General features: G+C 72.6%; 43 protein-coding genes, 1 rRNA gene and 1 pseudogene. 32 read left to right on the top strand and 13 right to left on the bottom strand.

Going from position 1 to position 50,591, the window contains the following annotated elements; genetic code table 11:
• The first annotated feature begins 161 nt into the window (after positions 1–161).
• The 3 genes and pseudogenes from rrf (at position 162) to IF655_RS19170 (ending at position 2,518) form a co-directional block, all read left to right on the top strand.
• Positions 162–278, top strand: a 5S ribosomal RNA gene (gene rrf, locus IF655_RS19180).
• 275 nt (positions 279–553) lie between these two features.
• Positions 554–1,255, top strand: a pseudogene (locus tag IF655_RS31510) (hypothetical protein); the annotation flags it as partial.
• Positions 1,256–1,690: 435 nt separating this feature from the next.
• A complete protein-coding gene (locus IF655_RS19170) occupies positions 1,691–2,518 on the top strand; it encodes a tetratricopeptide repeat protein (protein ID WP_199586130.1) in 828 nt (275 codons plus the stop codon).
• Between the two features lie 96 nt (positions 2,519–2,614).
• On the opposite strand, the gene IF655_RS19165 is transcribed toward IF655_RS19170, so the two are convergent.
• Positions 2,615–3,898, bottom strand: a complete 1,284-nt coding sequence (locus IF655_RS19165; RefSeq protein WP_199586114.1) for a DUF1015 family protein — start codon at positions 3,896–3,898, stop codon at positions 2,615–2,617.
• A gap of 73 nt (positions 3,899–3,971) precedes the next feature.
• Between IF655_RS19165 and IF655_RS19160 the strand changes: the two genes are divergently transcribed.
• The 4 genes from IF655_RS19160 (at position 3,972) to IF655_RS19145 (ending at position 8,048) form a co-directional block, all read left to right on the top strand.
• Positions 3,972–5,000 (top strand): HAD hydrolase-like protein, encoded by a 1,029-nt coding sequence (locus IF655_RS19160; RefSeq protein WP_199586113.1) that lies wholly within the window; start codon positions 3,972–3,974, stop codon positions 4,998–5,000.
• A gap of 95 nt (positions 5,001–5,095) precedes the next feature.
• A complete protein-coding gene (locus IF655_RS19155) occupies positions 5,096–6,139 on the top strand; it encodes an iron ABC transporter permease (protein WP_199586112.1) in 1,044 nt (347 codons plus the stop codon).
• Positions 6,136–7,182, top strand: coding sequence for an iron chelate uptake ABC transporter family permease subunit (locus tag IF655_RS19150; RefSeq protein ID WP_199586111.1), 1,047 nt, complete (start codon positions 6,136–6,138; stop codon positions 7,180–7,182). Before IF655_RS19155 ends, IF655_RS19150 begins: the two co-directional genes overlap by 4 nt.
• On the top strand, positions 7,179–8,048 hold the full coding sequence (locus IF655_RS19145) for an ABC transporter ATP-binding protein (RefSeq protein WP_199586110.1): 870 nt from the start codon (positions 7,179–7,181) through the stop codon (positions 8,046–8,048). The genes IF655_RS19150 and IF655_RS19145 overlap by 4 nt, the downstream gene beginning before the upstream one ends.
• Before the next feature lie 15 nt (positions 8,049–8,063).
• Here the strand turns inward: IF655_RS19145 and IF655_RS19140 are convergent, their stop codons facing one another.
• Entirely contained in the window at positions 8,064–8,411 is a 348-nt protein-coding gene (locus IF655_RS19140; RefSeq protein ID WP_199586109.1) for a sterol-binding protein, read from the bottom strand.
• 42 nt (positions 8,412–8,453) lie between these two features.
• Between IF655_RS19140 and IF655_RS19135 the strand changes: the two genes are divergently transcribed.
• From IF655_RS19135 to IF655_RS19110, 6 genes are all read left to right on the top strand, one after another.
• Entirely contained in the window at positions 8,454–8,687 is a 234-nt protein-coding gene (locus tag IF655_RS19135; protein WP_199586108.1) for a hypothetical protein, read from the top strand.
• A gap of 38 nt (positions 8,688–8,725) precedes the next feature.
• Positions 8,726–9,541, top strand: coding sequence for a TlyA family RNA methyltransferase (locus IF655_RS19130; protein ID WP_199586107.1), 816 nt, complete (start codon positions 8,726–8,728; stop codon positions 9,539–9,541).
• Complete coding sequence (locus IF655_RS19125; RefSeq protein ID WP_199586106.1) at positions 9,538–10,458, top strand: NAD kinase; 921 nt, start codon at positions 9,538–9,540, stop codon at positions 10,456–10,458. Before IF655_RS19130 ends, IF655_RS19125 begins: the two co-directional genes overlap by 4 nt.
• A 39-nt stretch (positions 10,459–10,497) precedes the next feature.
• Positions 10,498–12,240, top strand: a complete 1,743-nt coding sequence (recN, locus tag IF655_RS19120; protein ID WP_199586105.1) for a DNA repair protein RecN — start codon at positions 10,498–10,500, stop codon at positions 12,238–12,240.
• Between the two features lie 76 nt (positions 12,241–12,316).
• Positions 12,317–13,105: a hypothetical protein gene (locus IF655_RS19115; RefSeq protein WP_199586104.1), complete on the top strand. Its 789-nt coding sequence runs from the start codon at positions 12,317–12,319 to the stop codon at positions 13,103–13,105.
• Positions 13,106–13,298: 193 nt separating this feature from the next.
• Positions 13,299–14,435 carry a glycosyltransferase family 4 protein gene (locus tag IF655_RS19110; RefSeq protein WP_199586103.1) on the top strand — a complete coding sequence of 379 codons (1,137 nt, stop codon included), beginning with the start codon at positions 13,299–13,301 and terminating at the stop codon, positions 14,433–14,435.
• Between the two features lie 10 nt (positions 14,436–14,445).
• Here IF655_RS19110 and IF655_RS19105 read toward each other — a convergent pair whose 3' ends face one another.
• The 3 genes from IF655_RS19105 to IF655_RS19095 form a co-directional block, all read right to left on the bottom strand.
• Positions 14,446–16,089: a PucR family transcriptional regulator gene (locus IF655_RS19105; RefSeq protein WP_199586102.1), complete on the bottom strand. Its 1,644-nt coding sequence runs from the start codon at positions 16,087–16,089 to the stop codon at positions 14,446–14,448.
• A gap of 89 nt (positions 16,090–16,178) precedes the next feature.
• Positions 16,179–17,561, bottom strand: a complete 1,383-nt coding sequence (locus IF655_RS19100) for an FAD-binding oxidoreductase (protein WP_199586101.1) — start codon at positions 17,559–17,561, stop codon at positions 16,179–16,181.
• 92 nt (positions 17,562–17,653) lie between these two features.
• Positions 17,654–19,456 carry a glycoside hydrolase family 15 protein gene (locus tag IF655_RS19095; protein ID WP_199586129.1) on the bottom strand — a complete coding sequence of 601 codons (1,803 nt, stop codon included), beginning with the start codon at positions 19,454–19,456 and terminating at the stop codon, positions 17,654–17,656.
• Between the two features lie 545 nt (positions 19,457–20,001).
• Between IF655_RS19095 and IF655_RS19090 the strand changes: the two genes are divergently transcribed.
• The 11 genes from IF655_RS19090 (at position 20,002) to IF655_RS19040 (ending at position 33,194) form a co-directional block, all read left to right on the top strand.
• Positions 20,002–21,669, top strand: a complete 1,668-nt coding sequence (locus IF655_RS19090) for a CTP synthase (RefSeq protein ID WP_199586100.1) — start codon at positions 20,002–20,004, stop codon at positions 21,667–21,669.
• An 84-nt stretch (positions 21,670–21,753) separates the two neighbouring features.
• Positions 21,754–22,380, top strand: a complete 627-nt coding sequence (locus tag IF655_RS19085) for an NUDIX hydrolase (RefSeq protein WP_199586099.1) — start codon at positions 21,754–21,756, stop codon at positions 22,378–22,380.
• A gap of 163 nt (positions 22,381–22,543) precedes the next feature.
• The gene (locus IF655_RS19080) at positions 22,544–24,634 is read left to right on the top strand and encodes a tetratricopeptide repeat protein (RefSeq protein WP_199586098.1); all 2,091 of its coding nucleotides are present in this window, start codon (positions 22,544–22,546) and stop codon (positions 24,632–24,634) included.
• A 137-nt stretch (positions 24,635–24,771) separates the two neighbouring features.
• Positions 24,772–25,896 (top strand): alanine dehydrogenase, encoded by a 1,125-nt coding sequence (gene ald / locus IF655_RS19075; RefSeq protein ID WP_307814968.1) that lies wholly within the window; start codon positions 24,772–24,774, stop codon positions 25,894–25,896.
• 413 nt (positions 25,897–26,309) lie between these two features.
• Positions 26,310–27,446 carry a ParA family protein gene (locus IF655_RS19070; protein WP_078496114.1) on the top strand — a complete coding sequence of 379 codons (1,137 nt, stop codon included), beginning with the start codon at positions 26,310–26,312 and terminating at the stop codon, positions 27,444–27,446.
• Positions 27,431–27,982, top strand: a complete 552-nt coding sequence (locus IF655_RS19065) for a hypothetical protein (RefSeq protein ID WP_199586097.1) — start codon at positions 27,431–27,433, stop codon at positions 27,980–27,982. Before IF655_RS19070 ends, IF655_RS19065 begins: the two co-directional genes overlap by 16 nt.
• 418 nt (positions 27,983–28,400) lie before the next feature.
• A complete protein-coding gene (locus IF655_RS19060; RefSeq protein ID WP_374100306.1) occupies positions 28,401–29,570 on the top strand; it encodes a ScpA family protein in 1,170 nt (389 codons plus the stop codon).
• Positions 29,567–30,193 (top strand): SMC-Scp complex subunit ScpB, encoded by a 627-nt coding sequence (gene scpB / locus IF655_RS19055; protein WP_199586095.1) that lies wholly within the window; start codon positions 29,567–29,569, stop codon positions 30,191–30,193. Before IF655_RS19060 ends, scpB begins: the two co-directional genes overlap by 4 nt.
• A 13-nt stretch (positions 30,194–30,206) precedes the next feature.
• The gene (locus IF655_RS19050) at positions 30,207–31,277 is read left to right on the top strand and encodes a pseudouridine synthase (RefSeq protein ID WP_199586094.1); all 1,071 of its coding nucleotides are present in this window, start codon (positions 30,207–30,209) and stop codon (positions 31,275–31,277) included.
• A gap of 143 nt (positions 31,278–31,420) precedes the next feature.
• Entirely contained in the window at positions 31,421–32,443 is a 1,023-nt protein-coding gene (locus IF655_RS19045) for an ADP-ribosylglycohydrolase family protein (protein ID WP_199586093.1), read from the top strand.
• Between the two features lie 4 nt (positions 32,444–32,447).
• Positions 32,448–33,194: a nucleotidyltransferase domain-containing protein gene (locus IF655_RS19040; RefSeq protein ID WP_199586092.1), complete on the top strand. Its 747-nt coding sequence runs from the start codon at positions 32,448–32,450 to the stop codon at positions 33,192–33,194.
• Here the strand turns inward: IF655_RS19040 and IF655_RS19035 are convergent.
• Positions 33,123–33,878, bottom strand: coding sequence for a DNA polymerase beta superfamily protein (locus IF655_RS19035; protein WP_199586091.1), 756 nt, complete (start codon positions 33,876–33,878; stop codon positions 33,123–33,125). The genes IF655_RS19040 and IF655_RS19035 overlap by 72 nt on opposite strands.
• 22 nt (positions 33,879–33,900) lie before the next feature.
• Positions 33,901–34,335, bottom strand: a complete 435-nt coding sequence (locus IF655_RS19030) for a Rieske (2Fe-2S) protein (RefSeq protein WP_199586090.1) — start codon at positions 34,333–34,335, stop codon at positions 33,901–33,903.
• A 353-nt stretch (positions 34,336–34,688) separates the two neighbouring features.
• Between IF655_RS19030 and IF655_RS19025 the strand changes: the two genes are divergently transcribed.
• The 4 genes from IF655_RS19025 (at position 34,689) to der (ending at position 38,820) form a co-directional block, all read left to right on the top strand.
• The gene (locus IF655_RS19025; protein ID WP_199586089.1) at positions 34,689–35,774 is read left to right on the top strand and encodes a prephenate dehydrogenase; all 1,086 of its coding nucleotides are present in this window, start codon (positions 34,689–34,691) and stop codon (positions 35,772–35,774) included.
• 140 nt (positions 35,775–35,914) lie between these two features.
• Positions 35,915–36,607, top strand: coding sequence for a (d)CMP kinase (gene cmk, locus IF655_RS19020; RefSeq protein ID WP_199586088.1), 693 nt, complete (start codon positions 35,915–35,917; stop codon positions 36,605–36,607).
• Between the two features lie 62 nt (positions 36,608–36,669).
• Positions 36,670–37,272, top strand: a complete 603-nt coding sequence (locus IF655_RS19015; protein WP_242488816.1) for a lysophospholipid acyltransferase family protein — start codon at positions 36,670–36,672, stop codon at positions 37,270–37,272.
• Positions 37,273–37,335: 63 nt separating this feature from the next.
• Positions 37,336–38,820, top strand: coding sequence for a ribosome biogenesis GTPase Der (der, locus tag IF655_RS19010; protein WP_199586086.1), 1,485 nt, complete (start codon positions 37,336–37,338; stop codon positions 38,818–38,820).
• A 64-nt stretch (positions 38,821–38,884) separates the two neighbouring features.
• On the opposite strand, the gene IF655_RS19005 is transcribed toward der, so the two are convergent.
• A complete protein-coding gene (locus IF655_RS19005) occupies positions 38,885–39,292 on the bottom strand; it encodes a hypothetical protein (protein WP_199586085.1) in 408 nt (135 codons plus the stop codon).
• Between the two features lie 643 nt (positions 39,293–39,935).
• Positions 39,936–40,733 (bottom strand): hypothetical protein, encoded by a 798-nt coding sequence (locus IF655_RS19000; RefSeq protein ID WP_199586084.1) that lies wholly within the window; start codon positions 40,731–40,733, stop codon positions 39,936–39,938.
• 538 nt (positions 40,734–41,271) lie between these two features.
• Here IF655_RS19000 and IF655_RS18995 point away from each other — a divergent pair.
• Both IF655_RS18995 and IF655_RS18990 read left to right on the top strand, forming a co-directional pair.
• Positions 41,272–41,943, top strand: coding sequence for a transglycosylase family protein (locus IF655_RS18995; protein ID WP_199586083.1), 672 nt, complete (start codon positions 41,272–41,274; stop codon positions 41,941–41,943).
• Between the two features lie 394 nt (positions 41,944–42,337).
• Positions 42,338–42,553, top strand: coding sequence for an I78 family peptidase inhibitor (locus IF655_RS18990; protein WP_199586082.1), 216 nt, complete (start codon positions 42,338–42,340; stop codon positions 42,551–42,553).
• Positions 42,554–42,631: 78 nt separating this feature from the next.
• On the opposite strand, the gene IF655_RS18985 is transcribed toward IF655_RS18990, so the two are convergent.
• Both IF655_RS18985 and IF655_RS18980 read right to left on the bottom strand, forming a co-directional pair.
• On the bottom strand, positions 42,632–43,648 hold the full coding sequence (locus tag IF655_RS18985) for a phosphatase PAP2 family protein (protein ID WP_199586081.1): 1,017 nt from the start codon (positions 43,646–43,648) through the stop codon (positions 42,632–42,634).
• A gap of 276 nt (positions 43,649–43,924) precedes the next feature.
• The gene (locus IF655_RS18980; RefSeq protein ID WP_199586080.1) at positions 43,925–45,187 is read right to left on the bottom strand and encodes a glycosyltransferase family 39 protein; all 1,263 of its coding nucleotides are present in this window, start codon (positions 45,185–45,187) and stop codon (positions 43,925–43,927) included.
• 308 nt (positions 45,188–45,495) lie between these two features.
• Between IF655_RS18980 and IF655_RS18975 the strand changes: the two genes are divergently transcribed.
• Together IF655_RS18975 and IF655_RS18970 are read left to right on the top strand one after the other, a co-directional pair.
• Positions 45,496–47,226, top strand: a complete 1,731-nt coding sequence (locus tag IF655_RS18975) for an MFS transporter (RefSeq protein WP_199586079.1) — start codon at positions 45,496–45,498, stop codon at positions 47,224–47,226.
• A 110-nt stretch (positions 47,227–47,336) separates the two neighbouring features.
• Entirely contained in the window at positions 47,337–48,527 is a 1,191-nt protein-coding gene (locus IF655_RS18970; RefSeq protein WP_199586078.1) for an acyl-CoA dehydrogenase family protein, read from the top strand.
• A gap of 38 nt (positions 48,528–48,565) precedes the next feature.
• Here IF655_RS18970 and IF655_RS18965 read toward each other — a convergent pair whose 3' ends face one another.
• The gene (locus tag IF655_RS18965) at positions 48,566–49,003 is read right to left on the bottom strand and encodes a cell division protein SepF (protein ID WP_199586077.1); all 438 of its coding nucleotides are present in this window, start codon (positions 49,001–49,003) and stop codon (positions 48,566–48,568) included.
• 310 nt (positions 49,004–49,313) lie between these two features.
• The gene (locus tag IF655_RS18960; RefSeq protein ID WP_199586076.1) at positions 49,314–50,345 is read right to left on the bottom strand and encodes an ABC transporter substrate-binding protein; all 1,032 of its coding nucleotides are present in this window, start codon (positions 50,343–50,345) and stop codon (positions 49,314–49,316) included.
• Positions 50,346–50,591 lie beyond the last annotated feature (246 nt).

Raw genomic sequence — 50,591 nt, 5'->3', positions numbered from 1 at the left:
GGAAGCCTGGTAACGGGTGGAGTTGACTGGTACTAATAGGCCGAGGGCTTGTCCTCAGTTGCTCGCGTCCACTGTGTAAGTTCTGAGGCAACGAACAGTTGCCGGTTCAGAGCTGAACTCACAAATAAAAAGTGTGCTTGTTCGCTCGAAACCATTAGGGTTTCGGTGGTCATAGCGTGAGGGAAACGCCCGGTTACATTCCGAACCCGGAAGCTAAGCCTCTCAGCGCCGATGGTACTGCAAGGGGGACCTTGTGGGAGAGTAGGACGCCGCCGAACAATCTTTGGAGGACCCCTGGTCCCAGCGTTCAGCTGGGACCAGGGGTCCTTTTGTTTTTACAATGCTTGTTGTACCTGAAGACAGGAGTCATCCGATGGCCACCAACTCTCCCGACGACCGTCCGGAGCGCGACCAGCGGCGACGGGACAGTGGTGACCGCGGTGAACGCGGCGGCTACCGCGGTGCCCCGCGCCGTAGCGGCGGCAACGACCGTGGCGGCGACCGCCCTTCGTACCCCCGCCGTGACGACGACCGTGGCGGCTACGGCCGACGCGACGACCGTGACCGTGGTGACCGAGGCGGCTTCCGCCGCGACGACCGGGGTGACCGGGGCGGCGACCGTCCCTCCTACCCGCGTCGTGACGACAACCGTGGTGACCGTGGCGGCTTCCGTCGCGACGACCGTGGTGGCGACCGTCCGTCGTACCCCCGTCGTGATGACGACCGTGGTGGTTTCCGCCGCGACGACCGTCGTGACGACAATCGTGGTGGTTTCCGCCGGGACGACCGCAGCGGTGGCGACCGTCCGTCCTACCCGCGTCGCGACGACCGTGGCGGCGACCGCCCCTCGTACCCGCGCCGCGATGACGACCGTGGTGGCTACCGTCGCGACGACCGTCGGGACGGTGACCGCAGTGGTTTCCGTGGTCGTGACGACCGTGGCGGTGACCGCTCGTCGTACCCGCGTCGTGACGACAACCGTGGTGACCGCGGTGGCTTCCGCCGGGACGACCGCAGCGGTGGCGGCGACCGTCCGTCCTACCCCCGTCGTGACGACCGTGGTGGGGACCGTCCGTCGTACCCGCGCCGTGATGACGACCGCGGTGGCTTCCGCCGGGACGACAACCGTGGTGGCGACCGTCCGTCCTACCCGCGTCGCGATGACCGTGGTGGGGACCGTCCGTCGTATCCCCGTCGTGATGACGACCGTGGTGGTTTCCGTCGCGACGACCGTCGTGACGACAACCGTGGTGGCGGCGACCGTCCGTCCTACCCGCGCCGTGACGACCGTGGTGGGGACCGCCCGTCGTACCCCCGTCGTGACGACAACCGTGGTGACCGTGGTGGCTTCCGCCGGGACGACCGCAGCGGCGGCGACCGTCCGTCCTACCCCCGTCGTGACGACCGTGGCGGCGACCGCCCGTCGTACCCCCGTCGTGACGACGACCGCGGTGGTTTCCGTCGCGACGACCGTCGCGATGACCGCGGTGGCGACCGTGGTGGTTTCCGGGGTCGTGACGACCGGGGTGGCGACCGTCCGTCGTACCCCCGTCGGGACGACCGTGGCGGGCGACCCGCCGGTGGTGGGTTCCGTGGGCGGGACGACCGGCGTGGTGGGGACGACCGGCGTGGTGGTTACCGGGGCCGGGACGACCGGGACCGTGACCGTGACCGGGAGCCGATCAAGCGGCTGCCGATCCCCGAGGACGTCACCGGTGACGAGATCGACAAGGACGTGCGGCAGGAGCTCCAGAGCCTGCCGAAGACGCTCGCCGAGGACGTCGCGCGCAACCTGGTGATGGTCGCCCGGCTCATCGACGAGGACCCCGAGGGTGCCTACGGCTACTCCCGGGTGGCCCTGCGTCTGGCGTCCCGTGTCGCCGCCGTCCGCGAGGCAGCCGGTTTCGCGGCGTACGCGAACCAGAAGTACTCCGAGGCGCTGGCAGAGTTCCGGGCCGCGCGGCGGATGACCGGCAACACGGACCTGTGGCCCGTGATGGCGGACTGCGAGCGGGGTCTGGGTCGTCCGGAGAAGACGCTGGACATGGCGGGTGCCCCCGAGGTGCAGAAGCTGGACAAGGCGGGTCAGGTCGAGATGCGGCTCGTCGCCGCCGGTGCCCGGCGTGACATGGACCAGCTCGACGCGGCGATCGTGACGCTGCAGAGCCCCGAGCTGGCGTCCAACTCGGTGCAGCCGTGGACCGCCCGTCTGCGGTACGCCTATGCCGACGCGCTGTTGGCCGCCGGTCGGGAGACCGAGGCGCGCGAGTGGTTCGCCAAGGCGGTCGAGGCGGACCGCGACGGCAGCACCGACGCCTCCGACCGGCTCGCCGAGCTGGACGGCGTGGAGTTCGTCGACGCCCTCGGTGAGGACGAGACGGACGCCGAGGGCGAGTCCGGCGTCACCGTCACGGAGACCGTGACCGAGACCCCGGCCGCCGAGGACGAGGACGCGGACGACGCGGACGACGACGAGCCCGTCGCGCGCGACACCGACCGCGACACCGACAAGGACTGACGCGTCACGCGCTGACCACAGCACATGAGTGAGGGGCGGAACCCGGCCGGGTTCCGCCCCTCACTCATGTCCGGACTCATGTCCGGGTCCGGGATCTCAGATGTCCAGCACCCGCAGCACCAGACCCGACGCCGGCTTCGGACCGAACGAGGTCGACTTGCGGGGCATCGTCACGCCCTGGCGGGCCAGTTCGCGGACGACGTCCTCGCGGACCGGGTGCAGCAGGACCGCCGTGCTGCCGTCGTGCTCCGCCTTGGCGACCGTGGCGGTGGCGTCGTGGATGTAGGCGATGTGGGCGGGGGAGTCCTCGGGGATGTGCCACACGTGGTCGAGGAGCGTGGCGTGCAGGACGGTCGCGTCCAGGGAGCGCCAGGCGGCGGGCTGGTCGGCCGGGACCGTGCGGGCCAGCAGGTCGGGGTCCGGCTTGTCCAGGAGGTGGAAGGCGCCGTCCCCGGCCAGCAGGAAGGCGTTGCCCTCGGCGGCAGCCTCCGCGAGTTCCGCGAGCGCCTCGGCCAGCGGCAGCTCAAGACGCCGTACCCGGAACAGGTCCCGTACCGCCGCCACCGCGTCCGCCACCCGCAGACCGTGCAGCAGCCGGTGGATGGCGCGCACGCGCAGCGGATAGCGGACGGTGTCGACCAGCAGGACCAGACCGTGGTCCCAGGGGCTGGGCGAGGGGTGTTCCGCGCGGAGCAGCCGGTAGGTGGCCCAGCGGTGGTGGCCGTCGGCGATGAGCGCCTGGTGTCCGGCGAGGTCGGCGCGGACCAGGGTGAGGTCGTCGGGCTCGGTGACCGCCCAGAGGCGGTGGCGTACGCCGTCCTCGGTGGTGGTGGCGAGCAGCGGAGCGTGCGCGACCGTGCGCTCCACGACCTCGGCCGTGGCGCCGTTGCCGCGGTAGGTCAGGAGCAGGGGTTCCAGGTTGGCGCGGGTGGCGCGCATCAGGGCGGCGCGGTCCGCGACCACCGGGGGCATGACGTCCTCGTGCGGGAGGACCACGCCCTCCTCCGGTTCCGAGACGCGCAGGGCGCCGATGACACCGCGCTGGACCCCGCCCTCGCCGTCGCGCTGTTCGTAGACGTACAGCGCGGGCTCGGGGTCGGCTCGCAGGACGCCCTCGGTGAGCCAGCGGCGCAGGGTGCCGGCCGCCTGGTCGTTGCGGACGGTGGGGGTTTCGGCCTGGGGGAGGATCAGCCGGACGATGTTGTGCGGGTCGGCGTCCTGGAGGTGGTGCAGGCCGTCGGGGCGCACGACCACGTCGTACGGCGGGGAGGTGACGGAGGCGAGGCTGCCGACCCGTTCGGGGTCGTAACGAAGGCCCCGGAACGGTGTGAGTTCCAGCCCTCGGGGCGCCTTTGCTTCCGAGTGACCTGCGATGTTCATCCCGGCATCGTACGTGTGCGGGGGCTGTGGGGGATGATCGGGGGAAAGAGCGTCGAACGAGGAGCGATACCGCATGAGCCAGAGCGTCAGGACGAGGCCCGAGGGCAGTGGGCGCCCCCTGAGCGAGGCGTACGACACGGCGCTGCTCGATCTGGACGGGGTGGTGTACGCGGGCGGGGAGGCCATCGCGCACGCCGTGGACTCGCTCGCGGTCGCGCGTGAGGAGGGCATGCACCTCGCGTACGTCACCAACAACGCGCTGCGCACCCCGGACACGGTCGCCGGACACCTCACCGAGCTGGGCATACCGACCGGAGCCGACGATGTGATCACCTCCGCGCAGGCGGTGGCGCGGCTGATCAGCGAGCAGGTGCCCGCGGGGGCGAAGGTGCTGGTCATCGGCGGCGAGGGGCTGCGGGTGGCGCTGCGCGAGCGCGGTCTGACGCCGGTGGAGTCGGCGGACGACGACCCGGTGGCCGTCGTGCAGGGCTACGGCGGTCCCGACCTGGCGTGGGGGCGGTTCGCGGAGGCGTCGTACGCGGTGGCGCGCGGGGTGCCGTGGTTCGCGTCCAACACCGATCTGACGATTCCGAGCGGGCGGGGTATCGCGCCGGGCAACGGCGCTGCCGTGGAGGTCGTGCGGATCGCGACCGGTGCCGAGCCGCAGGTGGCGGGAAAGCCGCTGCCCCCGATGCACAAGGAGACGATCCTGCGCACCGGCGCGAAGCGGCCGCTGGTGGTCGGGGACCGGCTGGACACCGACATCGAGGGCGCGTTCAACGGCGAGGTCGACTCGCTGCTCGTGCTGACCGGTGTCACCGACGGCGCCCTGCTGCTCGCCGCGCCCCCGCGGCACCGGCCGACCTATGTGGACGCCGATCTGCGCGGGCTGCTCACCGGGCAGCCGGAGGTCACGGAGGCGGGCGAGGGGTTCCGCTGCGGTGGCTGGACGGCGACGGCGGGCGCCGAGCGGCTGGAGCTGACGGGTGACGGCGAACCGCTGGACGGGCTGCGGGCGCTGTGCGCGGCGGCGTGGACGGCGGCGGGCGAGGGCACGTGCACGCTGGACGGGGGCAAGGCGCTGGCCCGGCTGGGGCTCTGACCACGGCGTATGCCCCGGACCGGGCTCGTCCCGGGCTCGTGCGTGGGCCCGTACCGGTCACTTGATCACATGGGAGGATAGGCTAACCTAACCTCGTGTTGGTCGAGAGTCCTCCGGAACCGCGCGCGGACGTCAGCTCCGCGCCCCCGAAGCGACGCGCGGTACGGGCCCTCGGGCTCCTCCTCGCCGTCGTGCTCCTGGCGTTCGTCGCCATGGCGAGCATCGCCATCGGCGCGAAGGCGCTGTCGCCGGACCAGGTCCTGCACGGCCTGTTCCACGACACCGGGACGTACGGCGACACGGTCGTGGGCGCCCGGATCTCGCGGACCCTCCTCGGTCTGCTGGCGGGGGCTGCGCTCGGTCTCTCCGGGGCGGTTCTGCAGGCGGTCACCCGCAATCCGCTGGCCGACCCCGGTCTGCTCGGCATCAACGCGGGTGCCTCCGCCGCCGTCGTCACGGCCATCACCTTCCTCGGCGTGACCTCGCTGACCGGCTATGTGTGGTTCGCGTTCGCCGGTGCGGCCGTGGTGGGCGCGCTGGTGTGGTTCCTCGGCGGCAGCCGGGGCGCCACCCCGGTGCGGCTCGCCCTTGCCGGTACGGCGATCAGCGCCGCGCTGTACGGCTACCTCCAGGCCGTGATGATCTCCGACGACGCGGCGCTCGGCCGGATGCGGTTCTGGACGGTCGGCTCGCTGGACTCCGCGACGAACGGGACCATCGTCCAGGTGCTGCCGTTCCTCGCGGTCGGCATGATCCTCGCGCTCGCGCTCGCCCGGCCGCTGAACGCCATGGAGATGGGCGACGACACCGCCCGCGCGCTCGGCGCCAACCTCCACCGCACCCGCGGTCTCGCCATGCTGGCCGCGACCGTGCTGTGCGGCGCCGCGACCGCCGCCTGCGGTCCGATCGTGTTCGTCGGTCTGATGGTCCCGCACGTGGTGCGCTCCTTCACCGGACCCGACCTGCGCTGGATCCTGCCGTACGCCGCCGTCCTCTCGCCGGTGCTGCTGCTCGGCGCGGACATCGTCGGGCGGCTCGTCGTCCGCCCGGCGGAACTGCAGGTGGGCATCGTCACCGCGATCATCGGCGGCCCGCTGTTCATCATGCTCGTACGACGCCGGAGGACGGCCCAACTGTGAAGACGCACTCCCGGAGCCGTGCGGTACGCGCCCCCGGCGGGCTCTCCCTGCGCGTGGACCCGCGCGGTCTGCTCGTCGTCCTGCTGCTGATCGTGGCCGTGCTCGTCGCGGGCGTGGCGCTGATCGGCACCGGCGACGCGAAGATCCCGGCGGCCGACGTGCTGCGGACGCTGGCCGGGAACGGCACCGCGTACCAGGACTTCATCGTCAACGAGCTGCGGCTGCCGCGGCTGCTCGTCGCCCTGCTGGTGGGCGGCTCGCTGGGGCTGGGCGGCGCCCTGTTCCAGTCGATCTCGCGCAACCCGCTGGGCAGCCCCGACGTGCTCGGTCTCTCCCAGGGCTCGACCGCGGGCGCCCTGGTCATGATCGTGCTGTTCTCCGGCAGCGCCACCGCCGTGACGCTCGGCGCGCTGGTCGGCGGTCTGGTCACGGGCGTCGCCATCTATCTGCTCGCCTGGAAGCAGGGCGTGCACGGCTACCGGCTCGTCCTGGTCGGCATCGGCGTCTCCGCGATCCTCACCGCCGTCAACGGCTATCTGATCACCAGGGCCGACATCGTGGACGCCGCCCGCGCGGTCGTGTGGATGACCGGCTCGCTCGACGGCCGGGACTGGTCCCAGGTCTGGCCGCTGCTCGCCATGTGCGCGGTCCTCGTCCCGCTGGTCCTCGCCAACGGGCGGGGGCTGAGGATGATGGAGATGGGTGACGACGTGTCGTACGCGCTCGGGGTGCGCGTGCAGCGGGTGCGCCTCGTGCTGATGGTCTCCGCCGTCCTGCTCACCGCCGGTGCCACCGCCGCCGCCGGACCCGTCGGCTTCGTGGCGCTCACGGCGCCGCAGCTCGCCCGGCGGCTGACCCGCTCGCCGGGACCCAACCTGGTGCCCTCCCTCTTCATGGGCGCCGCCCTCCTCGTCACCGCCGACTGGCTCTCGCAGCGCGTCTTCGGCGCCGACCAACTGCCCGTCGGCGTGGTCACCGGCGTCCTCGGCGGCGCCTATCTGCTGTGGCTGCTGGTCACCGAGCGCCGGGCGGGCCGGATATGAGCGGCGCCCCGCACCCGGACGGCACGACGACGAACATCCCTAGGAGCACTGTGAACCGCCTGTCCGCCGAGAACGTCACCCTCGCCTACGAGCAGCGGGTCATCGCGGAGAAGCTGTCGGTGGAGATACCGGACAACTCCTTCACCGTGATCGTCGGTCCCAACGCGTGCGGCAAGTCCACGCTGCTGCGGGCGCTCTCGCGGATGCTGAAGCCCAGCGAGGGCCGGGTGCTGCTCGACGGCCAGGTCATCCAGTCGATGCCCGCCAAGAAGGTCGCCCGCACCCTCGGTCTGCTGCCCCAGTCCTCCATCGCGCCTGACGGCATCACCGTCGCGGACCTCGTGGCCCGGGGGCGCTACCCGCACCAGGGCATCCTGCGCCAGTGGTCCGCCGAGGACGAGCAGGTCGTCGCGGACTCCATGGCGCGCACCGGTGTCGCCGAGCTGGCGGAGCGGTACGTCGACGAGCTGTCCGGCGGTCAGCGCCAGCGCGTCTGGATCGCCATGGCGCTCGCGCAGCAGACCCCGCTGCTGCTCCTGGACGAGCCGACCACCTACCTCGACATCCAGCACCAGATCGACGTCCTCGACCTGTGCGCCGAGCTGCACGAGACCCAGGGGCGCACCCTCGTCGCCGTCCTGCACGACCTCAACCACGCCGCCCGCTACGCCACCCACCTCATCGCCCTGCGCGGCGGCGAGGTGATCGCGGAGGGCGCGCCCGGCGACATCGTCACCGCCGAGCTGGTCGAGAAGGTCTTCGGGCTGCGCTGCCAGGTCATCGACGACCCCGAGACCGGCACCCCGCTGGTGGTCCCGGCCGCGCGCAAGGCGCGTCCGGTGGCGAAGGCGGCTACGGCGTCCTGAGCCGCGAGGCGGTGGTCACAGCAGCTTTCTCAGCCGGAACAGGTCCAGCAGGCTCGCCTCCAGGCGCACCCGGCCCGAGCCCCAGGCGGTCGCGAAGTTCAGCTCGCCGTCCACCAGGGACACCAGGTCGTCGCCCGCCAGGGCGAGCCGGATCTGCGCCCGCTCGCCCGGCGGACCCGGCAGGGTCCGGTCCACCTCGATCCGGCCGCCCGTCATGCGGCCGGTGAAGGTGACGTCCAGGTCGGTGATGTGACAGCTCACCGAGCGGTCCAGGGCTGCGGCGGCGCGCACGTCGCCCTCGGCGCCCCGCATGTTGTCCGAAAGCTTCTCCAGTGCGGCGCGGCACTGCTCGATCGTGGCCATCGCGCACGACGGTACCCCAGTCGTTCGCGGTAGCGTCTGGGCATGAGCGAGTCCGCCGCCGAGCCGCAGGGCGCCACCGAGCACGACACCGGGTACGCACCCGAGGTCCCGGCCCCGCTGAACGTGCCCCGCACCCCCACCGGCGACCCGGGCGTGGACGCCCGCCTGACCCGGCTTGCCGACGCCGACCGCCTCACGACCGACGGACACCTCGCGGTGTACGAGGATGTACACGCGGGGCTGCGCGACGCGCTGAGCGCGCTCGACGCCCGCTAGATCCGCATCACCGTGAGAAGTCAGGAGCTGAACCGAACGTGGCTGGAGTCGTACGCCGCCGTCTGGACGCCGAGCTGGTCCGCCGGAAGCTGGCGCGCTCGCGCGAGCACGCGAGCCAGTTGATCGCCGCCGGGCGGGTCAGCGTCGGCAAGACCGTGGCGACCAAGCCGGCCACCCAGGTCGAGACCGCCGCCGCCATCGTGGTCCAGTCCGACGACTCCGACCCCGAGTACGTCTCCCGGGGCGGTCACAAGCTCGCCGGGGCGCTCGCCGCGTTCGTGCCCGAGGGGCTCGTCGTCGAGGGGCGCCGCGCGCTGGACGCGGGCGCCTCCACCGGCGGCTTCACCGACGTGCTGCTGCGCGCGGGCGCCGCGCACGTCGTCGCCGTGGACGTCGGCTACGGCCAGCTCGCCTGGTCTCTGCAGAGCGATGAACGCGTCACCGTCAAGGACCGTACGAACGTACGGGAGTTGACGCTTGAGGCGATCGACGGGAAGCCTGTGGACCTGGTGGTGGGCGATCTGTCCTTCATCCCGCTGGGGCTGGTGCTGCCCGCCCTCAAGCGGTGCGTGACGCCGGATGCCGATCTGGTGATGATGGTCAAGCCGCAGTTCGAAGTGGGCAAGGAACGGCTGGGCAGCGGGGGAGTCGTACGGAGTCCGCAACTGCGGGCGGAGGCCGTGCGCGGGGTGGCCGAGAAGGCCGGGGAGCTGGGGCTCGGGGTGCGAGGAGTGACCGCGAGTCCGCTGCCGGGTCCCTCGGGCAATGTCGAGTACTTTCTCTGGCTGAAGTCCGGTGCACCCGAACTGGACCCGGCCGACGTCGATCGTGCAGTGGCGGAGGGGCCGCGTTGACACAGAACCGAGCGCGTACTGTTTTCCTGCTCGCCCACACCGGGCGCCCGGCTGCGATCCGCAGCGCGGAACTCGTGGTCAAGGGGCTGCTCTCGCACGGCATAGGCGTGCGGGTGCTGGAGGAGGAGGCGCGCGACCTGCCGCTGCCGGGCGAGGTCGAACTCGTCGCGGAGGCGACACCGCAGTCCCTGGACGGCTGCGAGCTGCTGATCGTCCTCGGCGGCGACGGCACCCTGCTGCGCGGCGCCGAGTTCGCCCGCGCCTCCGGGGTGCCGATGCTCGGCGTCAACCTCGGCAGCGTCGGCTTCCTCGCCGAGGCGGAGCGGGACGACCTGGACCGGGTCGTGGACCGGGTGGTGGCCCGCTCCTACGAGGTCGAGGAGCGCATGACCATCGATGTGGTCGTGCACCGCAACGGTGACATCGTGCACACCGACTGGGCGCTGAACGAGGCAGCCGTCCAGAAGGTCTCCGCCGAGAAGATGCTCGAAGTGGTCCTGGAGATCGACGGCCGTCCGGTCACCGCCTTCGGCTGCGACGGCATCGTCCTTTCCACGCCCACCGGCTCCACCGCCTACGCCTTCTCCGCCGGGGGACCGGTGGTCTGGCCCGAGGTGGAGGCGCTGCTCATGGTGCCGATCAGCGCCCACGCGCTGTTCGCCAAGCCGCTGGTCACCTCCCCGGACTCGGTGCTCGCCGTCGAGGTGCTCCCGCACGTCCCGCCGGGCGTGCTGTGGTGCGACGGGCGCCGCACCATCGAGCTGCCCCCCGGCGCCCGCGTGGAGGTCCGGCGCGGAGCCGTGCCGGTCCGCCTCGCCCGGCTGCACCACGCCTCCTTCACCGACCGCCTCGTGGCGAAGTTCGCCCTGCCCACCACGGGCTGGCGCGGGGCGCGGCAGGACCACACCACCGAGTGACATGGGCGGCCTGTGTGCGCATCCCGCCCCGGACCTCGTATGGTCTGTTCCGTGTTGGAGGAGATGCGCATACGGTCGCTCGGGGTCATCGACGACGCCGTGGTCGAGCTGTCGCCCGGGTTCACCGCTGTCACCGGTGAGACGGGCGCGGGCAAGACCATGGTCGTCACCAGCCTGGGGCTGCTGCTCGGCGGGCGCGCCGACCCGGCGTTGGTCCGGCTCGGCGCGGGCAAGGCGGTGGTGGAGGGGCGGATCGCCGTACCCCCCGGTGCCCCCGCCGTCGTACGTGCCGAGGAGGCAGGCGCCGAGCTGGACGACGGCGCCCTGCTGATCAGCCGCACCGTCTCCGCCGAGGGACGCTCCCGGGCGCACCTCGGCGGTCGCAGTGTCCCCGTCGGACTGCTCGCCGAGCTGGCCGACGACCTGGTGGCCGTGCACGGCCAGACCGACCAGCAGGGACTGCTCAAGGCGAACCGGCAGCGCGGCGCCCTCGACCGGTACGCGGGCGACGCCGTCGCGGTGCCGCTCGGCGCCTACACGGACGCCTACAAGCGGCTGCGCGCCGTGAGCGCCGAGCTGGACGAGATCGTCACCCGCGCCCGCGAGCGCGCCCAGGAAGCCGACCTGCTGCGCTTCGGGCTGGACGAGATCGCGGCCGTGGAGCCGCGCGCCGGGGAGGACGTGGAGCTGGCCGAGGAGGCGGAGCGGCTCGGGCACGCCGAGTCCCTGTCCTCCGCCGCGACCGCCGCCCACGCCGCCCTCGCCGGGAACCCCGAGGACCCCGAGGGCATCGACGCCGCCACGCTGATCGCCGGTGCCCACCGGGCCCTTGAGGCGGTCCGCTCGCACGATCCGGCGCTGGCCGCGCTCGCGGACCGCATCGGGGAGATCGGCATCCTCGCCGGGGACGTGGCGGGCGAGCTGGCCGGATACGCCGACGACCTGGACGCCGACCCGCTGCGCCTTGCCGCCGTGGAGGAGCGCCGGGCCGCGCTGAACGCGCTGACCCGCAAGTACGGCGAGGACATCGCCGCCGTGCTGTCCTGGGCCGAGCAGGGCGCCGCCCGGCTGACCGAGCTGGACGGCGACGACGAGCGGATCACCGAGCTGACCGCCGAACGCGACGCGCTCGGCGCCGAACTGGGCGCGCTGGCCGAGCAGTTGACCACGGCGCGCACCGAAGCCGCCGAGCGGTTCGCCGCCGCCGTGACCGCCGAGCTCGCCTCCCTCGCCATGCCGCACGCCCGGGTGTCCTTCGACATCCGGCAGACCGAGGACCCCGAGGGCGTCGAGGCGGGCGGTCGCACGGTCGCCTACGGTCCCTCCGGCGTGGACGAGGTCGAGCTGCTCCTCGCCCCGCACCCCGGCGCCCCGCCCCGCCCCATCGCCAAGGGCGCCTCCGGCGGTGAGCTGTCCCGGGTGATGCTCGCCGTGGAGGTCGTCTTCGCGGGCACCGACCCGGTGCCGACCTACCTCTTCGACGAGGTGGACGCCGGTGTCGGCGGCAAGGCGGCCGTGGAGATCGGGCGCCGTCTGGCCAAGCTCGCCCGCACCGCCCAGGTCGTCGTGGTCACCCACCTGCCCCAGGTCGCCGCCTTCGCGGACCGGCAGTTGCTGGTGGAGAAGACCAACGAGGGCTCGGTCACCCGCTCCGGCGTCAAGGTCCTGGAGGGCGAGGACCGCGTCCGCGAACTCTCCCGGATGCTGGCGGGCCAGGAGGACTCCGAGGCGGCGCGGGCACACGCGGAGGAACTGCTGGCGACGGCGCGCGGGGAGGCGTAGCCCCTCGCCGGGGAGGTGCGCGCCCTCGCGGGGACCGTCCTGCGAGGCTGCCCCAACTCCCTTCTACAGTGGCCGGATGACCACCCGCACGACCACCTTCGCGACCGCCGCCCTCCTCACCCGGGGCGCCACCGCCGCCCTGCGCGCCCTCGCCCCCGGCGGCGCCGACCGCTGGCGGCGGAAGAACCACGCGGGCCGGACCGTGGAGCTGTACTGCGGCCCGGCGTGCGCCGCCGCGACCGCCCTCGCCGCCGCGCGCGTCCACCCCGCCGCGGGGCTCGCGGTGTTCGCCGCCGGTGCCTGCGGGGCGTACGACGACATCGCGGGCGCCGACGATCCGCGCCGGGGCTTTTGCGCCCACCTCGGCGCACTGCGCCAGGGCGAAGTCACCTCCGGCGCGGTGAAGTTGTTCGGCATCACCGCCGCCGCACTCGTGGCCGGGACGTTCCTCAAGCAGCGCCCGCTGGACCGGCTCCTTGCGGGCGTCGTGATCGCGGGCGCCGCGCACACCGTGAACCTCCTCGACGTGCGCCCCGCCCGCGCCGCCTCGGCGGTGCTCGCGCTCGGGGCGCCGGGGCTCCTTCGCTCCGCACCCGGGGGCGCGCTGGCGGCGGCAGCCGTGGGCGGGGCGGCGGCGGTGCTGCCCGAGGACCTGGGGGAGCGGGCGATGATCGGGGACACCGGCGCGCACGCCCTGGGCGCCGCGCTCGGAACCGCCGTGGTGGCGGCCAACGGCCGCGCGGGACTGCTCGCGCACGCCGTCGCCGTCGTCGCCGCCACGGTGTACGGGGACCGGGTGAGCGACTGGGCGCGGGCGCTCGGGACCGCCGACGGCACGGTCCGGTCGGCTCACCCGCACGGGTGATATGCGCCTGTGTGTTGCCTCTCCCCGCCGGGACCCGCGCCGACCGGCGATTCCCGGAACGGCCTTGGCTCCTGGCATCCTTGAGGGAGAAAGCGGCCGGGGCGAAGGGGGCGCGGCAGCTCCTCGCGGCGCCGCCGACCGCTACCGTCTGTACGTCCCTTCGTGAATGCCCGCCGAATCAGGAGCCGGCCCCGTGAGCCCCGTGAGCAGCACCGCACCGCCCGGCCAGTCGCCGCTGCGCACCGTCCAGGTGCTCGGCGGAGGCAACGCGGGCAGCAGCGCGCATGTGCGCTCCCTGGCGGCGGGTCTGGTCGCGCGCGGGGTCCGGGTCACCGTGTGCGCGCCCGCCGAGGCGGACCACGCCTACGACTTCAGCGGGACCGGCGCCGAGCACCTGCCCGTGCCGCGCAGCAGCGACCCGGCGGCAGTCGCCGCGCTGCGCGCCGCCTGCGCGGACGCCGACCTGGTCCACGCGCACGGTCTGCACGCCTCCTTCCGTACCGTCCTCGCGCTCGGCGGGCGGACCACCCCGCTGGTCGTCACCTGGCACAACCGCGCCCGTGCCGAGGGCGCGCGGGCGCATCTGCTGCGGTTGCTGGAGCGGCGCGTGATGCGCACCGCGACAGTCGTGCTCGGCACCAGCTCCGACCTCGTGGACCGGGCGCGCAGGACCGGGGCGCGCGACGCCCGGCTCGCCGCCGTCGGTCTGCCGGGCGGCAGGTACGGCGGACGAGGACCCGACCCCGAGCGCCCCGCCGACAAGGTGCGGGCCGAACTCGGCGCCACCGGGCGCCCGTTGCTCGTCTCGGTCGCCTCCCTGGACCGGCACCGCGGACACGAGACGCTGCTCGACGCGGCCCGCGCCTGGCGCGACCTCGATCCGCAGCCGCTGGTCGTCGTCGCGGGGGAGGGACCGCTGCGACCGGAGTTGCAGCGCCGGATCGAGACCGAGCATCTGCCGGTCCGCCTCCTCGGCTTCCGCGACGACGTGCCCGACCTGCTCGCCGCCGCCGATCTGGCACTGCTGACCGGCCGTTGGGAGTCGCGCTCGGTGCTCGCGCAGGAGGCGCTGTACGCCCGGGTGCCACTGGTCGCGACCGCCGTCGGCGGGGTCCCGGACCTCGTCGGCGACGCGGCTCACCTCGTCCCCTACGGCGACGGACCCGCCCTCGCCGCCGCCGTCACCGATCTGCTCGCCGACGCCGAGCGGCGCGAGGGCTTGCGCGAACGGGGTGTCCAGCAGGCGGCCACCTGGCCGACCGAGGACGAGACGGTCGCCCAAGTTCTCAGCGTCTACGACGAGTTGACCCTGCCGGTGCCGCTCGCCTGAGGTCCCCTCCCTACGCCACGTGCTCCCGGGCGCGCAGCGCGAGGCTCAACGCCAGTACCGTCTGCGGGTCGTCGAGGTCCGTGCCCAGCAACTCGCCTATCCGGGCAAGCCGGTTGTAGAGGGTCTGCCGGTTCAGATGCAGTTCGCGGGCGGTCTCCGCCTTGCAGCCCGCGTGCGCGAGATAGGTCTCCAGGGTCGGCAGCAGCGGCGGACGCGAGCGCGCGTCGTGCTCGAGCAGCGAGCCGAGCGCGCGGTCCACGAACGCCGCCAGGTCCGGGTGGTCGCGCAGCCGCCACAGCAGCAGGTCGATGTCGAGGCGCCGCGCGTCGTACCAGGGCCGGTCGGCCGGACCGCGCAGCGCCGTCGCCGCCTCCGCCGCGTGCCGCAGCGCCGCCGGTACGGCCGTCCAGTCGCCCGCCGCCCCGACCACCACCAGCGGCGCCGCACCGCCCGGGTGCAACAGCCCGGCGCGCTCCACCCCCGTCCGCAGCGCCGCCGCGACCCGGTCCGCGACCGCCGACCGCTCCGACTCCGTGCGCAGCCCCGCGAGCACCGGCACCCGTCCCTCCACCGGCCGCACCCCAAGCAGCACCGGCACCCCCACCGAGGCCAGCTCCTTCGCCACCGCCTGCGCCAGCACCGCCCACCCCGCGCCCGGGGCGACACAGTCACCGACCCGCATCACGACCGGCAGCAGCGGACCCTCGCCAGAACGGAAGCCCAGCACCCGGGCCTGCGCCGGGGCGTCCTCGGCGGCGATCCGCCCCTCGGCGAGATCACTCAGGAAGTCACCCCTCCCGCGTGCCGCCAACACCTCCTCCTGCCGCGCCTGCATCAGCACCACGGCGACGATCCCGGCTGCCCGCTCGGCCGCCATCCGGTGCACCGGCGCCAGCGGACCGCACACCGGCAGCAGCACCAGACGCGCCCGCACCGAGCCCGGACCGGGACCGCCGCCGGGCACGTCCACCAGGACCGAACCCGCCGGGGGCGGCACGTCCCGCTGCTTCGCCCGCAGCCCCTCCCACACCTGCAGCGCGTCCGCGCCCTCGGGTCCAGTCCCGGCGGCGTAGAGCAGCCGTCCGTCCGGGGTCTCCAGGAACACCGGGTTCGCCGCGAAGTCCGCCAGGATGCGCAGCATCTGCGGCACCCCGCCCCCGCCGAGCAGCGCCTCGGTGCAGCGGCGGTGCACCTCCTCCGCCCGCTGGAGCAGGGCGTAGTGCCCGTTGACGATCTCGGTGTGGATCTCCTCGGTGACCGTCACGAACGCCACCTCGCGATGCAACTGCACCAGCGGCAGCCCGGTCGCCCGCGCCGTGTCCACCAGGGCGGCGGGCAGCCGGGTGAAGCGCGGGCCCAGCTCCACCACCAGCGCGGCGATGCCCCGCTCGGCCAGCGTCCGCACGAACGCCCGCTGCTCGGCGGGGCGCGTGCCGAGACCGTAGCCGGTGGTGAGCAGCAGCTCGCCGCCCTTGAGCAGCGAGGCGATGTTCGGCACCTCGCCCGCATGCACCCAGCGCACCGTGCGACCGAGCCGGTCGCCGCCCGCCAGGATCTCCGGCAGCCCGCCGCGCAGCCCCGGCAGCTCCAGGGCGCGCCGGACGGTGATCCCCGCGCCGCGCGGGGCAGCCCCGCTCTCCGTACCGCTGTCCATGCGCCGGACGCTACCCGCGCGGTCGCCGCTCCGACAGCCCCGGCCGTGGCGCCCCGGAACCGGCGCTCCGGACCCGCGCGCCAACTCCGCTACAGCGGACGGATGTTGTGGTTGAAGCGGAACACGTTGTCCGGGTCGTACGCCCGCTTCACCTTCTCCAGGCGCAGCAGGTTCTCCGCGCCGAGCCCCGCGCGGACCCGCTCCGCGCCCTCGTCGCCGATGAAGTTCAGGTACACGTCGCCGGTGCTCCACGGCTTCACCGCCGCGCGGACCTCGCGCACCCAGTCGACGGCGCGGGTGTCGTCGGCGGGGTCCTCCCACACGGCGAAGGGGTGCGCGACCCAGGCAGCGTCCCGGTACGGCACCGGGTACGCGTGCGGTCCCGCGGCGATCGCGCCGCCCTGCGGGAACAGGATGTGCTGGGTGGCGGTCGGCACGGGCTCGCCCGCGGACAGCGCGCAGTACACCTCCACCAGGTCGTCCGGCATCCCGGTCAGATACTCGGCGGACCAGTAGTTCCGCAGCCCCGGCGGGTCGTCGATCATGCACTGCACGTCCGCGTACGGCATCTCGCCGACCAGCCCGCCCTCGTACGGCAGCGCGAGCAGCGGCGCCGCCAGTTCGTGCAGGAGGTCGAGGGAGCCCGCGTGCGTGACCAGCACCGCACAGACGAGTTGCCCCACCATCTGCTCGGGGACGAACTCGAGGGGCGGTCCGGTGAGGTAGATCGTGGCGCCGCTCAGCCCGTCGGGTCCCGCCGCGATCACATCCCGGAACGTGCGGACCGCCTCGGGACCGTCCTCCGGCGCGAACAGCAGCAGCGCGATCGAGAACTCGGGCAGCTCGTGCAGACCCAGCGTGAGCGCGGTCGCCACGCCGAAGTTGCCGCCACCGCCGTGCAGCGCCCAGAACAGCTCGGGGTTCTCCCGGGCGCTCGCGCGCACCTGCTCGGCGTCGGCGGTCACCAGCTCCACCTCGCGGAGGTTGTCGACGGCGAGCCCGAAGATCCGGTCCAGCCAGCCGGTGCCGCCGCCGAGCACGAACCCGCCGACCCCGGTGGTGGAAGCACGCCCGCCCGTGGTGGCCAGACCGTACGGCTGGGTGGCCCGGTCCAGGTGACTCATGGTCGCCCCGCCCCCGACCCGGACCTCACGGGCTTCCAGGTCGACGTCCACCTGACGCATCCGGCGCAGATCCACCACCACCGCGCCGTCCCCCAGCGCCGTACCCGCCACACTGTGCCCGCCCCCGCGCACCGCGACCGGCAGATCCAGCTCCCGCGCGAACCGCACCGCCCGGATCACATCGCCGACATCCACGCACTGGGCGATCACCGCCGGGCGCCGGTCGATCATCCCGTTGTAGACAGCCCTGGCCTCGTCGTAGCCCGCGTCCCCCGGCGCGAACACCTCTCCGGCCAACTCCTCGCGCAGCACGGCGAGCGCCGCACCCGCCTTCGAGAGGGAAGCCATGGCCGCCCCCTTCCGAGATCGGGGGCAGAATGCGCTTTCAGCCTAGGCGCGCGGGGCACGGCGGTCATCCGCACCCCACGCCACCCCGGCGGTCAGCCGCCGTACGCCCCGGACGCCGTCAGCCGCAGCGCCGTGTCGATCAGCGGCACATGGCTGAACGCCTGCGGGAAGTTGCCCACCTGGCGCTTGAGGCGGGAGTCCCATTCCTCGGCGAGGAGACCGAGGTCGTTGCGCAGTGCGAGGAGCTTCTCGAAGAGCTTGCGCGCCTCGTCGACGCGGCCGATCATCGCGAGGTCGTCGGCCATCCAGAAGGAGCAGGCGAGGAAGGCGCCCTCGTCGCCGGGGAGACCGTCGACGCCCGCGTCCTCGCCGTCGGTGGGGTAGCGCAGGATGAAGCCGTCCGGGGTGGACAGCTCGCGCTGGATCGCCTCGATGGTGCCGATGACCCGCTTGTCGTCCGGGGGCAGGAAGCCCATCTGGGGGATGAGCAGCAGGGAGGCGTCCAGCTCCTTGGAGCCGTAGTACTGCGTGAAGGTGTTGCGCTCCGGGTCGTACCCCTTCTCGCAGACCTCGCGGTGGATCTCGTCGCGCAGTTCCTTCCAGCGCTCCAGCGGTCCTTCCGCGTCGCCCGACTCGATCAGCTTGATCGTGCGGTCCACGGCGACCCAGGCCATCACCTTGGAGTGCACGAACTGGCGGCGCGGTCCGCGCACCTCCCAGATGCCCTCGTCCGGCTCCCGCCAGTGGTCCTCCAGATAGCGGATCAGTTTCATCTGGAGCACCGAGGCGTAGTCGTTGCGGGCGAGCCCCGTCATGTGGCCCAGGTGCAGCGCCTCGATGACCTCGCCGTACACGTCGAGCTGGAGCTGGTGCGCCGCGCCGTTGCCCACCCGGACCGGCGTCGAGTGCTCGTACCCGGGCAGCCAGTCCAGCTCCGCCTCGCCCAGCTCGCGCTCACCGGCGATGCCGTACATGATCTGCAGGTTCTCCGGGTCGCCCGCGACCGCCCGCAGCAGCCACTCGCGCCAGGCGCGCGCCTCGTCGCGGTAGCCGGTGCGCAGCAGCGAGGACAGCGTGATCGCCGCGTCCCGCAGCCAGGTGTAGCGGTAGTCCCAGTTCCGCACGCCCCCGATGTCCTCGGGCAGCGAGGTCGTGGGCGCGGCGACGATGCCGCCGGTCGGGGCGTACGTCAGCGCCTTCAGGGTGATCAGCGAGCGGATCACCGCCTCGCGGTAGGGACCGTGGTACGTGCACTGCTCGACCCAGTCGCGCCAGAACTCCTCCGTCGCCTCCAGCGACTGCTCCGGCTCGGGCAGCGGGGGCGGCGTCTTGTGCGAGGGCTGCCAGGAGATCGTGAACGCGACCCGCTCACCGGCGGAGACGGTGAAGTCGGAGTACGTCGTCAGGTCCTTGCCGTAGGTCTCGGCGTCCGTGTCGAACCACACCGAGTCCGGACCCGCGACCGCCACCGTGCGGTTCTCGTGCTTGTGCACCCACGGCACCACCCGGCCGTAGGAGAACCGCATCCGCAGCTCCGAGCGCATCGGCACCCGGCCGCTGACGCCCTCCACGATCCGGATGAGCTGCGGGGCGCCGTCGCGCGGCGGCATGAAGTCGGTCACACGGACCGTGCCGCTCGGGGTGTCCCACTCCGACTCCAGGATCAGCGAGTCGCCCCGGTAGCCCCGCCGGGCGGCCTTGGGCGGCGGCGCGTCGGCCGCGTGCGCCGGACCGAGCCGCCAGAAGCCGTGCTCCTCGGTGCCCAGCAGGCCGGCGAAGATGGCATGGGAGTCGAATCGGGGCAGGCACAGCCAGTCCACCGTGCCGTCCCGGCAGACCAGTGCGGCGGTCTGCATGTCTCCGATGAGTGCGTAGTCTTCGATGCGCCCGGCCACGTGCAACTCCAGTCGAACGGCCACGTCACCCCCGCGCGAGGGGGCTGTCGCTTGGTGCGGTCAAGGGGTCGTTGTTGATGCGTCGTTGAGCGGTGAAGCAAAGCAGCCGTCCGAGCCCTGAGGCAAACGGCAGTCCCGCTCGACGAACTGCCGCGCTGTAGTTGTCTCCGGCGGGTGGTGCGGGCGGGGGTGTGCCGTCGTTCCGGCCGGGCTCGGCAGCGAGTGTCCGAGCAGGATACGACGCACGTAGATGATCTGCGCGCCGCTCCGGACAACCCGTGTGAGCCGAACGAGTGAGCACCGGGTGAGAACCCCGTGACCGCCCCGGAAGACCTCCCCGCACTGGTCACAGCCGCGTGCCGGGACCGTCGCGGAGCGTGCCCGGGCGCCATCCCCTCCGGGCGCTGATACCCTGGTAGCCCGTGGACCGGTGGGCGAAAAACCCCCGAACCGCAGCGACGGCGCCACCGCGAGGAAGACATGATCCTCCGGGCCGACGGCCGTTCCGCATCACAGACAGCGACCACGGGAGCCCCCTCTTGGCCATGCCGCCGAAATCTACGACGACCAAGCACATCTTCGTCACCGGGGGTGTCGCCTCCTCGCTCGGCAAGGGCCTCACCGCCTCCAGCCTGGGCATGCTGCTCAAGGCCCGTGGCCTGCGTGTCGTCATGCAGAAGCTCGACCCGTACCTGAACGTGGACCCGGGCACGATGAACCCCTTCCAGCACGGTGAGGTGTTCGTCACCAACGACGGCGCCGAGACCGACCTGGACATCGGCCACTACGAGCGCTTCCTCGACCGCGACCTCGACGGCTCCGCGAACGTCACCACCGGCCAGGTCTACTCCACGGTCATCGCCAAGGAGCGGCGCGGCGAGTACCTGGGCGACACCGTGCAGGTCATCCCGCACATCACCAACGAGATCAAGCACCGCATCCGGCGCATGGCGACCGACGAGGTCGACGTCGTCATCACCGAGGTCGGCGGCACGGTCGGCGACATCGAGTCGCTGCCGTTCCTGGAGACCGTCCGCCAGGTCCGCCACGAGGTCGGCCGGGACAACGTCTTCGTCGTGCACATCTCGCTGCTGCCGTACATCGGTCCCTCCGGCGAGCTGAAGACCAAGCCGACCCAGCACTCCGTCGCCGCGCTGCGCAACATCGGTATCCAGCCGGACGCCATCGTGCTGCGCTGCGACCGCGAGGTCCCCACCGCCATCAAGCGCAAGATCTCGCTGATGTGCGACGTGGACGAGGCTGCCGTCGTGGCCTGCCCCGACGCCCGTTCGATCTACGACATCCCGAAGGTCATCCACGGCGAGGGCCTGGACGCCTACGTCGTGCGCAAGCTCGACCTGCCCTTCCGCGACGTGGACTGGACGACCTGGGACGACCTGCTGGACCGCGTCCACAAGCCGGACCACGAGATCACCCTCGCCCTGGTCGGCAAGTACATCGACCTGCCCGACGCCTACCTCTCGGTCACCGAGGCGCTGCGCGCGGGCGGCTTCGCCAACAAGGCGCGCGTCAAGATCAAGTGGGTCACCTCGGACGACTGCAAGACCCCGGCCGGTGCCGCCGCCGCCCTCGGCGACGTGGACGGCATCTGCATCCCCGGCGGCTTCGGCGACCGCGGTGTGCTCGGCAAGGTCGGCGCGATCCGCTACGCCCGCGAGAACAAGATCCCGCTGCTGGGTCTGTGTCTCGGCCTGCAGTGCGTGGTGATCGAGGCCGCGCGCAACCTCGCGGACATCGCCGACGCCAACTCCACCGAGTTCGACCCGGCCACCGCCCACCCGGTCATCTCCACGATGGCCGAGCAGATGGACATCGTCGCCGGTGAGGGCGACATGGGCGGCACCATGCGGCTCGGCATGTACCCCGCCAAGCTGGCCGAGGGCTCCATCGTCCGCGAGGTCTACGACGGCAAGGAGTACGTCGAGGAGCGGCACCGCCACCGCTACGAGGTCAACAACTCCTACCGCGCCGAGCTGGAGAAGAAGGCGGGTGTCCTTTTCTCGGGCACCTCGCCCGACGGCAAGCTCGTCGAGTACGTCGAGTACCCGCGTGACGTCCACCCCTACCTGGTCGCCACGCAGGCGCACCCCGAGCTGCGCTCCCGGCCGACCCGGCCGCACCCGCTGTTCGCGGGTCTGGTGAAGGCTTCCGTCGAGCGCAAGACGGCGGGCAAGCCGAAGAACTCCAAGTAACACACCGATTGTTACGGTGACCGGGGTGCGAACCTTCAACAGGGACGCACCCCGGTTTTCTTTGCGCGACGGGAAGGACAGGGCATGACGATCAAGGACACCCCCGAGGAGTGGGAGGTCCGCGGCACCGCGACCCCCTTCACGGGCAACAAGACTGCCGTCCGCACGGACGACGTGGTCATGCCCGACGGCTCGGTGGTCCGCCGCGACTACCAGGTCCACCCCGGCTCGGTCGCCGTCCTCGCCCTGGACGAGCGGGACCGGGTCCTGCTGATCAACCAGTACCGCCACCCGGTGCGCCACAAGCTCTGGGAGATCCCCGCCGGTCTGCTCGACGTGCCCGGCGAGAACCCGCTGCACGCCGCCCAGCGCGAGCTGTACGAGGAGGCGCACGTCAAGGCCGAGGACTGGCGCGTGCTCACCGACGTCTACACCACCCCGGGCGGCTGCGACGAGGCGGTGCGGATCTTCCTCGCCCGCGATCTCTCCGAGGCGGAGGGCGAGCGGTTCGAGACCGAGCACGAGGAGACGGACATGCAGTACGCGCGCGTGCCCGTCGACGAGCTGGTCCGGCTGATCCTCGCCGGGGACGTGCACAACAACTGCCTGGTCGTGGGCGTCCTCTCGCTGGTCGCCGCGCGCGGCGGCGAGGGTCTCGACGCGCTGCGCCCGGCGGACGCGCCGTGGCCCGCGCGCCCCTTCAGCGCCTGACGAGGCAGGTGACGGTATTGGTGTGACCATCGCTTGATCCGATCGGGGGATGTCTCCGCCCCGCTCCCACGGGAAGGTCGCAGAGCGTGAACTAGGCTCTGGAATCGCCCGTACCGGAAGAACCGGCGGGCTGTGCGCGTGCGGTGGGACGGGAGCGTGACCCGTGACGGATCAGGCGGTGGACCAGGACGACGTGCGGACGGCGGAGCCTCCAGCCGCACCGGACTCATTCCTGGGACGCACACGGGAGTTGAAAGAGCTGCGCGCCGACATCGAGCGCGCGGGACTGGACACCCTCGCCGGTCGCAAGGCCCCCCGCGCACGAGTGCTCCTCATCGCCGGACGCCCCGGCTCCGGGCGCACCGCACTCGCCGGTGAACTCGTCCGGCAGCTCGCTCCGCGTTACCCCGACGGTGTGCTGCGCGCCCGGCTCGCCGACCCCGACGGCACTCCCGTACCGGTCGAGCGCACCGCCCGCGACCTGCTCACCGCCCTCGGCGTGCGCGCCCCCGCCGGAGCCCCCGAGGACGTGCTCACCGAGGCGCTGCGCACCGCCCTCACCGGCCGCCGCGTCCTGCTCCTGCTGGACGACGCGAGCGGCGCCGAACAGGTCGACGCCCTGCTCCCGGACGCCCCCGACTGCCTGGTCGTCGCCGTCTCCGCGGGCCCGCTCACCGGCATCCCCGGCGTCCGCCCCTGCACCCTGGGCGGTCTCGACACCAAGTCCGCCGTCGAACTCCTCACCCGCTGGGCCGGATCGGTGCGCGTCACCGTCGACCCGCGCTCCGCCGAGAACCTGGCCGAGATCTGCCAGGGACAGCCCGCCGCGCTCACCCTCGCCGGGGGCTGGCTCGCCTCCCGCCCCCAGGCCGGGATCTCCGACCTCGCCAAGCGGATGCACGCCGACTCCGACGACGGCAGCGACAGCCCCCCGCTCACCCGCGTCCTCCGGCTCGTGCACGACCGCTTGCCCGTCGCCTCCGCCCGGCTGCTGCGCCTGCTCTCGCAAGCCCCGGCCGGGACCGTCGACCCGCACACCGCCTCCGCCCTGGCCGGCTGCTCGCCCGCCCGCGCCCGCGCCGTCCTCGACGACCTCACCGCCCTCGGTCTGCTGCACGCCGCCGGTGCCCCGCTGCCCGAGTACGAGGTGCCCGGCTGTCTGCACCCCCTGCTGCGCGCCCTCGCCGAGAAGGAGGACCGCCCGGCCGAACTCCAGTTGGCCCGCGCCCGCGTCCTGGAGCGCGACGTACGGCTGCTCCAGTCCTGCCGCGCCGCCGCCGAGACCGACAGCCCGCAGGCCCGCGAGAAGCTGCGCTCGCTGCCTCCCGCGCTGCGCTTCGCGAGCCCGGAAGCCGCCGCCGAGTGGCTGACCGTCCGCCGCCCCGCCCTGCTGGCCGCCGCCCGGCTCGCGGTGGCCGATGGCGACCTCGACACCCTCGCCCGCCGACTGATGTCCCAGCTCGTGCGCGCCATGGTCGCCCACTTCGGCACCCAGGCCGCCGCTGCCGACCTCTACGGCATCCACGGTCTCGTCCTCGACGTGGCCGAGCGGCGCGGTCTGCCCCGCGAGAAGGCCGCCGCCCTGCTCAATCTCGGCGACCTCGACGCCCAGACCGGACGCGTCCGCGACGCGCTCGCCCGCTACCGCGCCGCCCTGGACGCCGGACGCGCGGCGAACGACCCCTACGCCACCGGGCGCGCGATGGAATCCGTCGGCGGCGCCCACCAGGAGCTGGGCGACCACGACCGCGCCGCCGACTGGTTCGGACGCGCGCTCGCCGACCGGCTCGCCCGGGGCGAACGCGCCCACGCCGCCCGGCTCTACGGCCGCATCGCCACCGCCCACACCTACGCGGGCCGCTACGGCGAGGCACTGCGCAACTGGCGCTCCGCGGCAGCCGGTTACCGCAAGGAGGGCGACACCGCCGCCTACGCCCGGGCGCTCAGCGAGACCGCCCGCGTCCAGGAGTACGCCGGGCGCCCCGAGGAATCGCTGCGCACCTGCCGCGAGGCGGCCGAGTGGGCGCGGCGCGCCGAGGACACCCGGCTCCAGGCCGCGCTCCAGTTGCGCATGGCCGACACCCTGGACCGTCTCGGCGACCCCACCGCCGCCCGCCTGCACCGCGCCGCCGCGGAGCGCATCCTGGGGGAGGAGGGCCCGGCACGGGACCCGGAGCCGGACCGCGCGGGGGCGATCGATCCGGAACCCGTCGCCAACGCCTGCGAAATCCGTAGTTCCTCCGCTGAAGATTGATGCAATGAAAGGCTAGACACGCAGAACACCTTCATTAAACTGGCTCTGCCGCACGTTCTCCTGCGGTGTCTCCCGGTGTGCGCCAGCGCGCCCGGTATGTCTTTCAGTGCACCCCCCTACCCTCTGAGCCAAGGACCGTGATCGACGTGAAGGTCGGCATCCCCCGCGAGGTCAAGAACAACGAGTTCCGGGTGGCCATCACCCCCGCCGGCGTGCACGAGCTGGTGCGCAACGGCCACCAGGTCGTCGTCGAGCGCGGCGCCGGCCTCGGCTCCTCGATCACGGACGAGGAGTACATCGCCGCCGGGGCGGGCATCCTCGACACCGCCGACGAGGTGTGGGCCACCGCCGACCTGCTGCTGAAGGTCAAGGAGCCCGTCGCGGAGGAGTACCACCGGCTGCGCAAGGACCAGATCCTCTTCACCTACCTGCACCTCGCCGCCTCCCGCGAGTGCACGGACGCGCTCCTGGAGTCCGGCACCACCGCCATCGCGTACGAGACGGTCGAGCTGGCCAACCGCGCGCTGCCGCTGCTCGCCCCGATGTCCGAGGTCGCGGGCCGCCTCGCCCCGCAGGTCGGCGCCTACCACCTGATGCGCCCGGCCGGTGGCCGCGGTGTGCTCCCCGGCGGCGTGCCCGGCGTGACCCCGGCCAAGGCCGTCGTCATCGGCGGCGGCGTCTCCGGCTGGAACGCCGTGCAGATCGCCGTCGGCATGGGCTTCGAGGTGACGCTGCTCGACCGCGACATCAACAAGCTGCGCGAGGCCGACCGGATCTTCGGCAGCAAGGTCAAGGCGATCATGTCCAACGCCTTCGAGCTGGAGAAGGCGGTCCTCGACGCCGACCTCGTCATCGGCGCCGTCCTCATCCCGGGCGCCAAGGCGCCGAAGCTGGTCACCAACGAGATGGTGTCCCGGATGAAGCCCGGAAGTGTCCTTGTCGACATCGCGATCGACCAGGGCGGCTGCTTCGAGGACTCCCGTCCGACCACGCACGCCGAGCCGACCTTCCGGGTGCACAACTCGGTCTTCTACTGCGTCGCCAACATGCCCGGCGCGGTGCCCAACACCTCCACCAACGCGCTCACCAACGCGACGCTCCCGTACATCGTCTCCCTGGCCAACAACGGCTGGGTCGAGGCGCTGCGCCGCGACGCCGCGCTCGCCCGGGGTCTCAACACCCATGACGGCAAGGTGGTCTACAAGGAGGTCGCCGACGCCCACGGTCTCGACCACGTGAGCATCGACGCGCTGATCGGCTGACACCGACGGCTCGGGCGAGTCGTCAAGTCGTCAGCGTCGTAAAGGCGATTCGTCAACACATCACGTCAACACCGCACATCCGGCCGGACCTTGCCCGAAGGTCCGGCCGGATGTGTGTATGGTCACTTTGCGACACTCGGTCAACTCGCCTCGAACGTAACCCTTCGACCGATTCGTACACCGGTGAAACCTGCTGTGCGACGGTCGTACGCCCTTGACAGAGGGATGTTTCATTGTCGACACATCCGGCCGGGTCCGGCGGATTGTGTTGCTGCGGACCGCCGACACGCCATAGAGTCGCCAACCGTCGGCATGGTGCCACGCTGACCTTGTCTAGAAGTTTCCTGGTCACCAAGGAGGTAAGACGACTTGTGAATGAGTCGACATTTTCTCCCGGGGGTGGTCAACCAGGAATGCCGGCACGGGGTCACCAGGACCCCACGGGATTCGAGGCTGTCGGCTCCGTAGCTGTGCGCACCTTCGCAGCCCACCAGAGTCCGGAACCGCAGACGGTCCGGACAGCACACCAGAGCATGGATGGCCATCACGTGAACGCCATGGCCGGCGACGGAAGTGGCGCGCCCCACAACCACTTCGCCGACTACGACGAACTGCCCGAGGGGCACTTCTACGACCCCGACGCCGAGTACGAGCCCGATCCGGAGTACGCGGCCACGCTCGCGCCCGACGCGGCCCGTCAGCGCCGTGAGCGCGTCGGTCCGACCGGGCGCCCGCTGCCGTACTTCCCGATCCCGGGCCCGCTGACCGACCACGGACCCGCGAAGATCATCGCGATGTGCAACCAGAAGGGCGGCGTCGGCAAGACCACGTCGACCATCAACCTGGGTGCCGCGCTCGCGGAGTACGGGCGGCGCGTGCTGCTCGTGGACTTCGACCCGCAGGGCGCGCTGTCGGTGGGTCTCGGCGTCAACCCGATGGAGCTGGACCTCACCGTCTACAACCTGCTCATGGAGCGGGGCATGTCGGCCGACGAGGTCCTGCTGAAGACGGCGGTCCCCAACATGGACCTGCTGCCCTCCAACATCGACCTGTCCGCCGCCGAGGTGCAGTTGGTCTCCGAGGTCGCGCGCGAGTCCACGCTCCAGCGCGCCCTGAAGCCGCTGATGGACGACTACGACTACATCGTGATCGACTGTCAGCCCTCGCTCGGCCTGCTCACCGTGAACGCGCTCACCGCCGCGCACAAGGTGATCGTGCCGCTGGAGTGCGAGTTCTTCGCGCTGCGCGGTGTGGCCCTGCTGACCGAGACCATCGAGAAGGTCCAGGAGCGGCTCAACCCCGAGCTGGAGCTGGACGGCATCCTCGCCACGATGTACGACTCGCGCACGGTGCACAGCCGTGAGGTGCTCGCGCGTGTGGTCGAGGCGTTCGACGACCACGTGTACCACACGGTCATCGGGCGCACGGTCCGCTTCCCGGAGACCACCGTCGCCGGTGAGCCGATCACCACGTACGCCTCCAACTCCGTCGGTGCCGCCGCCTACCGCCAGCTCGCCAGGGAGGTGCTCGCCCGGTGTCACGCCGAGTGAGTCTGCCCGGAGCCGACGAACTGTTCCGTACGACCGGAGGGATGGCGCTCCAGCCCTCGTCCCCCCGGCGGGGGGAGCCCAGGGTGCCCGCCCCGGCGGGGGAGAGCGACCCGGCTGCCGCCGCCGCGCAGGCGGAGGACGCGCCGCAGGCGGTGCCCGCGCGGGGGGGCGACGGCGACGGCGCGGAGCACACGGCGGCGGTCGGCCCGGAGTCCTCCGAGACCGGCGAGTCCCGCATCCGGCCCGCGCGGCGGCAGCCCCCGCCGGACGGGTCCGACGGTGAGCAGCCCCGCAAGCGCGGGCGCGCCGCCTCCCGGCGGCCCAGCGGGCGCGAGCGCCACGACGAGAAGATCACCGTGTACGTCTCCGCCGAGGAACTCATGGACCTCGAGCACGCCCGCCTGGTGCTGCGCGGCGAGCACGGACTCGCCGTCGACCGCGGCCGCATCGTCCGCGAGGCGGTCGCCGTGGTCCTCGCCGACCTGGAGGCCCGCGGCGAGGCCAGCATCCTGGTCCGCCGCCTCCGGGGACGCTAGCCGCTGACCTGGCAGGTCGAGCGGTAACCTGGCGACCCCCATGACCCCGAACTCCACCCCCACCCCCGGCCCACGACGCCCCCTGGGCCGGGGTCCGGGCGCCCCGCCTCCGGCGACCGAGGAGCCCGCCGCTCCGCCCACGGGGTCGCCTGCGGCGCCGGCGGACGATCTGGAGACCACGCCGGAGGTTGCGCCCCGGCCGTCGACGGCGCCTTCGGGCGAGCCTGAGCCGACATCCGGCGCCGCCGGACCGTCCACCCCGACTCCGGCGGTCGCCGAGCCCCTGCCGGGGGCTGCCGCCGGGTCGCCTGCGGCGCTTTTCGCTGGGTCGGAGTCTCTGTCGGGGGGCGTCTTTGGGTCGTCTGCTGCGGCTCCGGCGGGTGCCGAGCCCGTGCCGGGGGGTGCCGCCGGGTCGCCTGTGGCGCCATCTGGTGGGCCCCGGTCCGCATCGGGGGCTGTCGCCGGGTCGTCTGTCGTAGCTTCGGCGGGTGCCGCGTCCCCGTCGAGGGGCGCTGCCGGTTCACCTGCGGTGCCTGTCGGGGGGGCTGAGCCTGTATCGGCGGCTGCCGCCGCTTCGGTGGACGCCGAATCCGCGCCGGAGGCTGTCGCCGGGCCGCGAGCCGCGGCTCCGGCGCGGGAGGCTGCCGTGGGGGCGTCTGCGGCGTCTGCCGGGGGCTCCGAGCCGGGATCGGGCGCCGCCGCCGGGTCGTTCGGGGTGGCCGCGGCGGACGTCGAGTCCGCGCCCGCGTCGGAGGACCCCGAGGACGGCAGTGTCTTCAGGGTGCGGCTCGACAACTTCGAGGGGCCGTTCGATCTGCTTCTGCAGCTCATCTCGCGGCACAAGCTGGATGTCACCGAGGTGGCGCTGTCCAGGGTGACCGATGAGTTCATGGGGCACATCCGGGCGATGGGGGCGGAGTGGGATCTGGATCGGACCACCGAGTTCCTGGTGGTCGCCGCCACGCTGCTGGATCTGAAGGCCGCCCGGTTGCTGCCCGCCGCCGAGGTGGAGGACGAGGCGGATCTGGCGTTGCTGGAGGCGCGGGATCTGCTGTTCGCGCGGTTGTTGCAGTACCGGGCGTACAAACAGATCGCGGACATCTTCAACGAGCGGCTGGAGGACGAGGGGCGCAGGCACCCCCGTACCGTCGGGCTGGAGCCGCACCACGCCGAGCTGTTGCCCGAGGTCGTCATCAGCATCGGACCGGAGGGGTTCGCGCGGCTCGCCGTGAAGGCGATGCAGCCGAAGGCGGAGCCGCAGGTGTACGTCGATCACATCCACGCGCCGCTGGTCAGCGTGCAGGAGCAGGCCGGGATCGTCGTCGCGCGGCTGCGTGAACTCGGTGAGGCGGACTTCCGCGCGCTGGTGGCCGACACCGACGACACCCTCACGGTGGTGGCCCGCTTCCTCGCCCTGCTGGAGCTGTACCGCGAGAAGGCGGTCGCCCTGGAGCAGGAGGCCGCCCTCGGCACCCTGCTGGTCCGCTGGACCGGCGGGGAGAGCGGCGCCGCCCTCAGGGTCACCGACGAGTTCGACCGGCCCCCCGAGAAGGTCCGGGACGAGAACGCCGAGGAGCTGAAGACGTGAACCACGAGACCGCCGTCGCCGGGCTGGACCTCAAGCCCGCCCTGGAGGCCGTCCTCATGGTCGTGGACGAGCCCGCCTCCGAGGAACGCCTCGCCCGCCTCCTGGAGCGCCCCAGACGCGCCGTCGCGGACGCGCTGCGCGAGCTGGCCGACGACTACACCGCCCAGGGCCGCGGCTTCGAGCTGCGCTACGTCGCGGGCGGCTGGCGCTTCTACAGCCGCCCCGCCTACGCCCCCGCCGTCGAACGCCTCGCCCTGGAGGGCCAGACCGCCCGCCTCACCCAGGCGGCGCTGGAGACCCTCGCGGTCGTCGCGTACCGTCAGCCGGTCAGCCGCAGCAGGGTCTCCGCGGTGCGCGGGGTCAACTGCGACGGCGTGATGCGGACCCTGCTCCAGCGCGGTCTGGTCCGCGAGGCGGGCGCGGAACCCGAAACAGGTGCGATCCTGTACGTGACGACGGAGTATTTCCTGGAGCGGTTGGGCCTGCGTGGCCTGGACGAGCTTCCGGAGCTCGCCCCCTTCCTCCCGGAAGCGGCGGCGATCGAGGCCGAGAGCCAGGAGGGTGTCCCGTCGTTCGACCCGGACGCGCCCGACGCGCCCGGCGGTCAGTACGCAGACGACTAAGACGGAAACCTTGATGCGAAGCAGCGGCAGCGACAGGAACAGCGGACGCGGGAACCATCGCGGCGCCGGCAACAACCGGGACGAGCGCCAGGGGCAGGGCGGCCGCCCCCGCAAGCCCCGCCCGGAGGAGCGCCGCTACGACGTCGGTCCCGGCGCCACGCAGGACGGCCCCAAGTCGGGCCGCGGCGGCGCGGCGCGCGGCGGCGCCAAGGGCGGCCCCAAGCAGTCCCAGGGCGCCGGGCGCGGTCGTACGGCTCCCGCGCGCTCGCGTGAGTACGAGACCCGGACCGAGGAGCGCAACCGGGAGCGGTACGCGGGCAAGAAGGACGTCAAGCTGCCCAAGACCTTCCCCGGCGCCGAGCAGGAGGGCGAGCGCCTGCAGAAGGTGCTCGCGCGCGCCGGTTACGGCTCCCGCCGCGCCTGCGAGGAGCTGATCGAGCAGGCCCGCGTCGAGATCAACGGCGAGATCGTGCTTGAGCAGGGTCGCCGGGTGGACCCGGAGAAGGACGAGGTCAAGGTCGACGGTCTGACCGTCGCCACCCAGTCGTACCAGTTCTTCTCGCTGAACAAGCCCGCCGGTGTCGTCTCCACCATGGAGGACCCCGAGGGTCGTCAGTGCCTCGGCGACTACGTCACCAACCGTGAGACCCGGCTGTTCCACGTGGGCCGGCTCGACACGGAGACCGAGGGCGTCATCCTGCTCACCAACCACGGCGAGCTGGCGCACCGTCTGACGCACCCCAAGTACGGCGTGCGCAAGACGTACCTCGCGCACATCGTCGGCCCGATCCCGCGCGACCTCGGCAAGCGCCTGAAGGACGGCATCCAGCTCGAGGACGGGTACGCCCGCGCGGACCACTTCCGCGTCGTCGAGCAGACCGGCAAGAACTACCTGGTCGAGGTGACCCTGCACGAGGGACGCAAGCACATCGTGCGCCGGATGCTGGCGGAGGCGGGCTTCCCCGTCGACAAGCTGGTCCGTGTCTCCTTCGGCCCGATCACCCTCGGCGATCAGAAGTCGGGCTGGCTGCGCCGCCTGTCCAACACCGAGGTCGGCATGCTGATGAAGGAAGTCGACCTCTAGGCCGACCTCTGGACCGACCCCGGGGCGGGTGCCCTTGCCGCCCGCCCCGGTCCGGCTTTATGGTCAACCTGACGATTAGTCGGGCGGGCCATGCGGCCGGACCAACGGGGGCCGGGGCGGGGTGCGTCCGGAAGGGCGTACCCATGACCACCACCCCCGCGGGAAAGCGCGCCGCCACCGGTTCCCTGCTCGGCCTCGCCCTCGGCGACGCCCTGGGATTTCCCACCGAGTTCAACGACGTGCCCTCGATCCTCGCCAAGTGCGGTCCCTGGCGCGAGAGGGAACTGCCCGGGCGCGCCTTCGTCTCCGACGACACGCAGATGACCCTCGCGCTCGGGCGCGCCCTGCGGACGGCGATGGAGCGGGGGCATCTCGCGCCGAAGCGGCTGGAGCGGCCGCTGCGCGAGGAGTTCGTGGACTGGTACGAGTCGCCGGAGAACAACCGCGCCCCCGGCCGGACCTGCCTGACGGCGTGCGAGCTGCTGAAGGCGGAGGGCCGGGTCTGGCAGGACGCCAGCCAGATCCACTCCAAGGGATGCGGTGCCAACATGCGGGTCGCCCCGCTCGGTCTGGCGCCCGGTCTGAGTCCCGAACAGCGCTCCGGCGCCGCCCAGTTGCAGTCCGCCCTCACCCACGGACACCCCACCGCGCTCGCCGCCTCCGACCTCACCGCGCACGCCGTGTGGCTGCTCGCCCAGGGCACCGACCCCACCGGACTGGTCGGCCGCCTGCGCTCCTACGCCCTCGACCACCGCACCCACTACGACCACACCTGGCTCGGCGACCTGTGGACCCGCGCCCAGGACCCGAGCCCCGAGCACTTCATCGCCCGGGGCTGGGACGAGTGCCTGGCGATCCTCGACCGCCTCCAGGACGCGGTCCGTACCGTCTCCCCGGAGACCGACCCCTGTCTGGCCACCGGCGAGGGCTGGATCGCCGAGGAGGCGCTGGCCACCGGGCTGCTCTGCTTCCTGTGGTTCCCCGCCGACCCCGTCCTCGCCCTGCGCCGCGCCGCCTGCACCGCCGGTGACTCGGACTCCATCGCCTGTCTGACCGGCGCCTTCGCGGGCGCCTGGCTCGGCGCGGACGCCTGGCCGCAGGCGTGGGCGGAGCGCATCGAGTACCGGGACGATCTGCTGGAGCTGGGGACGCTCTGGGATGCTTAGGCCCATGATCGACGCTCTCGGCATGGACCTGACGCCCGTGATCGCGGAACAGCCCCACCCCCTGCTGTTCGCGACCGTCTCCGGAGCCCACCTCTACGGCTTCCCGTCCCGGGACTCCGACGTGGACCTGCGCGGTGTCCATCTGCTGCCCGCCGCCGACCTGGTCGGACTGCGCGAGCCGGAGGAGACCCGCTCCCGGGACTGGGTCCGCGACGGCGTCGAGATGGACCTCGTCACCCACGACCTGCGCAAGTTCGTCCGGCTGATGCTCCGGCGCAACGGCTACGTGCTGGAGCAGCTCCTCTCGCCCCTGGTCGTCCACACCACCGACGCCCACAAGGAACTGGCCGCCCTCGCGCCGGGCGTCCTCACCAGCCACCACGCCCACCACTACCGGGGCTTCGCGGCCACCCAGTGGCGGCTGTTCGAGAAGACCGGCGAACTCAAGCCCCTGCTCTACACGTTCCGCGTCCTGCTCACCGGCGTCCACCTGATGGGCACCGGCGAAGTGGAAGCCCATCTGCCCACGCTGCTCGGCCAGTTGGACGCCCCCGGCTATCTGCCCGAGCTGATCGCGGCCAAGGCCGAGCGGGAGCACGGGGACGCCGAGGTGGACCGCGAGCGCGTACGCGCCGATGTCGAGCGGCTGCACGTACGGCTCGACGAGGCGCAGACCGCCTCAGTCCTGCCGGACGCCGTCACCGCCCACGACGCCCTGCACGAGTTCGTGGTGCGCCTGCGACTGGGCTGAGGCCGACCGGGCTGAGTCCCGGCGCGCGCGGTAGAGGAAGTCGGCCACGCGGGCGTGGTCCGGCTCCGCCGGGAGCGGGGTGCGGCGCAGCGCCTCGTCGGTCTCCTCGGACAGCCTGGCCATGCGGGACTCGATCTCCGCCCAGGGGATCTCACCCCGCTTCACCGCGAGGAGGGGCTCGCGCTCGGCGCCCACGTCCAGACGGAGTTCGCCGGTGCGCAGGAGATCGCGGGCGCTCGTCAAAAGGCGCAGGAGGTGCATCGCGTGCTTCCAGCGGGGGGCGCCGGTCGTGCGGACGTCGGCGTCCAGCTTGCGGCGCTGGCCGAGCGCGTACCCGGTGAAGGTGGCGTGGACCCGGCGGGAGAGGAAGGCGCCGCGCAGCGAGAGCAACTCGCGCCCGGTGTCGGTCAGTTGCTCCACCAGCGGGGAGTGCAGACACTCCAGGATGTTCGGGTTGGCGCGCAGGGCCAGCTCGCAGAAGCGCTCCAGCTCCCAGGAGAACCGCTCCTCGCCCGGACCCTCGACATGCGTCGGCGGCTTCTCGAAACGCCAGAACAGGGGAGTCGGGGCCAGATAGACGCCCCGCCGGTCGGTGTCGCTCGCGCCGGTGGCCAGGCCGAAGGCGCGTGAGCCCATGACACAGGCGTAGACGGTGTGGTCGCGGACCAGGTCGGCGGGGTGCATGGCGGGAGCGTACGCGGTGGGGTCACCCCAGGGTGATCGAGTTTCCCTGCACCTTGATCGGCTTGGCGGCAAGAGGCTGGGTGGCCGGACCGTGCGCCACCGAGCCGTCCGTGATGCGGAACCTGGAGCCGTGGCAGGGGCAGTCCACCGTGCCGTCCGCGACCTGGTTCAGCGCGCAGCCCTGGTGGGTGCAGAGGGCCGAGAACGCCTTGTACTCGCCCTTGACCGGCTGGGTCACCACGATCTTCTCGTCAGCGAAGATCTTGCCGCCGCCCTCCGGGATGTCGGCGGTCCGCGCCAGCGCCTGCGCGGCCGGGGCGGAGCCGTTCTCGGGGGTGGCGGGGGTCGCGTCGGCGGTGGAGCCCGCCGAGTCCTCGCCACCGCATCCCACACAGCAGACGGCGAGCGTGGCGGCGCCCGTCGCGAGAAGCGTGCGCCGTGTCGCGGGCTGGGTCATGTCGTCACTCCGAACGTACGTCGCGCCGCCCGTCGGCGACGGACAGCCGCAAAGGTGAGGAAAGCCGGATGCCCGGGCATTTTGGCACCGATGCGGGCCGGGACGAAGGAAGCGGCAGCCCCCCGTCACCGGATCGGCCCCTCCTGCCGTCCGTCCCCACCGCCCGGGCTGACTAGGCTGGACGCCTACGCAGCGCGCCGGGTCCGGTCGGCGCGCGAGCCAGTGAGGAGCAGGGCAGTGGCGGTACGAGCGGTCCGGGGGGCGGTCCCGCGGCGGCGGGACGAGGCCGGTCCCACACGGCGTCCCGAGGGCTTTTCCCACGTGAGCGGCGTCCGGCGGCAGGGCGGCACCCGGTGAGGACCGCACTCGTCATCGGCACCGGGCTCATCGGCACCTCCGCCGCGCTCGCCCTCACCCAGCGGGGCGTCACCGTCCACCTCTCCGACCACGACCCCGGGCAGGCCCGTACCGCCGCCGCGCTCGGCGCCGGTACCGACGCGCCGCCCGAGGGTCCCGTCGACCTCGCGATCGTCGCCGCCCCGCCCGCGCACGTCGCCGCCGTCCTCGCCGACGCCATGCGCCGGGGCGTGGCCCGCGGCTACATCGACGTGGCCAGCGTCAAGGGCGGTCCGCGCCGCGAGCTGGAGGCGCTCGGCCTCGACCTCTCGGCGTACATCGGCACCCACCCCATGTCCGGGCGCGAGAAGTCCGGCCCGCTGGCCGCCACCGCCGACCTCTTCGAGGGGCGCCCGTGGGTGCTCACGCCCACCCGGGACACCGACACCGAGGTGCTGAACCTCGCCCTGGAGCTGGTCTCGCACTGCCGTGCCGTGCCGGTCGTCATGGACGCCGACGCCCACGACCGCGCCGTCGCCCTCGTCTCCCACATGCCGCACCTGGTCTCCAGCATGGTCGCGGCGCGTCTGGAGAACGCCGAGGAGGCTGCCGTACGGCTGTGCGGGCAGGGCATCCGGGACGTGACCCGGATCGCCGCCTCCGACCCCCGGATGTGGATCGACATCCTCTCCGCCAACCCCGGACCCGTCGCCGACCTCCTCGCGGACGTCTCCGCCGACCTGGACGAGACCGTGCGCGCGCTGCGTGCCCTGCAGTCCTCCGACGAGGACAAGCGGCGCGCGGGCGGCGCGGGCATCGAGGACGTGCTGCGGCGCGGCAACGCCGGACAGGTCCGGGTGCCCGGCAAGCACGGCTCCGCCCCGCGCGCCTACGAGACCGTCGCCGTCCTCATCGACGACCAGCCCGGACAGCTCGCCCGCATCTTCGCGGACGCGGGCCGCGCCGGGGTCAACGTGGAGGACGTCCGTATCGAGCACGCCACCGGGCAGCAGGCAGGTCTCGTCCAGCTCATGGTCGAGCCCAAGGCGGTGCCCGTCCTGACCGAGGCGCTGCGCGAGCGCGGCTGGGCGCTGCGGCAGTAGCGAAGGTCCGGCAGCTCAAGGTCTGCTGGTCCCGGGGCGGACGTACGTCCGTACGAGTGACCCACACCCAGTAACCTTGTGCGGGGCGCCCTCGCGTCCCGCACCCCACCGCCCACCCTTCACCAGGAAGGTGCCCTCCCGTGGAAAACGGCGCCGCCCCGACCAAGCCCGTGATCGTCGCGATCGACGGCCCCTCCGGCACGGGCAAGTCGAGCACGTCGAAGGCCGTCGCCGCGCAGCTCGGTCTCAGCTACCTGGACACCGGCGCGCAGTACCGGGCCATCACCTGGTGGATGGTGACCAACGGCATCGACCTGGACGACCCGACCGCGATCGCCGCCGTCGCCGGGAAGCCCGAGATCGTCTCCGGCACCGACCCGTCCGCCCCCACCATCACGGTGGACGGGTACGACGTGGCCGCCCCGATCCGCACCCAGGAGGTCACCTCCAAGGTCAGCGCGGTCAGCGCGGTGCCCGAGGTGCGCACCCGGATCACCGAGCTGCAGCGCACGATCGCCACCTCCGCCGAGCTGGGCATCGTCGTCGAGGGCCGCGACATCGGCACCACCGTGCTGCCCGACGCCGACCTCAAGATCTTCCTCACCGCCTCCCCGGAGGCCCGCGCCGCCCGCCGCAGCGGTGAGCTGAAGGGCGCCGACGTCAACGCCACCCGCGAGGCTCTGATCAAGCGGGACGCGGCCGACTCCAGCCGCAAGACCTCCCCGCTCGCCAAGGCGGACGACGCGGTCGAGGTGGACACCACCGAGCTGACCCTCGCCCAGGTCATCGAGTGCGTCGTCACGCTGGTCGAGGAGAAGCGGGCCGGGAAGTGAGCGACCCGGCTCTGCCCTCCGAGCGGGGCGCCGAGATCGGCCGGCGCATCGGCGTCGGCCTGATGTACGGCCTGTGGCGACCGCGCGTGCTCGGCGCCTGGAAGGTGCCCGCGAGCGGACCGGTGATCTTCGCCGTCAACCACTCGCACAACATCGACGGACCCATGGTCATGGGCGTGGCGCCCCGGCCGACGCACTTCCTGATCAAGCAGGAGGCGTTCACCGGTCCGCTGGACCCCTTCTTGACCGGCATCGGCCAGCTCAAGGTGGACCGCACGAGCGCCGACCGCACCGCCATCGCCCGGGCGCTCGGCGTCCTGGAGAGCGGCGGCGTCCTCGGCATCTTCCCGGAGGGCACCCGGGGCGAGGGCGACTTCGCTTCGCTGCGCGCGGGGCTCGCCTACTTCGCGGTGCGCAGCGGTGCGCCGATCGTGCCCGTGGGCGTGCTCGGCAGCGCCGAGAAGCCCGGGCGCCTGATCAAGGCGCTGCCGCCGCTGCGCTCGCGCGTGGACGTGGTCTTCGGAGACCCGTTCGAAGCGGGTGACGGCAGCGGGCTGCGTACGCGCAAGGCGCTGGACCAGGCGACCGAGCGCATCCAGAAGCGGCTCACCGCACACCTGGAAAACGCCAGGCGCCTGACCGGGCGCTGGGCGACACTTGAGTAGTGGAACCGCCCGAATCGGGCCACTTCCACCGATCACCACGAACGACGACGAGGTACGGACTTCATGAACGACCAGAACCAGCCCGACGGCTCGGCCGCGCACGAGTACGAGCACGGGGCTCTCGGCGACGCCGAGTACGCGGAGTTCATGCAGCTCGCCGCGGACGAGGGCTTCGACATCGAGGCTGTCGAGGGCGCCATCGAGGAGGCGGGCCACGGCCCCCTTCCCGTGCTCGCCGTCGTCGGCCGCCCCAATGTCGGCAAGTCGACCCTGGTGAACCGGATCATCGGTCGCCGTGAGGCGGTCGTCGAGGACAAGCCGGGCGTCACCCGCGACCGCGTCACCTATGAGGCGGAGTGGGCGGGCCGCCGCTTCAAGGTCGTCGACACCGGCGGCTGGGAGCAGGACGTCCTCGGCATCGACGCCTCCGTGGCCGCCCAGGCGGAGTACGCGATCGAGGCCGCCGACGCGGTCGTCTTCGTGGTGGACGCCAAGGTCGGCGCCACCGACACCGACGAGGCGGTCGTCCGGCTGCTGCGCAAGGCGGGCAAGCCGGTCGTGCTGGCCGCCAACAAGGTTGACGGTCTGTCCGGCGAGTCCGACGCCGCCTACCTGTGGTCCCTCGGTCTCGGCGAGCCGCACCCGGTCTCCGCGCTGCACGGCCGCGGCACCGGCGACATGCTGGACGCCGTCCTGGAGGCGCTGCCCGAGGCGCCCGCGCAGACCTTCGGCGGTCCCGGTGTCGGCGGTCCCCGCCGCATCGCCCTGATCGGCCGCCCGAACGTCGGCAAGTCCTCGCTGCTGAACAAGGTCGCGGGCGAGGAGCGCGTCGTCGTCAACGAGCTGGCGGGCACCACCCGCGACCCGGTCGACGAGATGATCGACCTCGGCGGCAAGACCTGGAAGTTCGTCGACACCGCGGGCATCCGCAAGCGCGTCCACCTCCAGCAGGGCGCCGACTACTACGCCTCCCTGCGCACGGCCGCCGCCGTGGAGAAGGCGGAGGTCGCCGTCATCCTGCTGGACGCCTCCGAGAACATCTCGATCCAGGACCAGCGCATCGTCACCATGGCGGTCGAGGCGGGCCGCGCCGTGGTGCTCGCCTTCAACAAGTGGGACAGCCTCGACGAGGAGCGCCGCTACTACCTGGAGCGCGAGATCGAGACCGAGCTGGGCCAGGTCGCCTGGGCCCCGCGCGTCAACGTCTCCGCCCGTACCGGGCGCCACATGGAGAAGCTGGTCCCGGCGATCGAGACCGCGCTGGAGGGCTGGGAGACCCGCGTCCCCACCGGCCGTCTGAACGCCTTCCTCGGCGAGCTGGCCGCCGCCCACCCGCACCCGGTCCGGGGCGGCAAGCAGCCGCGCATCCTGTTCGGCACCCAGGCGGGCACCAAGCCCCCGCGCTTCGTCCTCTTCGCCTCCGGCTTCATCGAGGCGGGCTACCGGCGCTTCATCGAGCGCCGCCTGCGCGAGGAGTTCGGCTTCGAGGGCACCCCGATCCACATCTCGGTGCGGGTGCGCGAGAAGCGCGGCGCGAAGAAGAAGTAACGGGCACGACGAAAGGGCGGTCAGCGGTTCTCCTCGGAACCGGTGACCGCCCTTCGGCGTCTGTTCAGCTCCCCTGGCGCGGCGCCGGGGGCAGCGCCGCCCGGTCCGGGCGCGGCGCCTCGGGCTCCTGCGGGCGCCCGATCGTGCCGATCCGCTGCCACTGGGACTGCGACTGCTGCCGCGCGCTGTACGCCCCCGCGCTGTAGGCGCTGTAGGAGCTGCTGAACGAGCCCGGCCGGTGCCCGCCGTACGAACCGGTGCTCTGCGGCAGGCTGCCGAAGGCCGTGAACTCCAGATCCTCCTCGCCGCTGCGGTCGCCGGGCAGCGTGCGGAAGGTCTTGACCCACTCCGCGTAGAGCGTGTCGTAGATCGGCGTGGCCGAGGGGGCGCCGGTGCCGTCCTGCCCCGGCCGGACGAGCGGTACGGGGGTGAGGGCGGTCGGCCGGCGCTGCGGGGTGTCGTATGCGTGCACGTATGTCCAAACGACGCCGCGCGCAAAGGGATGCGGGGGGCCTGCGGCGCTTCAGCGGGCGCCTGGTCTCGCGCCCGGGCGCGGAGTCGCGGTGCGCGGGCGCGTGGGGGGTCCGCGCGGGCGTACGGCTTCCGCACGCGGGCGTACGGGAGGCGGTGCCGGACCCAGCGGCGCCCTCCTCGGACTGCTTTCGCACGCGGGTGGACGGGAGTTGGCCGACGCGGCGCCGGTTCGGGCGGGTGCGCGGGCCCGGGTGGAGCGGGCATGGCCCGGGCCGGGGGTGCCGGGACTGGGGGGCCGTATGCGGGCTGGGTGGGGCGCGCGGGATCGGGTGGGCCCGCACGTGGTCCGGGTGGGGCGTGCGTGGCCGGGGGTGGGGTGGTGCCGGATCGGTGGGCCCGCATGGGGTCGGGGTGGGGCGTGCGGGGGCCGGGCGGTCCGTATGCGGGCTGGGTGGGGCGTGCGGGATCGGGTGGCGGGCCGCACGTGGCCTGGGCGGGGTGGGCGTCGCCCGGGCGGGGGGTGCCGGGCCCGGGTGGCCGTACGCGGCTCGGGCGGGGTGTGCGGGATCGGGTGGACCCGCACGTGGCCCCGGTGGGGTGCGCGCGGCTCGGTACCCGGACGTCCCCGCCCATCACACCCGTCAGGTCCCCGCGAGGGGCAGCGCGGCGGCGACCAGCTTGCCGGTGGCCGCCGACTTGTCCAGGGCGTCGCGCAGCAGGTCCTCGCGGGGCTGGCGGCCGATGGAGCCGACGGGGGCCGCGAACATCAGTACCTGCTGGTGCTTGTTGGCGGCGGCGCGCCAACTGTCGGTGACCTGGAGCGGCTGGTGCGCCTGCCACCAGGCCACCTGCTGGCCGCTGTTGGGTCCCGGCTGGAGCACCGCGTGGAGCTGGCCCACGGCGAGCAGCACCGACCAGCCGTGCAGCACCGGCGGCACGGACGTCAGCTCGGTGACCGGCATGAAGCCCTGCTCGATGAGGAGCGGCAGGAAGTCGTCGCCGGGTCCGGTGCTGCCCGGGCGCACGATCGGCGCGGTCGGTTCGACGACGAGCGCCGGGTGCAACTCGCCCTCGATCAGGACGAGTCCGCTGGTCACCCCGAGCACGGCGGGCTCGGGCGCGGGCGGGGCGGCGGTCTGGGGCGCCTCGGCGCCGGGGGTCACTCCGTCCCCGATCGAGCGGACGGCGCCCTGCAGTTGCTCCTCGGTGACCTGCACGACCTGCGAGGGCAGACAGCCCGCGTGGGCGAAGGCCAGGACGGCGGTCTCCTCGCCGACGAACAGCACGGTGCTGGTGCGCTCCAGCTCCGAGTTGCCGGGCGTGCGGCAGGAGGTGCAGTCGTAACTGCCCGGGGCGTTCTCTCCGGCGAGCAGCCGGTCGGCTTCTTCGTCGCCGATCTCGGCACGTACGGCGTCACTGACGTCGAGCATGGGCGGCACGGTGACTCCCTCGGGATGCTGTGCTGGGGCCGGCCGGGTCGCTCCCGGTCGCTGAGCCCGGCGTCGCGGGCTCATGAAGAAGACAACGGGCGTCCTGTGGTGGGAGTCACGCCTTCAGGCGAACGGAATCGAACCATCCCGCCGACGCCGTCACGTTTGGTGCGGAATCGGCCACTCAGCGTCAATTTCGCGCACAGTCAAGGGACTTGAACGAGTGAACTGGGTCACAGTGCCCAAAGGTGACCATCCGTTATGTCGCTACATAGCGGCATCTAGTGGGTGGCCGGAAATCGCCGATACCGGCGGTAACAACCAACTGGCCTGGAAAGAAGGGGTGTTGGTTGAAATCCGCGAGCTGTCCTCCCTAGATTCCTCCGCCGTGTGCAACGAGCACCGCTCGGGCAAGTCCGCCGGCCGTCCGTGGTCGGACACGATCGCATCGGTCGTGGCGGACGGGGCCGGGCGCGAGGAACCGCGGTCCTGTGCGGTGAGGCGCGCCCCGCCCTGGGGGAGCCCGGGTACGTGGAGAGGGAAATGCATGACCGAGTGTGCCGATACCAACCGTCCCGCCGCCCGTCGTGAGGGCGCCCGCAAGGGCCGTACGACGGCCGTCCTCGCCGGAGCGGCGCTCCTGGCCCCGCTGGGGCTGCTGGCCGCGACGGGCAGCGCGGACGCGGCGGACAACGGGGTGTGGGACCGCATCGCCCAGTGCGAGAGCGGTGGCAACTGGCACATCAACACCGGCAACGGCTACTACGGCGGACTCCAGTTCTCGGCGAGCACCTGGCGGGCCTACGGCGGCACCGCCTACGCGCCGACGGCCGACCAGGCTTCCAGGAGCGCGCAGATCGCGGTTGCCACCAAGGTGCAGAGCGCCCAGGGCTGGGGAGCCTGGCCCGTCTGCTCGGGCCGTGCCGGGGCTTCCGGCGGGGCACCGCGGGCAGCGTCCCCGAACGCGGACACGAAGAGCGGCGCGACGGTGAAGCGGGCCCCCGCCCAGCCGCACAAGCCCGCGAAGGCGCCCGAGCGCCCGGTGGAGCACACCGGTCGCAGCGCCACCCGCGGTGCCTACACCGTCCGTGCGGGCGACACGCTGAGCACGATCGCCGCCCGGCACGGCACGACCTGGCGTCAGGTCTTCGCCGACAACCGGAAGGTCATCGGCTCCGACCCGGACCTGATCGTGCCGGGCCAGCGTCTGGCGCTCTGAGCGCGGACGGGCGAAGACCCCCGGCAGCGACAGCCGCCGTCCCCCCGAGGGGCGGCGGCTGTCCGCGTGCGGCAGGGGTGTGGTGAATCCGTGAATTTCCTATGAGCCGTCAGGTTCTCCGCGGGGTCACCGGATTCCCCGTCAAAACAACTTTCGAACCTGTGCGACGGAATCCGGCCGGAAACGTTCGGCGGGAGAAATTGGGCGGCACGATCCCGCCCTGAGGAAATTCTGTTCGATTGCCCCGACGAGGTGAACGGTAACGCCCATACGTGTGACGGAGTTCGGCGGTAACGGGTGCCGGGAAGCTGTGACAGAAGTGTGACCGTGCGCAGCGCATGACCTCCGCCGGGCCGGGGTTCCGTCACCGCCCGCGGCCGCCTAGCGTGGCCGCATGGCACAGATTCCCGCTCCGCCGCCGGAGCCGAAGGACAGTCCGGACACCTACGTCGGCCTCGACGCCGACAGCGCCGAGCGCCTGGCCCGGGACCGGGGCTGGAGCACCGTACGGTCCCTGCCGCCGGGCACGGTCGTCACCATGGAGTACCGCGTGGGCCGGATCAACTTCGAGGTGGACGACGGCCGGGTCCGGCGGGCCTGGAAGGGCTGACCGGACCCGGACGCTGACCTCGGGCGGCCCGGCGGCGGGTTCGTGTGCGTACCCGCCCGCCGCCGGGCCGCCCGGCCGTCAGGGGCGGGCCGGCTGGGAGGAGGCGCCGCGCGGCAGCCGGTCGGCGTGCGCCGGACGACGGCTGCCGGCCGGGGTGACCGGGGTGCGCTCCGAGCGGGCCGTGTGCGGACCGGGAGCCAGATGGATCGGGGCACGCCCGCCGCGCGCGGTGGCCACCGGCTCGCACGCCACCGGGTGCGCCTCGGACTGCGCGGTCTGCGGGCGCAGCGGCACCGGGGCGACCGGGGTCGCCGGAACCGCCGCCGTACGCCCGCGCCGGTCCCGCAGCCGGTCGCGCAGGGCGAACAGGGCGTCCTCGGTCCGGGAGATCAGCGGCTCGAACCAGGGCAGCGCGAGCAGGATCAGCAGACCGGCGGCCCAGCCGAGGAGCACGTCGCTCAGCCAGTGCGTACCGAGGTAGACGGTGGTCAGACCGACGCCGAGCGAGGTGACGGCCGAGAGCGCGGACAGCCAGCGGCGCGCCCTCGGGGTCGAGGCCAGATACGCCAGGATGCCCCAGGTCACGACCGCGTTGGCGGTGTGACCCGAGGGAAATATGTCTCCGCCCAGACCCATCTCGTTCGAGCCGATCACGGTGGCGTAGTGCGGTCCCAGTCGGCCCATGCCGAGCTTGGCGGCGCCCACCGTGATGTTCAGCAGCAGCAGCGAGGCCGCCAGCGTCAGCAGCGGCCGCAGCGTGTGCTGCCGCCAGGAGCGCCAGCCGAGCCACGCCGCGACCATGACGGCGGTCGGACCGCGCTGGCCCAGGACCACGTAGTAGTCGAGGAACGCGTGGATCTCCGGCCACTGCTGGTACGGGCGGAAGAACATGACCCGCCAGTCCAGCCGCACCAGCCAGGACGTGGTGATGACGGCCCACACGATCGCCAGGTAGAAGGCCAGGGTCGAGGAGAACAGCACGACCCGGTGCCGGGACATCCGCGGCACGTCGATGTGGGCCGGCCGTTCCGGCTCACGGTCCAGCCTGGCGAACACCCGGTCCAGACGCCGGGTGAGGTTTCGTTCGGTACGCACCCAATCGACGTTACAGCGAGTGAGCGGTGTTCCCGGTCGATACAGAGGCTTTGTGATGACGATGTGATGTGGGAAACCTCTCAGGAGAGATCCCCAATTCCCGCGATTCGGCAATGGCGCCCGGGCGGTTCCCGGAATTGTTTTGGTCATGCCGAAGGGGGCGGTTTTTGGTCGCTTATGAATTCGTTAACCCGGGCATCGCGGCGAATTCAGGAGACGCTCACCGGACCCGCCGGAGTCGATCATGGTCGCCCGGCGGGGTCCTCGCGGTGCGGGTCAGGGGGGTCCGGAGCCGTTCAGCCAGAGGGCGCCGTAGACCGCGGCTGCTGTCGCGACCACCGCCACGAGCGCGGCAGCCCGCGCCGGACGCGCCGCCGCGAGCGCCCTGGCCAGCGGGAAGAGCACCGGGAAGGCGGGCATCAGCAGCCGGGGCTTGGAGCCGAAGTAGCTCGACGCGCACAGCGCGAGCGCCAGCACCACGCCCGTGTAGACCAGCACCGGAAGCGGCTGCCGCTGGCGCACGCCGGTCAGGTACAGCCGGATCAGCAGGACGACACCGACGACCAGGACCGCGCCCCCGAGGGCCGACGGGAAGGACGTGAACATGCCCGCCACGAAGCGGGCGAAGGCGTAGCCCCCGTCGAAGCCGTTGCGCCATCCGGCCTGCACGCGGAGATAGCCGAACGGTCCGTCCCCGGTGCGCAGACCCACCCAGAGGACGTAACCGGCGGCGCCGAGGGGAGCGAGCGCCAGACCGAGCAGACGGCGCGCGGGGGTCTCCGCACCCGGCGCGGGGGAGAGAAGGGGGGCGCGTACGTCCTCATGCGCGCCCCGCACATCATCCGCGCTCCGGGTTCCCTCGAAAGAGGTAACCGGTGAAGTGGCGCCCGGCGACGTCCGCCCGGCCATATAAGAAGCCACGCCCGCCACCCACACCGCCGCGACCACCGCCATGCCCACCGGCCGGGTCAGCCCCGCCAGCGCCGCGAGCAGCCCCGCCGTCACCCAGCGCCCGGTCAGCACCGCGTACAGCGACCAGGCGGCCAGCGCCGTGAACAGCGACTCGCTGTACGCCATCGACTGCACGATCCCCACCGGCAGCACCGCCCACAGCAGCACCGCGCAGACCCCCGCCCGCGCGCCGTACAGCCGGTCGGCCACCGCGAAGATCCCGCCCGCCGCCGCCAGCGAGGCCAGCAGCGCGACCACGAAACCCGCGTCCGCGTACGACAGCGGAGCCACCGCGTGCCCCAGTCGCTCCAGCCAGGGCAGCAGCGGGAAGAACGCCAGGTCGGAGTGGACGTCGCCGTTCGGCAGCCGCACCTCGTAGCCGTAACCCGAGGCGGCGACCCGGGCGTACCAGAGGGAGTCCCAGCGGGCGGTGAGCAGCGTGTACGCGTCCTTGTCGCGCGCCGCGCTCCAGATGGCCAGCACGGCCAGGCCCAGCACGCGGATCGCCGCGTAGCCGAGCAGGGCCGGGACCGCCCGGCGCGGGAGCGGGGCGCGCGGCGGCGCCGGGCGCGTCACGAGTTCGGTCACGGGCTCGATTATCGACCGGCCCGCACACCACCCCGGCCGCCCGGACGGTCCGGGCGCCTCCACCGCCCCCGCGCCGTCCCCTCGTACGCACACGCGCGCGCGAGGAGGCGAGTGGCGTACACCACACGGGTTCGCCCGAGCAGGTGAGAGGTCCACCACGTGGGGCCGGGCCGAACTCGCGTACGCTGACGAGCCACCCGCGTGGGAAAGGCGCGGGCCGGAGCGAACCGCTCTTCTCCGGCCGTACGACGGGGAATCCCCGACCCCGTCGGTCCGCCGCGCACGAGGGATCATCTGGGAGGTAGTACATGTCCGGGACGACCACGGCCGAAATCGGGCCGTGCCGTCGGACGACCGGGACCGGTGCCAACCGCTGGGTCGTCCTCGTCGTCCTCTGTGTCAGCCTGCTGCTCGTCGCTCTCGACGCCACCGTGCTGCACGTGGCGGTACCCGCCGTCACCGAGGACCTTCGGCCCGGTGCCGAACAACTGCTCTGGATCGTCGACGTCTATCCGCTGGTCTGCGCCTCGCTGCTGATCCTCTTCGGCACGCTGGGCGACCGCGTCGGACGCAGACGCGTCCTGCTGCTCGGCTACGCCCTCTTCGGCGTCGCCTCGGCCGTCGCCGCGCTGTCCCACAGCGCCGACACCCTGATCTTCGCCCGCGCGCTGCTCGGCGTCGGCGGTGCCATGATCATGCCCGCCACGCTGTCGATCCTGCGCCAGGTCTTCCCCGACCGGCGCGAGCGCGCGCTCGCCATCGGCATCTGGAGCGCGGTCGCCGCCGTCGGCGCGGCCGTCGGACCGCTGCTCGGCGGGTTCCTGCTCGAACACTTCTGGTGGGGCTCGGTCTTCCTGGTCAACATCCCGCTGATGCTGGTGAGCCTGCCCATCGGCCGGATGCTGCTGCCCGAGTCGCGCGGCGAGCGCGACGGACCCTGGGACGTGCTCGGCGCGCTGATGGCGGCGGCCGGACTCTTCGGCGTCGTCCTCGGCGTGAAGCGGCTCGGCGGCGGCGACGCGCCCCTGAGCGTCCTCACCCTGGTGCCGCTGCTCGTCGGCGCGGTGCTGCTGGTCCTCTTCGTCCGCCGCCAGGGCCGCCGCACGCATCCCCTGGTCGACCTGCGGATGTTCCGGCGTCCCGCGTTCAGCACCTCCGTGGGCTGCATCGTCCTGGCGATGCTCGCGCTCGTCGGCCTGGAGCTGATCGCGGCGCAGTATCTGCAACTGGTCCTCGGGCTGTCCCCGCTGGCCACCGGTCTGCGGCTGCTGCCCCTGACCGCCGCCGCGATGGCTGCCGGGCTCGCCGGGGCGCGGATGCTGCGCGGGCTCGGTCCGCGCCGGATGGTCGTCTCCGGTTTCTGCCTCACCGCCGCCGCCGTCGTCCTGCTGACGGCGATGGGCGGCGAGGACAACACCCCGCTGCTGCTCTCCGGCTTCGTGCTGCTCGGCTTCGGTCTGGAGACGACGCTCTTCGGGGCGTACGAGTCGATGCTCAGCGAGGCTCCCGCCGACCGCGCGGGCGGCGCCGCCGCGATCGGCGAGACCTCCTACCAGCTCGGCGCGGGCATCGGCATCGCCCTGCTCGGCAGCGTCATGAACCGCGCCTACGCCCCCGCCCTCACCTCGGTGCCCGGCGTCCCCGCCGCCGACCGGGCGGCGGCCGGACACTCGCTGGGCGAGGCGTACGAGATCGCCGGACGGCTCGGCGGCTCCGCCGGGGAGGCGCTGCGCCAGGCGGCACGCGACTCCTTCGTGCACGGACTGCATGTGACGCTGCTGGTCAGCGCGGGTCTGCTGCTCCTCGGCGCGGTGATGGCGCTGCGGCTGCCCCGGACGATGAACTGCGCGCCGGAGAACGGTGTGGTGGACGGGGCGGACGGGCCCGTCGCGGACCGGATCGGGGTGACGGAGCTGCCCGAACCCGTCGGTGCCGCCCTGTCGGAACCACTGGTGTCCCGTGCCGCCGAGCCCGCCGCGTCCACCGTGACCGAGCTGCCCCCGCCCCGCGAACCGGGCAAGCCGAGGGCGATCGCCTGACCTCGCGCGGGCCGCCCTGGACGCCGGGCGGCCCGCGTCGTAACGTCGGCCGGAGCATTCAGACTAGCGCCGCTAGTTTTCCGTGTGCCCACTGTGCCGGAGGGTGTTCCATGTCCGCGTCCGCGAAGCTGCCCCCGTTCGACCCCGCCGACCCGCTCGGCGTCGACGACCTCCTCGAACCGGAGGACCTGGCCGTCCGGGACACCGTGCGCGGCTGGGCTGCGGACCGGGTGCTGCCGTACGTCGCCGAGTGGTACGAGAAGGGCGAACTGCCCGTCATCCGCGAGCTGGCCCGGGAGCTGGGCTCGATCGGCGCGCTCGGCATGTCGCTCACCGGGTACGGCTGCGCGGGCGCGTCGGCGGTGCAGTACGGGCTCGCCTGTCTGGAGCTGGAGGCAGCCGACTCGGGCATCCGCTCGCTGGTCTCGGTGCAGGGCTCGCTCGCCATGTACGCGATCCACCGCTACGGCAGCGAGGAGCAGAAGACCGAGTGGCTGCCCCGCATGGCGTCCGGCGAGGTGATCGGCTGCTTCGGGCTCACCGAACCCGACCACGGCTCCGACCCCGCCGGGATGCGGACCTTCGCCAAGCGGGACGGCGAGGACTGGGTGCTCAGCGGGCGCAAGATGTGGATCACCAACGGCTCGGTCGCCGGGGTCGCGATCGTCTGGGCGCGTACCGAGGACGGCGTCCGAGGCTTCGTCGTCCCCACCGACCGCCCCGGTTTCTCGGCGCCCGAGATCAAGCACAAGTGGTCCCTGCGCGCGTCGGTGACCAGCGAACTCGTCCTCGACGACGTACGGCTGCCCGCGGACGCGGTGCTGCCGGAGGTCACCGGGCTGCGCGGACCGCTCGGCTGTCTCTCGCACGCCCGGTACGGCATCGTCTGGGGTGCGATGGGCGCCGCCCGCAGCAGCTTCGAGGCGGCGCTGGACTACGCGCGGACGCGGGAACAGTTCGGGCGTCCCATCGGCGGCTTCCAGCTCACCCAGGCCAAGCTCGCCGACATGGCGGTGGAACTGCACAAGGGGATTCTGCTCGCCCACCATCTGGGGCGGCGCATGGACGCCGGCCGCCTGCGTCCCGAGCAGGTCAGCTTCGGCAAGCTCAACAACGTCCGCGAGGCCATCGAGATCTGCCGTACGGCGCGGACGATCCTCGGTGCCAACGGGATCTCCCTCGAATATCCCGTGATGCGGCACGCGACCAATCTGGAGTCGGTGCTCACCTACGAGGGCACCGTCGAAATGCACCAGCTCGTGCTGGGCAAGGCGCTCACCGGGCTCGATGCCTTCCGGTGAGCCCCCGAGGGAGCGGGGCCGCGACGAACGGCCCCGCCTCAGCTCTGGTTGAAGAAGCCGTCCTCGCGACGGCCCGCGGGCTCGCCGCTGACGACCTCGGTGTGGGCGGGCGTGAGCAGGAAGACCCGCGTGGCGACCCGTTCGATCGTGCCGCGCAGGCCGAAGGTCAGACCGGCGGCGAAGTCCACGACGCGCTTGGCGTCGGTGGCCTCCATCGCCGTGAGGTTCATGATGACCGGGACGCCGTCCCGGAACATCTCGCCGATGGCGCGGGCGTCCCGGAAGCTGTCCGGGGTGACCGTGCCGATCCGGCGGCCCTTGTCCTCGGCCGTGTCCGTGGCGACCTTGACGCGCGGGTCCGTGACCCAGGCGTCCGCGGACTGAGCGCCCTCGGAGTAGTCGTCGTCGTAGTAACGCTCGTCATCGTTGTCGTCGACCAGGCCGAGCCACGCGCTCGCCTTGCGTACCGATCCCATGGACGCCTCCTCTCTCAGCGGTTTCTTTTGCTCTTCCCATCCCTATGGTCATCCATGATGCTGACAGCGCGCCAAGTGGATAGTCGGCGCGCGGGGGGTTTGTGACGGTACTGGTGCGCGGTCCATACGTCGAGAGCCCTTGTGTCACAAGGGCTCCGCCCCGTACGGCTGCTGACTGAGAGTGAAATATGATTGTTCGCGGCGGATGGGTGATGTGTGGTGTGTCAGGGTGAACGAACTGCCCTGTGCGCCCTGATTGTCCGCTGATAGGAAGGTCTGGGACGGAGTGTGACGAGCCGTCAGGCAGATGTCAGTTCTTCAGCTCCGGCGGCGAGATCCGGGACGTGTCGATCGCCGAGCCCGTCGTCCCCCACTTCTTCAGGATGCGGGCGTACGTCCCGTCCTTGATGAGCCGGTTCACCGCCGCGCGGAAGGCGGGCGCCAGCGGGGTGCCCTTCTTGAAGGCGAAGCCGACGTCGAGCCGGTGGTACTCGTTGAGGAACCTCAGCCCCTGCTGGTGCGCGACGGCGTAGCGCAGCCCGTTGATCGTGGACATCACGACATCGCTGCGGCCCTGCTGGAGCGAGGACCAGATCGCGCTCTGCTCGGCGTACGTCTGCACGTGGTACGCCTTCTTGCCCGCGTCCGCGCACACGTGCGTGTTCTGCTCCAGCGTTGCCTCGAACGTGGTGCCCGCGCTGGTCGCGATGTTCAGACCGCAGAGCTGCTTCAGATCGGTGATCCTGGCGAGCTTGCTGTCCTTGCGGGTGGCGAAGCCCTGCCCGTCGTTGACGTAGGTGACGAAGTCGATCGTCTTGCGGCGCTCGTTCGTGACACCGAAGTTGCTCGCCCCGAAGTCGTACTTGCCGCTCTCCAGCGCCGGGAGGATCGCCTCGAAGCTCGCCTGCTCGATCTTGAGTCTGATGCCGAGCACCTTGGCTGCCGCCTTGGTGAAGTCGACGTCCTGGCCGGTCAGGGTGGTGCCGTCGGCGAGGTACGTGGTGCCCGGCGGGGTGCCGCCGACGGCTACCGCGACGGTCAGACGGGTGGTGCCGGGCGGCAGCAGCTTCGCGGCAGCAGGGTCCTTGGCGATCCGGGAGACGACATCGGTGGTGGGGATCGCGTCCGTTCCTGCCGCGACGCGGGTGCCAGAGCCGCCGGAGGCGCCGGAGTCGCCCGAGCCGCAGGCGGTCAGCAGCAGCGCGGCGGAGGCGAGGGCGGCGACGGGGGCGAGGAGACGGCGGGCGGACGCGGACGGACGGCGCGAGGGCGCGAGAAGGCGGCGCGGGGACACGGGCAGGCGGCGTGCGGGCATGGCGGGGTGACGCGTGGGCGCGGGCATCGGGAAGCGGTCTCCTGGGAGAAGAGGAAGGCGAGCCGGACGCGAGGGGAGGAGGCGGTACGACGGCAGGGCGCGAGGGGAGGGGAGAGTGCGGAGGCAGGGCGCGCGCGTGAAGGCCGGAAAGGGAAGGGGAGAACGCGAAGGAGAGAACGCGAAGGCGCTCGGCAGCGAGCGCGGGCGCGCAGGGGGTCAGCTCAACAGGACGCGGACCACACGCGACCGAAGTCGATGTGGGAGCGGGTGACC

The sequence above is a fragment of the Streptomyces sp. DSM 110735 genome, assembly GCF_016482685.1.
GTDB lineage: Bacteria > Actinomycetota > Actinomycetes > Streptomycetales > Streptomycetaceae > Streptomyces.
This window is presented reverse-complemented; position numbering and strand designations above follow the sequence as displayed.

Coding starts and splice junctions, on each gene's coding strand:
- IF655_RS19165 (WP_199586114.1), bottom strand. CDS start 3,898: ATGAACATCGCAGGTCACTCGGAAGCAAAGGCGCCCCGAGGGCTGGAA.
- IF655_RS19160 (WP_199586113.1), top strand. CDS start 3,972: ATGAGCCAGAGCGTCAGGACGAGGCCCGAGGGCAGTGGGCGCCCCCTG.
- IF655_RS19145 (WP_199586110.1), top strand. CDS start 7,179: ATGAGCGGCGCCCCGCACCCGGACGGCACGACGACGAACATCCCTAGG.
- IF655_RS19140 (WP_199586109.1), bottom strand. CDS start 8,411: ATGGCCACGATCGAGCAGTGCCGCGCCGCACTGGAGAAGCTTTCGGAC.
- IF655_RS19135 (WP_199586108.1), top strand. CDS start 8,454: ATGAGCGAGTCCGCCGCCGAGCCGCAGGGCGCCACCGAGCACGACACC.
- recN (WP_199586105.1), top strand. CDS start 10,498: ATGGTCTGTTCCGTGTTGGAGGAGATGCGCATACGGTCGCTCGGGGTC.
- IF655_RS19115 (WP_199586104.1), top strand. CDS start 12,317: ATGACCACCCGCACGACCACCTTCGCGACCGCCGCCCTCCTCACCCGG.
- IF655_RS19105 (WP_199586102.1), bottom strand. CDS start 16,089: ATGGACAGCGGTACGGAGAGCGGGGCTGCCCCGCGCGGCGCGGGGATC.
- IF655_RS19100 (WP_199586101.1), bottom strand. CDS start 17,561: ATGGCTTCCCTCTCGAAGGCGGGTGCGGCGCTCGCCGTGCTGCGCGAG.
- IF655_RS19090 (WP_199586100.1), top strand. CDS start 20,002: ATGCCGCCGAAATCTACGACGACCAAGCACATCTTCGTCACCGGGGGT.
- IF655_RS19085 (WP_199586099.1), top strand. CDS start 21,754: ATGACGATCAAGGACACCCCCGAGGAGTGGGAGGTCCGCGGCACCGCG.
- IF655_RS19070 (WP_078496114.1), top strand. CDS start 26,310: ATGCCGGCACGGGGTCACCAGGACCCCACGGGATTCGAGGCTGTCGGC.
- IF655_RS19050 (WP_199586094.1), top strand. CDS start 30,207: ATGCGAAGCAGCGGCAGCGACAGGAACAGCGGACGCGGGAACCATCGC.
- IF655_RS19045 (WP_199586093.1), top strand. CDS start 31,421: ATGACCACCACCCCCGCGGGAAAGCGCGCCGCCACCGGTTCCCTGCTC.
- IF655_RS19040 (WP_199586092.1), top strand. CDS start 32,448: ATGATCGACGCTCTCGGCATGGACCTGACGCCCGTGATCGCGGAACAG.
- IF655_RS19035 (WP_199586091.1), bottom strand. CDS start 33,878: ATGCACCCCGCCGACCTGGTCCGCGACCACACCGTCTACGCCTGTGTC.
- IF655_RS19030 (WP_199586090.1), bottom strand. CDS start 34,335: ATGACCCAGCCCGCGACACGGCGCACGCTTCTCGCGACGGGCGCCGCC.
- IF655_RS19015 (WP_242488816.1), top strand. CDS start 36,670: ATGTACGGCCTGTGGCGACCGCGCGTGCTCGGCGCCTGGAAGGTGCCC.
- der (WP_199586086.1), top strand. CDS start 37,336: ATGAACGACCAGAACCAGCCCGACGGCTCGGCCGCGCACGAGTACGAG.
- IF655_RS18995 (WP_199586083.1), top strand. CDS start 41,272: ATGACCGAGTGTGCCGATACCAACCGTCCCGCCGCCCGTCGTGAGGGC.
- IF655_RS18990 (WP_199586082.1), top strand. CDS start 42,338: ATGGCACAGATTCCCGCTCCGCCGCCGGAGCCGAAGGACAGTCCGGAC.
- IF655_RS18975 (WP_199586079.1), top strand. CDS start 45,496: ATGTCCGGGACGACCACGGCCGAAATCGGGCCGTGCCGTCGGACGACC.
- IF655_RS18970 (WP_199586078.1), top strand. CDS start 47,337: ATGTCCGCGTCCGCGAAGCTGCCCCCGTTCGACCCCGCCGACCCGCTC.
- IF655_RS18965 (WP_199586077.1), bottom strand. CDS start 49,003: ATGGGATCGGTACGCAAGGCGAGCGCGTGGCTCGGCCTGGTCGACGAC.
- IF655_RS18960 (WP_199586076.1), bottom strand. CDS start 50,345: ATGCCCGCGCCCACGCGTCACCCCGCCATGCCCGCACGCCGCCTGCCC.